Consider the following 56,625-nt stretch of genomic DNA (forward strand, 5'->3'; position numbering starts at 1 on the left):
CAGTATCCGGTTCTCAAGGTTCGCCGCCGCCCGCCGGGCCCGAGGCCCCCGTGCGGCGCGAGGAACAACTATACGCGGCGCCGCGCCCGACGGGGCCGGGCTTCCGCGCCTCCACGAGACGCACACAACTCCGCGAGGCTAACGCGGCTTGAGTTATTCCTGGATGCTTTCTACCCCGGTCATTACCTGCTAATTTCTCTATTACGAAAAAATGGCCGCCAGACGGCGGCCATCTTCCGGCAAACGGTTATCTATCGGCAAGTGCCAACGAGCACACCGCATCGAGCAACCCATCCCTTTGCTCTGGGGTTGGCGCCTCGGCATATGCCCTTACGACGGACTGCGCTCTCGATGGCCGAAGCATGACCCACGAATCGTCTTCAAATCCAAGTTTCAAGCCATCTGCGTGACTAATCGTCTTCGGCTCTCTGCCGGCAACTTCCCTAGGGTTAAGCCCGGGCAGGACGTTCCGAAAGCTCTGGACCAGCGCGGGTTCCAGACGGAGGTCTTTTCTCGCATAGTCCATGTGGCCATTCTCGCCTGCTATTTGGTCGACGAGGTCGCGTATCCCCTTGCCGCTCGCGCAGAACGCCTCGATTGCAAGTAGGGCAACGAACAAGCCGTCCCGTTCCATGAGGTGAGCGGGAAAGCAGATTCCCCCGTACTCGTCGCTTGCCATGAGGACGTCTCCGACCTTCGCCTCCGCGTAGAGGCGCTGGAAGCCAACAGGAACGGACGTGCACTCCAGGCCAAGTCTCTCCGCCTCTCGGCTCACTCTCGATGAGCTGGCCATGGTCATGACCACGCGCCCCGACATTCCCCTCTCGAGCACCCAGTGGCGCATGATGAGGGGAATCGTGTCGTGGGGGGAGACAAGCCTTCCTCCCGCATCGACGATCGCCGAGCGGGCACAGTCCCCATCGATGGCGACTCCTAGATCCGCGCCGCTCTGCAGCACCGTTCGCTCGCAGTCATCGACCCACGGCTCGGTCACGCGGGGGTGAATCCCATCGAAGTCCGGCCTGTCCGACGAGTGAACCTCCACCACCTTGCACCCCAGTTTACGCAGGGTGCTGGCAAAACCGCCCCTTGCCGGACCAAACATGGAGTCGACCACGACGCTCGGGCCGACACTGGAGATTAGCTCAGCGTCAACTTCCCCGGAGAGGGTCTGGTAGTACGGGGAGACAAAGTCGGACTCGGTAAACGCCGCCCTATCGGCTGGCGCCTCCGCCGAAATCCCTCGGTCAATCTCACTGGCAAATGCCTCGGAGATGGCGCCGCCATCCTCCCCCCGGGCAAGAATTCCGTTGTAGTCACAGGGGGCGTCAGACGCCGTAACCATGATCGCCCCACAGCATGACTCATCCCTAGCGACCGCCCACTCAAGCGCCGGCAGCGGGCACGGAACATTGCTCAGGCGAACATCCAGGCCAAAGCTCGCAACGACACCCGCTACGACGCAGGCAAAAGAGCGTCCGCCCTCGCGCGTGTCGTACCCCACAAACACTCTGGCACCTTCGTGGCGAGAGCCCCAAACGAGTCCGAATGACGAGGCGAGGCGCGCGACCGACTCTTCGTCGAAACCGTCGTCTACGCGCTCCCGCCATCCGTTTGTGCCGAAGTGGATGATGCGCATCTGCCCTCCGAGGGTTTAGCGAAGTTGCTCTATCGCCTTGTTGCCCAGCGCCTCGAGGAAGAGATCCCTCGAATCGGGGTCGGCAAGTGCCATCCTCGCGTTGGTTGCGGCCCATGCCGCAGGTGTACCCGTATCGCAGCCCTCTGCCGGATCAACGACCAGGGCGTACATCTCCTCCTCAGCGAGAAGGCGCTGCATCGCGTCGGTCAGCTGGATCTCTCCGCCAGCTCCGGGACCCTGGGTGGCGAGGAGCTCCATCACCCTCGGCGAGAGTAGATAGCGCCCGACAATGAACAAATGGGATGGCGCGTCCTCCGGTGCCGGCTTCTCCACAAGGCCAGTCACCTTCCAGACTGCCCCCTCCTTCTCCCCGGTTGCGTTCTTGTCGCCCAGCGAACCCACGCACTCACCAGCAATGATGCCGTAACGGCTGACTTGGTCCTCCGGAACGGGGGCGACGGCAATGACCGATGCCCCGCCGTGCATCTTCGACACCTCTGCCATCCTCACGCACATCTGGCGATCGGGCACGAAATAGTCGCCGAGAAGCACGAAGAACGGCTCGTCTCCCCTGAGCATCCTGCTGGCACAGAGGACCGCGTGTCCCAGGCCCTTCGCCTCGCGCTGGTAGCAGAAGCTGACGGGAAGGGAGCCTGCGGCGTGGATCTCGTCGGCCTCCTTCTCCTTGCCCCTGGCACGCAGGGTCTCCTCAAAGCCGCCGTCCACGTGGAAGTAGGACTCAATCTGCGGCTTCTCGGGGGAGTTGACGACGATGACGCCATCGACCTCCTCGGGCTCGAGCGCCTCCTCCACGACATACTGGATCACCGGCTTGGACAGCACGGGGAGAAGCTCCTTGGGAGTGCCCTTTGTCGCAGGGAGAAACCTTGTTCCAAGTCCTGCGGCGGGGATGATTGCTTTCATAGCGATCCTTTCTGTCTCTCTGGTGTGTTGAAGCTCGAAGAGCCTTACTCCTCGACGTTGATTCCCTGTGCCTCGAGGTATTCGAGCCAACGGTTCTGCGTGTCGAGCGAAAGGGCATGCTCCATCTGACACGCCTCTGCATCCGCCACGTCGTGCTCGACCCCAAGGTCTCGCTCGAGGAAGGACCTGAGCATGCGGTGACACCGCCACACATGGCGTGCGTAAGAACGCCCCGATGGGGTCAGCTGAACGCGCCCGTAGCGGTTCTGCTCGACGTATCCCGCCTCCTTTAGGTTGGCGATTGCCTTGTTTACGCTCGCCTTTGACACGTTGAGCTGCTCCGCGACTGTCACAGACTTGATTCCGTCGCTCTCGCCGGTCTCTTCCATGATTCGATAGATGGATTCGAGATAGTCCTCGTTCGCCATCGAAAGGTTGTGCTCGGGCGTCTCGCCCTGAGTTCTGGGCATGCGTTCCCTCCTCCGGTCCTCGGGGACTCGTTCGCGAGGGGTTATACCCAAGCCCCCACGCGATCCGCACGCCCCATTCTATAGACGGATGGCTACGTTCGATTATTTTTCACTCGCCCAGACGGCAAACGGCCCCCTGGCCCGTTAGTCGGGCGAAGGGGACCGCTCGCTTCACATGAGCTTCATTGGGCGAGAAACGCTAGGACTCCTCCGGATCGGGAACTTCGAGCCTCTCCACGTGAGCCCCTAGCGACCGGAGCTTGGGGACGAACCTCTCGTACCCACGGTCGATGTGGTGAATCTGGGAAACCGTGGTGTAGCCGTCGGCGACGAGACCCGCCATAACCAATGCCGCTCCACCACGGAGGTCTGGCGCCTTGACCTCGGCACCCGAGAACCCGGGAACGCCGTGAACGATGGCATGGTGCCCCTCTATTCGAATGTCGGCTCCCATCCTCTGGAGCTCGCTGGCAAACATGAAGCGATTCTCGAAGACGTTCTCGGTAATGACGCAGCTACCATCGCCAAGCGCCAAGAGACACATCGTCTGCGCCTGCATGTCGGTTGGGAAACCGGGAAACGGAAGGGTCTGGATGTCGATGGACCTGATGGGCCCCTCACGCCACGCCGTGCACTGATGGGCTCCGCGATCCACGGACAGCCCCATGGTCTCGAACTTCTTGAGCACGAGGCCCAGGTGCACCGGCTCAAAGCCCTTTACGGTGACGGGCCGACCGCATATGCCCGCCATCGCGAGGAATGTCCCCGCCTCGATGCGGTCCCCCACGACGCGGTGCATCACGGGATGGAGCTCCTCCTTAACGCCCTCGACCTCGATGACGGGCGAACCGGCACCGCGGATCTTTGCGCCCATCTCGTTGAGCATGTTGGCAAGATCAACGATCTCGGGCTCCCTCGCCGCGTTATCGATGGTCGTGATGCCATCTGCATGAACGGAGGCCATCATGAGGTTCTCGGTTGCTCCGACGCTCGCAAACTCGAGCGTAACGGTGTTCCCTTTGAGCCCGTTGGGACTGGTGGCATGGATGTTGCCATGGTCTATCTGAAAATTGACGCCCAAGGCCTCGAGCCCGAGGATATGCATGTCAATCTTGCGGGCACCGATGTTGCAGCCACCGGGCATGGCGACTACCGCCTTGCCAAAGCGGGAAAGCAGCGGGCCGAGGACGGCCGTCGAGGCGCGCATCTGGGCGACGAGGTGATAGGGCGTCTCCCACTTGGTGACCTGAGACGTGTCGATAACAAGCTCATGCTCGTTGGTCACGTCAATCTTTGCGCCAAGGTACTTGAGTACCTTTCCCATGACATGAACGTCAGAGATGTTTGGCACGTTGGTGAGCGTCGTGACGCCCGGCGCCATGATCGTTGCGGCCATGAGCTTCAGGGCAGAGTTCTTCGCGCCCTCTACCGTGACCTCACCCTCGACGGGATACCCGCCCTCAACCCGAATTACTTCCACTCAATCCTCCCGAGAACTACGCCTGCCCATTCTCGGCAGCCGTCTTGAGCAGGAGATTACACCAGTTGATCTTGTTGTCGTAGTACGTGCGCCTATGATCGCCCTCGGGGATCTTGTCCCTGGCATCAAAGGCGGCCTCGCGCGTCTGACGAACCACATCAGGCTCGATGTCGTTGGTCTCGCGGGCGTGATCGGCAAGGATGATGACGCCACGTTCGTTAATCTCGGCATACCCTCCCGAAATCACGACCTTGCGGGTGCCGCCACCATCCTTGTCGAGAAGATGGAGCCGAACGACTCCATCGCCCAGGGAGCAGATCTCTGGAGCATGGCCGGGCCACACGCCAAGCTCGCCGCTGTGCGTGACCAAGACGAGGCTCTTGACAGGCCCCTCATAGAGGAGCCTGTCCGGACGCACGAACTGACAGTTGAGCTCTGCCATCTGACCTTCCCTACTCGCTGTCCTTCGCTTCGTCCTTCATCTTACGGGCGCGGGCGATGACATCGTCGATGGTACCCGCGTAGCGGAACGCCTGCTCGGGAATGTCATCGCACTTGCCGTCCACGATCGCCGCGAAGGAGCGGACGGTATCCTCGACGGTGACGTACACGCCCGGAACGCCCGTAAACTTCTGCGCGACGTGGAAGTTCTGCGAGAGGAACTGCTGGATCTTGCGGGCGCGGGCAACGGTGAGCTGCTGCTCCTCCGATAGCTCGTCCATGCCCAGGATCGCGATGATGTCCTGAAGGTCGGAGTACTCCTGCAGAATCTCCTGAACCGCCATAGCGACGCGATAGTGCTCCTCGCCAACGATCGAGGGGTCAAGGGCCGAGCTCGAGCTTGCGAGCGGGTCGACGGCGGGATAGATGCCCAGCGACGAGATGGCACGCGAGAGGACCGTGGTGGCATCCAGGTGCGTGAAGGTGGTCGCCGGGGCAGGGTCGGTCAGGTCGTCCGCAGGGACGTAGACAGCCTGGACGGAGGTGATGGAGCCCTCCTTCGTCGAGGTGATGCGCTCCTGGAGGTCACCCATCTCGGTTGCAAGCGTAGGCTGGTATCCGACTGCCGAGGGCATGCGGCCCAGCAGTGCGGAGACCTCCGATCCCGCCTGCGAGAAGCGGAAGATGTTGTCGATGAAGAGAAGGACGTCCTGACCCTGGTCGCGGAAGTACTCTGCCGTGGTGAGGCCAGCGAGGCCGACGCGAAGACGAGCTCCGGGCGGCTCGTTCATCTGCCCGTAGACCAAGCAGGTCTTGTTGATGACGCCAGACTCGCTCATCTCAAGGTAGAGGTCGGTACCCTCGCGCGTACGCTCGCCGACACCCGTAAAAACGGAGGTGCCGCCGTGCTCCTGTGCAAGGTTGTTGATGAGCTCCTGAATCAGAACGGTCTTACCGACGCCAGCGCCCCCGAGGAGGCCGGTCTTGCCACCACGGACATACGGCTCCAGGAGGTCAATTGACTTGATGCCCGTCTCGAAGATCTCGGTCTGGGTCGTGAGCTCCTCGAAGGCAGGGGCGGGGTGATGGATGGGATAGTACTCGACGTCGTCGGGCACCTTTCCGCCATCGACCGGCTCACCCATGACGTTCCAGACTCGGCCAAGCGTGGACGGGCCGACGGGCATCATCATGGGGTGACCGGTATCCCTGACCTTGAGGCCACGCTGGAGGCCGTCGGTCGAGGACATAGCGACGGTACGGACAACGCCGCCGGGAAGCTGGGACTCAACCTCGAGGACGGTGCTGACCCTGCCGACGGGAGTGTCGTCGTCGACTTTGAGCGCCGTGTAAATCGCCGGCACCTTGTCGTCGAACTTGACGTCCACGACAGGACCGACAACCCGGACGATGGTGCCCTGGCCCACGCTCCTGTTCAACTGCTTGTAGGCGGCCTCCTCAAGGGGGGTACGCGCCTGCTCTTTGGTTTCTGACATTACTTGTCCTCCAATGCGGAAGCGCCGCCGATGATCTCGTTGAGCTCGGTGGTAATGGCACCCTGACGCTCGCGGTTGTACGTACGGTTGAGTGTCTCGAGGACCGACTCCGCGTTGTCCGAGGCAGACTTCATCGCACGTCGCCTCGCCCCGTGCTCCGCCGCCGCGGAGTCAAGGAGCGCGTGATAGATGACCGTTCGGAAGTACGCCGGCATCAGATAGCCCAGGACCTCGGGAGCGGAAGGCTCAAACTCGTAGTTGTGAGCATAAGTCTGACCGATCTCGGACATGGCCTCGGGATTGCGAGGCTTGTTCGGCATCATCAGGCGCTCCCGCGAGATTGGGAGCAGCTGCTCCGTCACCTGCGTCTGCTCGACGCGGTTCTTGGCGTGCCAGTAGAGAATCTCCACGCGGTCGATCTCGCCCGACTCGTACCCGGACATGGCATACGTCGCGATGCGATCCGCCTCGTCCATCGTGGGCTCAGAGGAGATGCCCACAAAGGAGAGGACAGGCTTCACCTTGCGATACGTGAAGTATTCCGTTGGCTTGCGTCCGCAGGTGATGACCTGAGACTTGATACCACGCGACGCGAGCTCGTTCATCTGGTGCTCGACGTAACGCTGCTGGAGGATGTTGAACCCCCCAGCAAGCCCACGGTCCGAGGCGACGATGATGAACAGGACGCACTTCTCCTGCTGGTGAACGGTAAGCAGGGGCTGCGAAGAGTCTGACGCAGACCCGGCCACGTTCGAGAGCATGTTGGTGATGGCGTCCTTGTATGCCGTGGCCTCCTCCGCCCGCTTCAGAGCCTTCTGAATGCGGGCGGTGGAGATCATCTCCATGGTGCGCGTAATCTGCATGGTGCTCCGGATGGAGCCCATTCGCCTCGATATTTCGCGAAGGTTCGCCATGGTGTGTTACTCCTGGGCCTTTCCGGCGTCCTCGTCCTCCGCCACGACCACGGGCTCGGCGCCCTGCTCCACGTCGTCCTGCTTTGCCTTGTTGGGGTGCTGCAGGAGGAACTGCTCCTTGAAGTGGGCGATGTGGCCCTTGAGCCTCTCGGAGAGGGCGTCGTCAATCTTGCCCTGGCGTACGAGCTCACGGCAGGAGGGGTGCTTATCCTGCATGTACTTGGCGAGCTTGTCGCGGAAGAGCGTGACGTGGTTGAGGTCGATGTCGTCGATGAAGTTCTCCTTGGCGGCAAAGATCGCGATGACCTGGTCCGCGACGTCGAGAGCCGAGTAGCGGCCCTGCTTGAGGAGCTCCATCATATGGGCGCCATGGTTGAGCTGATACTGCGTCGCAGCGTCGAGGTCGGAGCCAAACTGCGCGAAGGCCTGCTTCTCGCTATAGCTCGCGAGGTCGAGGCGGAGCGTACCAGCCACCTGCTTCATCGACTTGAGCTGTGCGTCACCGCCGACTCGGGACACCGAGATACCGACGTCGACTGCAGGGCGCTGTCCCTGGAAGAACAGGTTGGTCTGCAGATAGATCTGGCCGTCGGTGATGGAGATGACGTTGGTCGGGATGTAGGCCGAGACGTCACCCTCCTGGGTCTCGATGATTGGGAGCGCAGTAAGGGAGCCGCCGCCGTTCGCGTCGGACAGCTTGCACGCTCGCTCCAGAAGGCGCGAATGCAGGTAGAAGATGTCGCCAGGATATGCCTCGCGTCCGGGCGGACGATGAAGCGTAAGCGACATCTGACGATAGGCGACAGCCTGCTTGGAGAGGTCATCGTACACCACGAGCACGTGGCCACCGGGATGCTCTGCATCGGCGGGGTTGCCGTTCTCGTCGTTGTACATGAAGTACTCGCCGATTGCCGCGCCGGCCATGGGCGCAATGTACTGCATTGGCGCGGAGTCGGCCGCAGTGGCCGAGACGATGACCGTCTTGTCCAGGACGCCCTGCTTGGCAAGGGACTCCCTGATGCCTGCCACCGTGGATGCCTTCTGGCCGATTGCCACGTAGATGCAGATGATGTCGGTGTCGCGCTGGTTGACGATGGTGTCGATGGCGATGGCCGTCTTACCCGTCTTACGGTCGCCAATGATGAGCTCACGCTGGCCGCGACCAATGGGGACCATGGCGTCGATTGCCATGAGACCCGTCTGGACGGGCTGGCAGACCGGCTGGCGCTCCATGATGCCAGGGGCCTTGAACTCGATGGGGCGACGGTGCGTGGTGTCGATTGCGCCAAGGCCGTCGATGGGCTGACCAAGCGGGTTGACGACGCGGCCGAGCATGGCGTGCCCCACGGGGATATCCATGACGCGACCTGTCGTGCGGCACTCGTCTCCCTCCTTGATGATGTCGACATCACCAAAGAGAACCGCGCCGACCTCGTCCTCGTCCAGGTTCTGGGCAAGGCCGTATACGGTTCGGCCGCTGCTGGAGCTCGTGAACTCAAGCAGCTCGCCGGCCATTGCGGTCCTGAGGCCAGAGACGTGGGCGATTCCGTCGCCCACGGCGGTGACGACCGACGCCTCCTGGCGGTCAACCGTGGCATTGATCTTGGACAGCTGGCTGCGCAGCGAGTCCATGATCTCTGTCGAGCTGATCTTCTCTGTCATGTCACTTATCACTTCCGACGAAGGTCGAACCGAGGGTCTTGCGGATATTTGCAAGCTGCGCCTTGATGGAGGCGTCGAAGCGCTTTCCGCGTGCCTCGATGACAATGCCCCCGAGGATGCTGGGGTCGACGCGTTCGACGAGATACACGGGGGCCTTGAGTTGCTTCTCGGCCCTCTCCCTCACCTTTGCGCGCAGATGGTCATCCATGGGCACGGACGTGGTCACCGTGACGGAGACCGTCTTGTCCTCGCTGTCAAGGATTGACTTGTACTCGCTGGCAACCTTGGTAACGAGGTCGAGGTCGTCGCTCGCCTGCATTGCGCTGAGCGTCTCGAGGACCTCGGGTGAGAACTTGCGTGCATGCTCCCATTGGACAAGGTCAGCGTTGGCCCTGCCCTCGGCACGTCCAGCCTCAATGAGGGCGCGAGCGTAGGCTTCGACCTTTTCGTCTTCGCTACGCTTATTGCTCATCGGGTGCGCTCACTTCCGCGAGGTACTTCTCGGCCAGCTTGCGCTGCTCGTCCTCGCTCAGGTCGTTGCCAATGATCTTGCTTGCGATTTCGACCGAGAGGTCGACGACGGAGCTGGAGAGCTCGATCATCGCCTTCTTGCGCTCGGACTCGACCGCACCATGCGCCTTGACGACGATGGCGCTTGCCTCATGCTGGGCCTTGGCGAGAATCTGGGAGCGCTCCTCCTCGGCCTCCTTCTTGGCATTGGAGATGATCTCCTCCGCCTCGCGGTTGGCCTCGGCAATCCTCTCCTCGTAGGCACGGGCGCTCTCGGTCGCCTTGGCCTTCTCCTTCGCCGCACTGTCGAGGTCGTCCTGGATCTTCTGCTGGCGCTTCTCCATCATTCCGAGGATCGAGGGCCATGCGACCTTTGCCATGACCAGCCAGATGACGAGGAAAGCTATGAGCGCCGGGAAGAACTCCGCGGGCTTGGGCAGCAGGATGTCCGGGCCACTGATGGATGACGCCAGCGCCTGGGACGGAACTGCGAGGACCGCCCCAACGGCCGCGATTCCGGCGGCCAGCTTGTCGCCAAGCTCCTTAGTGTTCCTGTTCATATTGCCTCCAACTCGGTGTACGTCGTGAGGGAATCGCACCCATTAGGAAGCGATCAGCGTCACGACGAAGCCGATGAGGGCGAGTGCCTCGACAAATGCGGAGCCCAGGATGAAGACCGTGAACAGACGACCCTGGACCTCAGGCTGACGGGCCATGGACGTGGTCGCGCCGTAAGCCGCCAGACCGATGCCGATACCCGCGCCGATAACGCCGAGACCATAACCGATGACTCCCACGATTCCTCCTTTGTTGTTCGTCACAAGGACGATTTCCAAGCTTTCAAACTATGCCCAAGCGAGCGTGGGGCTCGCATGAAGCCGAAGGTGAAACCCCGTGCCTACTCCTCCTGCTCGACAAGCTGGATGTAGACGGCCGAGAGAAGCGTGAAGACGTATGCCTGAATCACGGCAACCAGGATCTCGACCAGATAGATGATGATCAGGATGAGTACCCAGAACACGGAGCCCGCCGCGCTGCCAAGGGCGGCAGCAGAGAATCCCTGAAGCAGGGGCTCGAAGAAGAGCGACGCCAGGATTGCGAAGGTCCCCATGACGACGTGGCCGGCAAACATGTTGCAGAAGAGTCGGACGGCCAGCGTGATGAGGCGCAGGAACGTGGAGAAGAGCTCGATGACCCAGACCATTGCGGCCATTGGCCCGGGAAGGCCCTTGGGCGCCAGGCTCTTGAGGTACCCGATGACCCCCATGCGCTTGCAGCCGACCACGATGAAGTAGACGAACGAGCACAGGGCGAGCGCCGCGGTCACGCCCATGGTACCGGTGCCAGGGTGGCACCCGGGGATGATGCCCACGATGTTGTTGAAGAGGATGAAGAAGAAGAGCGCAGCTATGAAGGGGAAGTGCTTCTTCCAGGTGTCGCCGAGGATGGACTTGCACATGTCGTCACGCACAAACTCGACCACGTACTCCATGCCGTTGACGAAGAAGCCATGAGGAACGAGGCTCTGAGCCTGCTTCCTCTTGAAGGCGAGGATGGCAACGACGAAGAGGGCAAGCGCCACGAACATCCAGAAGATGTACTGGGTCAGGCCAACCGTGGTGTTGCCGACCACCGCGTGCGACATGAAGCCATCGAGCAGCTCGTCCATGGCCTCGGGCAGCTTTGAAAGCGCGTTCACTGTTCGTCCTTCCCTCCGGCCTGGCTCCCGTTGTTGGCGGCTCGCCAAGCCCTTAGCGACTCCACTCCCCAAAATGCGAGGAATGTGACCACGAGGGCGCACCCAAAGCGCAGTGTCGCCCCACTTTCCCTCATGTACACGGCGAAGATCATCGCCGACAGAGCAACAAACGAGATGAGGATGGACGCCAGCCCGACGCCCACGCTCACACCGGCATTCTTACCCTTTTTGAGGGCACGCTCAAACAAGACCGCTGGCGGGATGCACCCGACGAGGCCGCATGCGACCCCGGCAAGCACCGTCATAGTCTCCCCCAAGCCTTGCCCCCTTTGAGGAGTAACTCACTGCAGGCGGAGTGAATCTTAGTCGTATTTGCGAAGAAAAGCCATAACTTGGATTGGCAGACAGCCCCGTCATCGACCGAGAAGACGATGGCGGGGCCGCAAAACAGCAGGTATTGGCACGTTTTTAGGAAGGGAACCTTTTTAAATGCGTTTTAAAAAGACGATTATCAACTAACCGTCACAATCCCTTCCGTGACGTGAGAGATGGGCTCCCTGCCTACTTTGTGCCATAGATCCTGTCGCCGGCATCGCCCAGGCCGGGGAGGATGTAGGCATCGGAGTTGAGCTCGCGATCGAGCGCACAGGTGAACAGCCTCACCTCGGGATCGAAGTCGAGGACGGTCTTGACCCCCTCGGGCGCCGAGACGATGGTGAGGGCCCGGATGTCCTTGACCCCCGCCTCGCGGAGGAACTGAATGGCCGCCGTGAGCGAGCCTCCCGTTGCGAGCATGGGGTCGACCACGAGACAGGTGCGCTTGTCGACGTCTGCGGGAAACTTGCAGTAGTACTGGTGCGGCTCGTGGGTCTCGGGGTCACGATACATCCCCACATGCCCCACGCGCGCGGAGGGCACCAAGGTGAGAATGCCGTCGACCATGCCCAGCCCTGCCCTGAGGATGGGGATGATGGCAACCTTCTTGCCCGCGATCCTCTTGCAGACCGTCTTCTCGAGGGGTGTCTCGACCTCAACGTCCTCCAGGGGGAAGTCGCGCATTGCCTCGTAGCCCTCGAAGATGGCGAGCTCGGTCACGAGCTCTCGAAACTGCTTGGTGCTTGTGTCCTTGTCCCTCAGGATGTGCAGCTTGTGCTGCACGAGCGGATGGTCGACGACGGTGAACCTGCTCTGGTCGAACTCTGCCATGAAAGCCTCTCTCTGCTCGATGCCAGTCGTAAGGGCGCCAAGCGAGACGCCCGTCCTCTGTCGCCTTGGGATGTTAGTCCAGATTGGGGTAGAGGGGGTGACTCGCGAGCATGGACGCGACCTCGGCGCGCACCCCATCGAGCCGCTCGGGCTCCTCCTCGAGGGCGAACACGGTCTCTCCTATGAGCTCGCCGACGCGCTCGCACTCCGCCTCGCAAAAACCGCGGGTGGTGATTGCGGCGGAGCCGACGCGGATGCCGCTCGTCACAAACGGGGACCTCTGCTCCCCGGGGATGGTGTTCTTGTTCACCGTGATTCCCACCGACTCGAGGGCCTGCTCGGCATCGCGCCCCGTGACGGACTTTGCGGGCGTGAGGTCGACAAGCAGGAGATGATTGTCGGTGCCGCCGGTCACGAGCCGCAGACCCTTCGCCTGCATGCCGCGGCCGAGGGCCTTGGCGTTGGCGAGCACGTTCTGGATGTAGGTCTTGAACTCCGGCTTGAGCGCCTCGCCAAATGCCACCGCCTTGCCGGCGATGACGTGCTCGAGTGGGCCACCCTGCGTCCCGGGAAACACCGAGGAGTTGATGCGCTTGGTGTAGTCGGGATCGTTCCACAGGATGATGCCGCCGCGCGTGCCGCGCAGGGTCTTATGTGTGGTGGAAGTCACCACGTCCGCGACCGGGACGGGACTGGGGTGGAGTCCGGCAGCCACGATGCCGGCGATGTGTGCCATGTCCACCATGAGAATCGCGCCGTTGTCGTGTGCGATCTGGGCAAAGCGCTCGAAGTCTATGATGCGCGGATAGGCGCTCGCGCCCGCAATGATGATCTTGGGCTTGCGCTGCTCCGCCTTTGCCGCAACGTCGTCGAAGTCGATTCTCTCGGTCGCGGGGTCGAGCCCGTAGCTCACCACGTCGAACAGCTTTCCAGAGAAGTTGGCATGGGAGCCGTGGGTGAGGTGGCCTCCGTTGCTGAGATCCATCCCCATGATCGTGTCGCCAGGCTTGGCAAACGCCGTCTCGACCGCATAGTTTGCCTGCGCTCCCGAGTGCGGCTGCACGTTGGCGAACTGTGCCCCAAAGAGCGCCTTCACGCGCTCGCGAGCAAGGTCCTCGACCTTGTCGACCGCCCAGCACCCACCGTAGTAGCGCTTTCCGGGAAGGCCCTCCGCGTACTTGTTGGTAAGCACGGTGCCCACCGCCTCCATGACCGCGGGAGACACGAAGTTCTCCGATGCGATGAGCTCGATGGAGTCGCGCTGCCTCCCCAGCTCGTCCCCGATGAGGGATGCGAGCTCGGGGTCCTGTCGCCTGAGCGTGGGAATCGTGTCGGCCATGCGGCTCCCCTACCCTTCCATCCCGAAGTCGGCGGGAACTCCCTCGAACGAGGGGTCGTCCTCTCGCATGATCTTCTCAACGCGCCCGGTGTGGCGACCCCCCGCAAACTCGGTCGTAAGGAACTCGTCTACGATCTGCTTGTTGGTCTCGAACGGGGTGAACCTGCCGCTGATGCACAGGACGTTTCCGTTGTTGTGCTCGCGGAACAGCTCGGCAAACTGGGGGGTCTGAATCACCGCGGCGCGGATTCCAGGCACCTTGTCCGCCGTGAGCGCCATTCCAATGCCGGTTCCGCAGATTAGGACGCCCCTGTCGGCATCCCCGCGAGCGACGCAGCGGGCGACCTTGTCCGCAAAGTCGGGGTAGTCGCAACGCTCGGCGCTCATAGGCCCAAGGTCGACGACCTCGTGACCGAGCGACTTCAGGTACTCGACCATCCCCGGCTTCTGGTCGTACCCGGCGTGGTCCGATGCAATGGCAATCCTCATGCGGGATCCCCCTTCTGTTCGCGTCCGTCGTGCGCCTCCGCGGGCCAAGCCCGCAGGCCTAGGATACAGCGCAGGGGGTTGCTTCCGACGGGGAGAGACCCACTGGTGCCAGGCGCTCGCAACACCTTCACGGGCGTCTCGCGACGCAGGAGCGAGATGGCCGGCATACGCATTAGCAGCCGGCAACCTCGGCAATGCGGGCGGCAGGAATAGCACCCTCACGAAGCACCTCGGGAGCATCCCCAAGGCACGAGACGATCGTGGAGGCAACCGCGATGGGGGCGGGACCGCCATCGAGGGTGAGGTCCGAGAGCTCGACGAGGCGGCTCTCGACCGTCATGCCACTCGTGGCGGACGGTGCGCCGTGCGTGTTCGCGCTCGTGGTGGCCAACGGTACGCCGACCCTCCGAGCAATCTGGCGCACGAGGTTGGAGTCCGGGAGCCTGAGCGCGATGGTCCCGTCGCCAGGTCGCAGGTACTCCCCCGGAACCTCGTCTGAAGCATGTACCACGAGGGTGAGGGCGCCCGGCCAGAGCTCGCGGGCGAGACGGGACGCCCACTTGGGAACCTCGCGACCGTATCGAGCGAGGTCGTCCTCGTCTGCGACGAGCCACGGAAGCGTCTGGGTGCGCTCGCGGCGCTTGATGTCGAAGATCCTCCCAAGTCCGGGGTTGCCGGGGAGAGCCGCGCAACCGATGCCGTACACGGAGTCAGTTGGCATGACGACGACGCCTCCGTCCGCAAGCACCTCGCTGACCTGCGCCACGCACCCGTCGACGGGATGCTGCTGGTCCACCCTCAAGACAGTACCCATGGCAACCTCCAAGCAGAGAAACCCGTTAGGACTCCCGGCGGGCGAGCCTGCAGACAAGCACGCGTGGCCTGTGGGTCAGGTCCTCGCGAACCTCCACCGACTCCCACTCGCCCGTCTCGCGCGCAAGCGCCGCCGCATCGTCGAGCGATCCCTCGTACAGCTCGACGCAGAACATGCCGCCTGGGGCGAGCGCCTTGGGAGCAAACTCGAGGAGCCTCCTGAACACATCGAGCCCATCCTCCCCTCCGTCAAGCGCGAGCGCGGGCTCGTGGTCGCGCACCTCGGAGGGCACCTCGTTGGCGAGTACCTTGGTGGGGATGTACGGGGGGTTGGAGACCAGTACAGAGAACGTCCCCATGAGCTCCCGGTCCACGCCAGAGGCGAGGTCGCACTCCACGATGGTGACTGCATCCTGGAGCGAGAGGGCATCCCGGTTGCGCGTTGCGAGCGCAATCGCCTTGGGCGAGAGGTCCGTTGCCACGACGCGGGTTCCCGGCCGCTCGCCTGCGATGGAGAGCGCGATGCACCCCGTGCCGGTGCCCACCTCGAGAACGCGGCAGCCGGCGGGAAGGATCTGGCGCGGCTCGCCGCGCACCTCTCCCCCAGCTTCGCCGCCGTCATCGACCTCGGACTCGTCCCCCGTACCTGATGCCTCCCCGGCGTCAGGCCCCTCCCCCTCGGAGGGCTCGTGGTCTGGCATCTCCCCCATGACCGGCGGAAACGTCATCGGCGCCGCATCTACGCCCTCAAGAGCGGCGTCGACCAGGATCTCGGTCTCGGGCCGGGGGATAAGGACGCCCTCCTCGCAGCGCAGGACGATGTGACGAAAGGGCATCTCGCCCGTCACGTACTGGAGGGGCTCTCCCCTGCCGCGCCTGACGACAGCCTGGTGCATGCGGTCGAGCTCGTCACGCATCAGCGGACGGTCGAAGTCCATGTAGACCTGCACCCGCGAGAGGCCCGTGACGTTACACAGCAGCCACTCGGCAGAGAGGCGCGGGCGCTCGTCGCCCTTGCGCTCCAGATAGCCCTCAGTCCACCTAAGCATCTTGCCAACGGTCCAGGTCTCCGCCACAGACACTCCCCTCCGATTCACTCGTCCCCAACCAAAAAGCGGCGCCGGCCCGGAGCCGACGCCGCAACGACATCACGGCCTTGCCTTACACGGTCTGGGCGAGCTTCTCCGCCCTGTCCGCCGCGGCGAGCGCCTCGATCACGGAGCCCAGCTGGTCTCCCAGCAGGACGCCGTTGTACGTGGAGTTGAAACCGATGCGGTGGTCGGTCACGCGGTCCTGGGGCTGGTTGTAGGTGCGAATCTTCTCGGAGCGGTTGCCATGACCAATCTGGCTCATGCGCTCGGCACCCTGCTCTGCCTGCTGCTTCTCCAGCTCCATCTGGTAGAGCCTTGCGCGCAGCATCTCCATGCAGACCGCGCGGTTCTGAATCTGGGAGCGCTGGTCCTGCGACTGGACCACCGTGTTGGTGGGCAGGTGGGTGATGCGCACCGCCGAGTAGGTGGTGTTGACGCCCTGGCCGCCGGGGCCAGAGGAGCAATAGGTATCGATCCTCAGGTCCTCGGGATTGATCTTGATGTCAATGTCCTCCGCCTCGGGAAGCACCGCCACCGTTGCCGTGGAGGTCTGAATGCGGCCCTGGCTCTCGGTCTTGGGGATGCGCTGCACGCGGTGTACGCCGCTCTCGTACTTCATGACCGAGTAGACCTTGTCGCCGGTGACCTTGAACTCAATCGTCTTGAAGCCGCCCGCTTCGCCGGGGCTGCTGGAGAGGACCTCGGTCTTCCAGCCGCGGGACTGGGCGAAGCGCTCGTACATGGCATAGAGGTCACCCGCGAAGATGGCCGCCTCGTCACCGCCGACGCCGGCGCGGATCTCGACGATGGTGTTTTTCTCGTCGTTGGGGTCACCGGGGATGAGCATGATCTTGATCTCGTCTTCGAGCGAGGGGAGCTTCCCCTCGTTGGAGGAGATGTCCTCCTGGAGCATCTCCTTCTCCTCGGGATCCGAGGTCTCGTGCATCATCTCCTTGGCGGCATCGATGTCGTCGAGCGCCTGGACGTACTCTCGCGCCTTGGCAACGAGGTCGGCTTGATTGGCGTGCTCCTTTGCGATTCTGGCGTATTCCTTGGGATCCGACACAACGGACGGGTCCAGCATCTTTTTCTCAAGCTCCTCGTACGCCGCGATGAGCTTCTCGAGCTTGTCTCGCATGTGGGTCTCCTCGATGCGGCCGCGGCGTTGTGCGGTGGCGCGGCATAGATGTTCAGCATGGGAAAGTCTACCACCAAGGGGATATTCGTAGTCAGGCGGTGGGATTGCGGGGGCGTATGGAGGCGGGCGGCACACGGAAGCAACACCGCATGCCACCCGGACGATGCCTCCCTTAGCCCAGCTAACTCGTCTCGCTCGCCTTGATAAACGCAACCTGGTAGCGCTGTTTGAGCCACTTGACGGTATTGGGCGTGCGACTCTCGCTCAGGGTGAACGTGAGGACCTGATAGTCGTACGTCCCAGGCATAGTCGCCCCCACCGAGAGGGACGCGGCGAAAGCGGCGTCGTCCGACCCCTGGAGGCCCGAGACCGCCCATGCACCATGCGCCCTGACATCCTGCTCGAGGGCGGCCTCGAGCGCCTTGTAGTCTGTGACGGGGATGGATTCGCTGTGCCAGGTGATCGCGTCTGACGACGGGCAGTAGTCAAGGCTCACGTCAGTGGCGCTCGTGTCCTCGATCAGAGAGCGCCGGAGCATGGAGCACGCCGCGTCGGACGCCGCCGCGCTCTGAAGGAACGACCGAAAGACACTCCCCATGGACTCCTTGTCCGACAGGCTCTTGGACGAGAGGTCGATTGCGTACTCTCGCCTGATGAGGGTTCCGTCCCTGAGGGTGTAGGCGATGTCCACCGTGTTGTAGTCGGACGAGCCATCCGCGAGGTTGGTGGCGCCGCTCGCAACAAGGGACTTATGAAGGCCCACCACCTGGCTGATGCCCTCGCGAGACTCGAACGTAAGACTGGGGTTGTTGACCGACACGCTCTTGACGTCATCCACGGAGGGGACGTACCTCACCACGCCCATCGCATCGGTGGCGCAGCAGACGGCGAATGCGGCACTAACCGCAACGGTGACCGCCAGGCCGGCCTTCCTGCCCCGGAGTGCCGTGATGCCGCCACCCACGCCCGCCTCGGCGACGCAGTACACCAGCGCGCAGCTCGCGACCACCACCGCCCCAACCACGAGTGGGCTGCCCGCTACGAAATCGACGAACAGGGCGAGGATGACGAGAGACACGCCCAGGCCGGCAGCGAGTGCAAACAGGACGCTCGCCACCTCGTGGACGGGCCGGAACGCAAAGGCGTCCCCCGCCCTCTCGAGGTCACGCCGTGCGGACAGCTCCGTGGCGACCACGGTGCAGACGACGCCCACGAGGGCGTATGCCAGGAGCACCCGCCATGGGACCCTGCCGCTCTGGAAGGAGCTCAGGCTGCGGACGAGGTAGACCGCAGGGGATGCCCAGGCGAGCGAGGGGAACGAACCGTCGACGACGCTCGGGGCAAGAATGGAGACAACCTGCCGAACCCCCCACTGCACCACGGCGACATATCCGTTGACCATGCAGAACAGCGTCGTCGCAACCGACGCCCGTCCAGACACCACCATGCAAAGCGACGCGATGCCACAGAACGTGACGCACATGAGCCCCTGCTCGGCAAACCACACCAGCACATCCATGGGACCGATTGCCGCCATGCCGCCAAGCACCAGAAGTAGCAGGGCAAGGACCAGGTTGGCCAGGAGGAGGGGGACAAGGGAGGCGAGGAGCAGGGAGCGGAAGAGCGGCCTTCGCCTGATGGGGAGCGAGCCGTAGAAGGGAGCGGCAACGCGGTCGAAGGCAAAGTTGAAGTTTCGCAAAACCGCCGCATAGGAGGCGACGAGGGTGAGGAACACGCCGAGGACGGATGAGAAAGCGAGAAGCTGCTGCCCTCCCGCCTCCATGCCACCGTCTGCCATCGCCCTGCCGCGATATAGCAGCGAGAGGAGCGGGACCAGCCATATGAGCAGGTATGCCGCCGCAACGTGGGCACGCCTCAGGCAGGCGTCCCCAAAGATGCCGATGCTAGAGGACGAGGTCCTTGAGCTCATCGTCCGCACCTCCCAACTCGTAGAGGAAGAGCTCCTCGAGAGACAGGGGGACGGTCTCCATGTAGACGGGATGCGCCGTCGAGAGGACCTCGCGCACATGCCCCACGTCCCCGTGAACTATCAGGGTCTGCATGCGACCGCTTGCAGCCTGGTTGGCAATCCAGAGGCCGCGCGGGAGCTCCGCGCCCTCGGGCAGCACGACCTGGACCTTCACCAGTCCGTCGCTCGCACGGGTAAGGTCGTACTCCCTGAGCATGGTCCCCTGGCGCAGAATGCCCATGTGGTCGCAGATTCCCTCGAGCTCACGCAGGTTGTGGCTGCTCACGAGCACCGTCGTGTTACGCTCCGCCACGTCATCCAGCACGAGGCGCCACATGCGCTTGCGCACCAGGGGGTCGAGTCCGTCCATGGGTTCGTCGAGGAGCAGGACATCGGGCGTGAGCGAGAGCGTGAGCCAGAACGCCGCCTGCTTCCTCATCCCCTTGCTGAACTTGCGGAGAGGACGATTGCGGTCAAGATCGAAGCTCTTGCCAACTGTCTCGAATCGCGCGAGGTCAAAATCGGCGAAGACGTCGTAGTAGAACTGCGCCATCCCGCGGATGCTCTCCGTCGAGAAGAAGAACGGGTCGCTGGGGACGCTTCCGATGCGTGCCTTGACGGCGGGGTTCTCCCACACCGGCTCGCCCAGGACGCTCACCGTCCCCCCAGTCGGGCGCAGGGCACCGGTAAGATGGCCCATGAGCGTCGACTTTCCGGCGCCGTTTGGCCCAACCAGTCCGTAGACTGCCCCTTCGGGAACCGTAAGGTTGACGCAGTCGAGCGCCGCTACGTCATCGAACTCCTTGCGGAGCTTCCGCACCTCAATCGCCGCTCGCACAGCCGGCACCTCCCCCGATCCTCTCCCGCAGCTCGTCTTCCGTGCAGCCAAGGGCTATCAGCTCGCCTGCCACCTCGTCGAACCTTTGGAGGAGCTCCCTCCGGCGCACGTCCGCCGCATGGGCGGTGTTGGCCACGAAGCTTCCCTTCCCCCGCACGGAGTAGATGTATCCGCCCTGCTCGAGCTCGTGATATGCCCGCTGGATGGTGTTTGGATTGATGGCGAGCTCGGAGGAGAGCTCCCTCACGCTGGGGAGCTTGTCTCCGGGGGAGAGGACCCCCGCCAGAATCTGCTGCTGATACGAGTCCCTGACCTGCTCGTAGATGGGACGCGCGTCTCGGTAGCTTATCTGGATCATGCACGCCTCCCCCACTTATCCGTTCTAACTGTACTAGTTAGTTTAATACAGCAGTGCACGCCTAGGGACGCGAGTTCCTGCTTTATGAGACTCGTTTGGGGGATGCCCAGCCTACCGGGACGCCAGTCCCTCCCCCATGAGGAGGCCCATGACACTTGACATCATGAGGCCGCGCGTCCAGCCGCTCGAATCGCCCAGGCAGTGGAGGCCCTCCACGTTGGTGTCGAGGTTCTCGTCCATGCTGACCTTGTTGCTGTAGAACTTGAGCTCGGGTGCGTAGAGGAGCGTCTCCTCGGCGGCAAAGCCCGGAACCACTTGGTCGACGGCCTTTATGAAGTTGACGATCTCGATCATCGCCCGATACGGGATAGCAGCGGTGATGTCGCCGGCCTCGGCGTCGGGAAGCGTGGGCACGAGGTTGGAGCGCGAGAGCTCGCGCGGCCAGGTGCGCTTGCCGTCGAGGATGTCACCGAACCGCTGGACCAGGATGTGGCCCGCACCGAGCATGTTGCACAGGCGCCCCACCATCTGTGCGTAGAGGATGGGCTGGTCAAAGGGCTCGCGAAAGTTAAACGTGCACAGGACCGCGAGGTTGGTGTTGTCGCTCTTGCGCTCCTTGTAGCTGTGGCCGTTCACGACGGCCAGGCCACCGTCGTAGTTCTCCTGACTCACGAAGCCGCCGGGGTTCTGGCAGAAGGTGCGAACCTTGTTGCGGAAGGGATTGGGGTAGCCTACGAGCTTGCTCTCGTAGAGGACGTTGTTGACGTTCTCCATGACCTCGTTGCGGACCTCGACGCGCACGCCCAGGTCGCAGGGGCCGGCAGAGTGCCTGATTCCATGGCGCTCGCACATGTCGTCAAACCAGCTCGCCCCACGGCGGCCGGTAGCGACCACGGTCTGCGCCGCGCGTATGGCAACGGCGTCACCCCCTGCCGTCGGGCGCACCATAGCGCCGCGACACACACCGTCCTCGACGAGCACCTCCACGCACTCGTGCTCGAAGAGGATCCTGACCCCCGCATCCAGGAGAGCGCGCTCGATGGTCGCATAAATCTGCTGCGCCCGCTCGGTCCCCAGGTGACGGATGGGGCAGTCCACGAGCTTGAGCCCCGCCTGGATGGCCCGGCGACGGATGTCCGCGACCTCCCTTGGGTGCCCCAGGCCCTCTACGTGCGGGTCGGCTCCAAAGTCAAGGTACATCTGGTCAACACGCTCGATGGTGGACTGCGCGAGTCTCTCCCCTATGAGCTCGGGCAGGTCTCCCCCAACATGACACGACAGCGAGAGCTTGCCGTCCGAAAACGCACCGGCACCCGAGAAGCCCGTGGTGATGCGGCACGGCTTGCAGTCCGCGCAATGGCCCAGGCGCTCCTTGGGGCAGCTCCGCCGCTCGATGGGCAGGCCCTTCTCCACCATGGTGATGGAACCGGAAAAGTGGGACCGAATGAGTCCAAGGGCGGTGAATATCCCAGCCGGTCCGGCGCCTATGACGAGGACGTCCGTCGAGGAGGGTATGCGCTGAGCGACCATTGCTGCTCCTTTCGTGCGACCACGTGATTGTATCAGTCGCACGCCGAGACACTACGGGGGTCACGGCGGGGCGGGGACGGGTTGGCGCTACCCTAGGGGAGACTGAAAATCGGGCGCACGCGCCCGAAGGAATGGAGAGGAGCGGCCATGGCCGCGGGAAAGCACTTTGCAGGCAGCAGGCCCACCCTTTCTGATGAGGAGGTCGATGCCGTCGTTCGCTCGGCAATGGAGCGGGCACGCAGGGCAGCGGAGGAACCCCTCTACACGCTCTCCAGCTACGAGCCCGTTAAGGTGAGCGTTCGCGTCCCCTGCGTCACGGACGCCCAGGTAGACCTTGCCCTCTCCTCCATGGCACAGCAGGCCGGGGCGGACGAGTCCCGGCTCTCGGATGCCGACTGGGTGCGCCAGGCCTTTGGCGCGCGCAGCCTCGACGAGCTGCGCGCGGGCGTGAGGAACGACCTCCTGGCCTCCAACATGCACGACGCCGACCGACGGAAGGGCGCGCTCTGCCTTGCAGAGCTTGCCTCCAGGCTCCAGGAGGAGGTCCCCGAGCAGGTGGTGGACGAGATGCGCCAGGGCATGCGCGCTGGACTCGAGCAGGACCTGGCGCAGAGCGGTCTCACGGTGAAGGAGTTCTGCGAGCAGACCGGAACCCCCAGGGAGGACCTGGAGCAGAGCCTTGCCAGCCAGGCGCGCGAGGCTGCGACCCAGGGGGCAGCCCTGGACGCCTACGCAAGGGAGAGGGGACTCTCCGCGAGCGAGGGGGAGTGGCCACGGCTGCTCGGAATCCCGCCGGTGCAGCTGGCGGAGGTGGCGAGGCAGGCGCGGGCCAACGGGAACTACGAGGCGCTCGCCAGGACGGCGCTCCGCAACAAGACTGCGGACATCGTAGTCACGGAATGCGACTGCACATACAGCTACGAGACGCCGCAGGAGGCGGAGGACCGGCTGCAGAAGATGCTTCGCGACGGCAATGGAACGGTCACGCCCGGTCCCATGGGGACGAGCGGGCTCGACGCCAGCCTACCCCTGGTGTAGCGCACTGCCGAGAAGCCATGCGCGTCTCCTCGGCACATGCCAGAGGACAGGACGAGGGCCGCCCGGAACGCTCCGGACGGCCCTCGTCGTTGCGCGCAATAAGATTGCCGCGAAGCTACTCCGCGGGGGTCTCCTCGGCGGGAGCGGCCTCGGCAACGGTGGCCTCGGCGGTCTCGGCCTCTGCGGCCTCCTCGGCAGCCTTCTTGGCAGCCTCTGCCTCGGCCTTCTTGGCGTACTCGGCGGCACGCTTGGCCTTGGCGGCAGCCTTTGCCTCGGCGGCAGCCTTGCGGGCGGCCTCCTCCTCGGCAGCCTTCTTGGCCTTGGCCTCCTTGGCAGCCTTTGCCTTTGCGAGCTGGGCCTGGGCGGCGCCACCAAACTTGTCGGAGAAGCGCTGGACGCGTCCGCCGGTGTCAACGAGCTTCTGCTGACCGGTGTAGAACGGGTGGCACTTGTCGCAGAGGTCGATGGTCATCTCGCTCTTGGTGGAACGGGTGACCCAGGTGTTGCCGCAGGTGCAACGGACGGTGCACATCACGTAGTCTGGATGGATGCCTTGCTTCATATGGGACTCCTTCGATCGGCCTGGTTTCCGACCAGGCGAGGGGTTGCCTCGACCCGTGCCGAGACAGTCAAGCTTTGCGAGTATAGCAAATTGACCGCTCGGCAATGTGAAGAGAACGTGCACCAAAAAGCGGCCTCTTTCGCCTTCCCCATGGTCGCGCGCGGTAGACTGTGGTGTCCTGCCTCACCCGCCCAAACGGGGCGGCCCGCACGCGGAGGTCACACGATGCTACTTGCCATTGACGTCGGTAACACCCAGACGACCCTGGGCCTGTTTGACGACGGGGGCCAGGTTGCGCGCCAGTGGCGCATGGCAACCGACAAGACAGACACCGCCGACGAGCTGCACGAGCGTCTGTTTGGCTACTTCATGATGTTTGGCCTTGAGCTCTCGGACGTCACCGACGTGGCAATCGCCAGCGTGGTTCCCATCCTGACCCAGGAGTGGCTGTACATGATGCGGCACATCCTCAACGCGGACGACGTCCTGCTAGTCGATGCCGGCAGAGACTGCGGCATCAGGGTGAACATGCCCGACCCGACCCAGGTGGGGGCGGACCGCATTGCCAACGCGGTGGCGGCGCGGGAGACGTATGGGGCGCCAGTCATCGTGGTCGACTTTGGCACGGCGACGAACATCGATGTCGTGGACGCCAATGGGTCGTTCAGGGGAGGCGCGATCATGCCCGGCCTGCTCCTCTCCGCATCGGCACTCTTCTCTCGCGCGTCTCGCCTCGCGAGCGTGCCCCTGGTCGCCCCCGCTCGTGCGCTGGGCGACACGACCGAGTCTGCCGTTCAGTCTGGAATCGTGATTGGAGCGGCGGCGCAGGCGGAGGGCCTCGTGAGGAGGATCCGAGACGAGCTGGGGGAGCCAAACTGCACCGTCGTGGGCACGGGCGGCCTCTCGCGCGAGATCGCCAAGGCGACGGACCTCTTCGACGCCCTGGACCCAGACCTCACCATCCGCGGCGTCTACCTCATCTGGAAGCATCGCGCGGAGAAGCGCGCCGCCCGCGCATAGGCGGGGCTACAGGCTGCAGACGTTGCGCGGCTCTCCTGCGAGCCAGGACGTGACGTTGTCAAACTCTATCCGCGCCCTGCGCAGCATAGCCTCTTGGGTAAGGAAGCCCACGTGAGGGGTGAGAACCGCGTTCTTTGCATGGGCGAGCGGGTAGTCTGTGGGCAGGGGCGGCTCCGTGTCGAACACGTCCACGCCGGCCCCGGCAATATGGCCCTGATCGAGCGCCCTTGCAAGGGCTTCGTTGTCCACCACCGCGCCGCGGGCGCAGTTGATGAGAATGGACCCCCGTGGCATGAGCGCAAGTCTCCTGGCATCGATCATCCCGCGCGTGCCTGCGTTGCTCGGCACGTGAAGCGTAACGATGTCGCTCTGCGCTAGGAGGTCGTCCAGATTTGGCACGAACTCGATGCCCGCCCCGGTTGCCTCGGGGTTCTCGTGTCGGGCATAGCCCAGCACACGGGCACCAAACGCGCAGAAGAGACGCCCGACCTGGGTGCCGATGTGCCCGGTTCCCACCACGCCCACGGTCTTGCCGCAAATCTCGCTTCCCATCAGCCCAGCGGACGTGCCGCCCGTGCGAGCCGCAGAATCCGCGGGGACGACCTTGCGCAGGACGTCGATGGCAAGCCCCAGCGTCAGCTCTGCAACGCTGGTATCGGAATAGCCGGCGCAGTTGCACACGGTGATGCCACGCTCCCTGCAGGCGTCAAGCGCAACGTGGTCAATGCCCGTGAAAGCGACGGCGATCATCTTGAGCGTGTTGGCCGAGCTAATCACGTCGGCGGAATACGGGGTGTTGGCAATCATCACCACGTCCGCACCAGAGCTGCGCCTGGCGAGCTCGGTGACGTCGGTCGTCCTCTGGTCATACGAGACGAACTCGTGCCCGGCCTCAACAATCGGCCTGGCAAGCTCCTCCACCATCTGGCTGGAAATCCCCAGCGGCTCGAGCAGGGCAACCCTCATCGCACGCCTCCCACCTGCAATGCCGCCCGCCCCCAACGGAGGGGGCGAGACGGACGGCTCACGCCAATCGAATCCCCGCCTGCTCGGGGGAGAACTCCAGCTGCCTGCCGGAGTCCAGGGTGACCGTCGCGCGGCCCCATACGTCCAGGCCGGCAAACGTGCCCGTTGCCGCGACGCGCCCGTTTGGGTAGATGACCTCGACCCTCTTTCCCAGGCGCGGCTCGCGGTCAAAGTAGTCCGAGAGGAACGATGCCCAGGCGCCCCCTGCCGACCGACCGTTGGAGACATCCCTCTCCCATTGGTCAAAACGGGCCCTGACGGCATCCTCGAGGTTGGCTTCCGCAGGAAGGGCCGACGCGCCATCACTAGGCGTGAGGTCAATCCGCACGAAGACTCCCTGGTCGTCGTAGCCGCCACGGGCAGACACCGCACAGACGGGCGTACCCTCCGCGGCCACCACGACGTCGTGGGGCCAGTAGATTCCCAGCTCGTCCGACCCCGAGGCCGAGGCGGCATCGACCACGCCCATCGCGGCGATGGCGGGGGCCGCCACCAAGAAGCCCATGGGCACCGCGGGCCGCACCGTCAGCTGCACGTCTCCCATCCCGACCACCTACTGCCAGTCGAGGACGCCGAGCTCGGACACCACGTGGCCAACGCGCTCCTCCGGCGCGTAGACGGGCACCCCGGCGTGCATGAGGAACCTGACCGGGTCGTGCATGAGGTCCTCCATGGGGACCAGGACGTAGTCCCTCTCGCCCAGATGCGGGTGGGGCAGCGTGAGCTTGCGGCCGGCATGCTCCTCGTCCTCGACGTAGACCAAGTCGCAGTCGATGGTCCGCGGGCCATGACCCGTCTGCTCGGGGTCGCGCTCGCGGCCAAGCTGGTGCTCCACGTTCATGAGGTCGTCCAGGAGGACCATGGGGTGAAGCTCGCTGCGGATCTCGACCACCGCGTTGGCGACCGACGTCTTGATGCCGTAGGCGGGCTCGGTCTCGTACGCATGGCTCACCTGCACCACACAGGTGAGGGGAATCTGGTTGATTAGGCGGACCGCTTGCGTGAGGTTCTCGAGCCGGTCGCCCACGTTGGAGCCGATGGAGACGAAGCCCTGGCGCGGGTCCGCCTTTGCGACCGACCAGTACGAGTCAATTGCCTGGCAGGCGGTGGCAACGTCGTGCACGCGAAGGATGCGGGCGCCAGACTCGATCGCCGACAGGCAGATTCCCATCGTCGCGGGGTCGCGGTCGGCGGCGACCGTGATACCCGAGACCGCTCCAACGAACCTCTTGCGCGACACGGCGGTGAGCACGGGGTATCCCATCGAGACGAGCTTGCGGGTGGCACGCTGGATGACCACGTCCTGGTCGGCGGTCTTGTCAAAGCCGGGACCGGGGTCGATGCAGATGCGGTCGTGGCTCACGCCGGCACGCATGAGGATGCGGGCCTGGTCGCCGAGGAAGCCCATCACGTCTCGCATGATGGGCGCCTCCTCCGGCAGCGTAAAACGACGGGTGCTGGTGGGTATGCTGCGCTGGGGCGCACGGGCGGGCCGGGCGCTGTCCAGCTGCACGAACTTCCTGGTTGCCTGTCCCTCTCCCCTGTTCCAGTGCATGACCACGCAACCGCAGTTTGACTCGGCAGCAACGCGGACCATCTCCGGATCCGTGAAGCCCGAGACGTCGTTGATGATCGAGACCCCCATGCGGGCGCACATGTGGGCAACGGCAGGGTGGCGCGTGTCTATGGAGACAATCGCGGAGGGCGCGGCCTGGAGGATCCCCCTGATGACCGGGACCACCCGCTTTGCCTCCTCCTCGGGGGAGACGGGCGTGTGGCCGGGTCGGGTCGACTCCCCACCGACGTCGATGATATCCGCGCCCTGGTCGAGCATCTGAAGGGCGTAGTCCACCGCGACCTTGGGGTCGTCGTGCTCTCCCCCATCCGAGAAGGAGTCAGGCGTCACGTTGAGGATGCCCATCACGCGCGGGCGGGCAAGAGAGATCTCGTGCCGTCCGCAGCGCCAGATGGAGTAGTCCTGTCGAAGCATGGGTCGTGCCTCCCCCAAAGTGAGCGGGGCGCTCGCGGCGCCCCGAGATAGTCTTCATAATTGTAGTCGCTTTGGGTTCGGCGCACCCACGCGACGCGCCGGGCGTGTGGCGGCCCCGGCAGCAGGAGCTCGATACGAGTGCTCACGACGGGAGTTTCCTGCCAGCTGTCCTGCCGGAGAGGGGTTCGGCTCCCTTCTCGCACCACCCCAAGACCGGAAACTGGCCAAGGGGACGAGGGCAACCGCCTGCATGGGAGGGGACCGGCCGACGGGCGGTGGTCGCCCCGCTCCATTCCTAGGCAATCGATGCCACGGTCCGGGATGCGGGACGGCAGCGATTCGCTCTGGCGCCGTTACCGCACAAGGACGCCCCGCCACAACTGGAGAGCATCCTACCCCGTGCGGGAAAGGGGCCCTCGCCAGCAAGGCCATGCCCCCTGGACGGGAGAGGAGGCAACACCTCCCCTCTTTGATCTTCGATGCGACCTCATTCGCGACCGGGCGCGGGTCTACCGTCTCCGCGACGGGATGGAACCCCGCGGGCGCCTCCCAAGCCCCGTGCAGCCCCGATCGCTGCTTCCGGAGCAATGCGAGAGGAACGCTCCTCTCCCCTACGGCAGACCGCACCCCACGACCGAAGTCCAGGGCCTCCGCCACCGGCTCGCCGGAGGGACGTCAGAACTCGAACGCCTTCGCGATATCGCACGCGCACACGAGGTCGGCCATGTCGTCCTGTGGGGTTGGCTCCAAGTTGCAGATAACGAGGTCGCTGCCGCGAAAGTACTGGACGAGGCCCGCCGCGGGGTACACCACGAGCGACGTCCCGCCGATGATGAGCATGTCGCACCGCTCGATGGCACGAACCGCCCTGCTGATGTTGCCTTGGTCCAACGCTTCCTCGTACAGAACGACGTCGGGCTTGACCACACCCCCGCACTTCTCACAGCGGGGAATCCCGCCGGTTGCCAGGATCCACTCCTGGGAGTACACCTCGCCGCAGCGGCGGCAGATGTTGCGGTGCGTGGATCCGTGCAGCTCGATGACGTTCTTGGACCCCGCTGCCTGATGCAGACCGTCGATGTTCTGCGTGATGACCGCCGCGAGCTTTCCCTCTGCCTCGAGCTCGGCGAGCTTGCGATGTGCCTGGTTGGGCTGCGCGTTTGGGGCGCACATGACATGACGATAGAAGTCGTAGAACTCCTCCATGTGCGACTCGTAGAAGCTGTGGCTCAGCATGGTCTCAGGTGGATATTTGTAGCCGCGCTGGTGATAGAGCCCGTTAGGACTCCGGAAATCGGGAATACCACTGGCAGTGGAAACGCCTGCGCCCCCAAAGAACACGACGCTCTTGGCGCGCTCGACATGATTCTTGAGCTCCTGGGCCGCCTCGCTGGGGTCTGTGATCGTCTTCGCCATGATGGCCTCCCGTTCCACTGGCTTGCCTGGACCAACTCTATCACCGGGAGGTGTGGCAAACATGACCCAGCAACCCAAGGCTCAGCCCCTTGCGAGCAACGTCACCGACTGCGCCCTTATTTTTGAGGGCGGCGGCTATCGGGCCGCCTACACGGCGGGATTTGCCCGCGTCCTCCTGGAACAGGGCATCTACTTCGACTTTGTCTGCGGCATCAGCGCCGGCGCCAGCCACACCGTGGACTACGTCTCGCGCGACCTCTGGCGCACTCGGTTCGCCTTCCTGGGAGAGAGGCCCAAGGGCATCCAGATCAACGGGCTGGGTTCGATGCTGCGGGGCGACCGCTACTTCAACGCCGACTACCTGTACGAGGGATGCGTTGAGGACGGCTTTATGCCCTTTGACTGGAAGACCTTCTGCGCCAACCCGGCGCAAGTGGCGGTCCAGTCCTTCGAGAGCGACACGGGCCGCTCCGTCACGCTCACCAAGGACGACATGCCCGACATGGAATCCATGATGCACGCGGTCCGTGCCAGCTCGACCCTCCCCGGCATGATGAAGCCCATACGGATCGACGGGCATGTGATGTACGACGGCGGCCTGGGCCAGGGTGCGGGCATCCCCCTCCACCTTGCTGAGGACGCAGGATACAAGCGGTTCTTCTTCGTGGCGACCAGGCCTCGGGGATACCGCAAGCTCCCGCCGACGGGTGCCGAGAGACGCATGCTGCTGGCCGTCTCGAAAGGCAATCCCTATGTGAGAAACGCACTTCTCACCCGCTGGGAGCGCTACAACGTGGAGCTGACCCGGCTCGAGGGGCTCGCGCGCGAGGGCAAGGCCTACATCGTCTACCCGGACGAAATGCCCCTTTCGAGTGGCACCACCGACACCCACAAGCTACACGAGGCGTACGACCAAGGCCACGCGCAGGGCATGCGGGAGCTGCCGAGGTGGAGGGAATTCCTCTTTGGTTCCCCTGACGCCGGCCCCAAGCCAGACCCCAAGGTCCTCCGCGAGGTCGAGGCCGAGGCCGAGGGCTACATCACGATCTCGAAGTGAGGACGCCGCCAGCCCCAGCCTGTGCGACAATCCCCACGGATTGTGCCGAGCGAAAGGACCAACATGGCAGATGAACGCGAGCTGCGCCTCGTCTCGTGGAACGTGAACGGCCTCAGGGCCGTGCTCAAGAAGGAGCCGAGCTTCACCGAGATCTTTGGGCAGTGCGACGCAGACGTCTTCGCGATACAGGAGACCAAGCTGCAGGAGGGCCAGGTGAGCCTGGATCTTCCCGGCTACGTGCAGACGTGGAGCTACGCAGAGCGAAAGGGCTATTCGGGAACCGCCGTCTTCAGCCGCGAGGAGCCGCTGCAGGTGATTCGCCAGATCGGCTCCCCCGTCGCGGACGACGAGGGGCGCGTGTGCGCGCTGGAGTTCCCCTCCATGTGGTTCGTGGACGTATACACCCCCAACTCCAAGCAGGGCCTGCTGCGTCTGGACGAGCGCATGGTGTGGGACGAGCACTTCCGCGACTTCCTGTCGGAGCTCTCGCAGGACAAGCCCGTGGTGACCTGCGGCGACTTCAACGTCGCCCACGAGGAGATCGACCTCAAGAATCCTGACACCAACCACGAGAACGCGGGCTTCAGCGACCAGGAGCGCGAGAGTTTTACCAAGCTGCTCGACTCCGGCCTCACGGACACCTTCCGCGCGCTGCACCCCACCCTCGAGGGCGCCTACAGCTGGTGGAGCTACCGCATGCGCTCGCGCGAGCGAAACACGGGCTGGCGCATCGACTACTTCCTGGTGAGCGACCGCATCGCGGACAGGGTCAGGGACGCCCGCATCCTAGGCGACGTCTATGGGAGCGACCACTGCCCCGTGGAGCTTACGCTCGCTATCTAGGAGAGAGGCTCGGCGCCCCGGTGTCGGGCCTCTCCCCTGGCATCTGGGGCATGCCGTGACACGAAGGGCTTACTCGATCGTGGTGCCGACACCCTCGCGCATCGCCTGCAAGAAGCTTTCGGCGTCCCGCGTGGCGATTAGCGCCTGGGGGAAGTGGATGCGCTCGAGCATCCTGAGGGCGGGCTCGAACCCGCCGATGCCGCAGCTGATGTGCGCGTCGCTGCTCACCACGATCTTGCAGCCCTCCTCGGCGCACACTTCCGCAAGCGCCTGACAGCCGTCGATGGTGTCCTTGTGCCCGATGACGGAATCGAGGCTGTGCGCGTTGATCTCGATGAGCTTGTGGAGCTCCTTGGCCGCCCTCACGACCTCCCTGTGCTCGAAGGGGACCCTGCCGCGCACCGGGTGGCCCAGCACCAGCACCTTGGGGTCCTGGAGAGCGGAGAGGTACATATTGGTGGTAACGGACAGGTTCGCCTCACGTGCGAAATCCCTGCCGTGCACGCTGGCGATGACGTAGTCGCAGCGCGAGAACACCCGTTCCTTGAGCGTCGCGGGCGACTCGACATCGCCCGTGATGCCCTCGTCAATCATGATGTCGTGCCCATAGAGGTTGCCCTTGAGGTCGACGATGTCCGCCTCGCAGCCATGGAGCAGCCTCACGCCGTGCCACACCCTCGGCCAGCAGCCAAAGTTGTAGAAGTACTGGTAGTCGCGTGTATCGCATGCAAGCCTACCGTCCCCCGCTGCAACAGCGGGATGGAGCATCGACGAGAAGTGCTCCGTGCATCCCAGCAGCTCGAGCCTCAGCTCGGCGGCGGCGCGCACGTTCTCCTCGATCGTGGAGTAGGCGTGGCGGGAGTAGATGGTGTGGGTGTGGATGTCGCAGGCGTTGCGAAGCACGTTCGCTCTCCCTCCAGGAGTCAGACGGTAGGCCAGAAGTCATTTTCGCACCTTGCCGGCGCGGCGTGCCTAGCGTGCGTACTCCCCCGCGAGGCGCTCCCATGCGGGCATGGAGCCCACGATGGTCTCGTGGCTCACGCAGTACCCCACGCGCACCCATCCCGTGCAGCCAAAGCTGTCGGAGGGCACGGGGAGAAGCTCCTGCTCGCGCGCCTTGAGGAAGAACGCTTTGGCGTCGGGCTCGAGCGCCTTGACCCACAGGTAGAAGGCACCCTGCGGCTCTATGTACTCGTAGCCCAACCTCGAGAGGCCGCTCGTGAGCGCCTCCCGGTTGCTGGCGTAGGCCTCCACGTTGCTCGGCACGTCCACGCAGTCGGCGACCACACGCTGGAACAGCGAAGGGGCGCACACAAAGCCGAGCTTGCGACCCGAGCCGGCGACGGCGGGAAGAAGCTCGTCGTGGTCCGGATTGGTGGTGGGCACCAGGACCCAGCCAATGCGCTCGCCGGGGAGGCTGAGCGACTTTGAGTAGCTGTAGCACACCAGCGTGCGGTCGTACACATCGGGGACCCAGGGCACCTCAGCACCGTAGGTGATCTCGCGGTAGGGCTCGTCCGCGATCAGGTACACGCTCGTGCCCAGGGCAGCCTCGCGGTCACGCAGGACGGCGGCAAGGTCCTCAAGGTTCTGGAGCGAGTAGACCGAGCCCACGGGGTTGTTGGGCGAGTTGACGATCAGGGCCTTTGTCCTATCGCCCACCGCCCTGCCAATGGCGTCGGGGTCAATCTGGAAGGTCGCGGGGTCGGCGGGCACCTCGACGCAGGTCGCTCCCGCGCTCTCGATCCACACCCGGTACTCGGGGAAATAGGGGGAGATCACGATGACCTCGTCACCGGGGTTGACCACCGCGTTGAGGACGATGTTGATGGACGCCGCCGCACCGCAGGTCATGTAGAGCTCGTCGGTGCCGTACGAAGTGCCAAAGCGCCGGTTGAGGGAGTCTGCGACCGCCTTGCGCGTTGCCGGGTAGCCCGCCGCGGGGGTGTACCCATGGAGCTCGGTCGGGGGGAGGGAGAGGTTCCGCTGGATGGACTCGCGGACCTCCTCCGGCGCGGGGACGGACGGGTTGCCCAGCGAGAAGTCAAACACGTTCTGGGCGCCAATCTGCGCCTTGCGCCTCGCGCCGTACGCCGCGATCTCACGGATGCTCGACTTCTGCGCTCCATAGGCGTAGCTCTGCTGGTTTATGGACATGAAGGGTCTCCCCTCTCCCCCGGTTGATCGTTGCGGTCAGACTGCCGTGGGGCAATTGTAGGTTCGCGCGCCACGTGCCGTCACGCGCGTGCGCAAAACGAAACCGGGGACGGACACAGCGGCCCATCCCCGGCAGGCGGAAGCTACCATCATCACCCAAGCTCCGGGCGAGAGGAACGCGGCTACGCTCCCTCCACCGCCGCCTCGGGGTGGCTCTGGACGTACTCGTCCCACTTGTCGTCGAGCAGGGCGTCCACGACCTCCCCCTCGACCGTCTCGCGGGCGAGAAGTACCTTCGCCATGGTCGACATCTGCCTCGCGCGGTCGCCCAGCACCTGGCGAGCACGCGCGTGCGCCTCGCGCATGATGCGCTCGACCTCGTCGTCGATCCTCTTAGCGGTCTCACCCGAGTAGTTCTGGTGCGTGGTGTAGTCGCGCCCCAGGAAGGGCTGGTGATCCTGGTCGCCAAACACCTGCGTGCCCAGTTCGTCACTCATGCCGTAGCGGGTGACCATCTCGTGCGCCATCTTGGTCGCACGCTCCAGGTCGTTGCTCGCGCCGGTGGTGATGTCCTCGCAGAACAGCTCCTCGGCGGTGCGGCCGCCCAGCAGCACGGCTATCTGGTCGAGCATGGAGTCGCGCGTCTCCAGGAAGTGGTCCTCCTCGGGGAGCTGCAGGGTGTACCCCAGCGCACGACCGCGGCTGATGATGCTGATCTTGTGCACCGGGTCACTGTTCTCCAGCACGTGACCGACAAGGGCGTGGCCGCTCTCGTGAAAGGCGATGACGCGGCGCTCCTTCTCGCTCATGACGCGGCCCTTCTTCTCGGGGCCGGCGATGACGCGCTCCATGGACTCCTCGATCTCGTCCATGCCGATGGTGTCCTTGTGCCTGCGGGCGGCGAGCAGCGCCGACTCGTTCATGAGGTTGGCCAGGTCGGCACCGGTGAAGCCGGGGGTGAGTTTGGCGAGCGAGCCAAACTCGATGTTGGGCTCCAGGGGCTTGTTGGCGGCGTGGACCTTAAGGATCTTCTCGCGGCCCTTCACGTCGGGGGCGTCGACGGTAATCTGACGGTCAAAGCGGCCGGGACGCAGGAGTGCAGGGTCCAGGATGTCGGGGCGGTTGGTCGCGGCGATGAGGATGACGGAGCTGTTGTCGTCAAACCCGTCCATCTCGACGAGCAGCTGGTTGAGCGTCTGTTCCCTCTCGTCGTGGCCGCCACCCAGGCCCGCGCCGCGCTGGCGGCCAACCGCATCGATCTCGTCGATGAAGATGATGGAAGGGGCTGCCTCCTTGGCCTGCTTGAACAGGTCACGCACGCGGCTCGCGCCAACGCCCACGAACATCTCCACGAAGTCGGATCCCGATATTGAGAAGAACGGGACGCCCGCCTCGCCGGCAACCGCCTTGGCCATGAGGGTCTTACCGGTGCCCGGAGGGCCGACTAGCAGGACGCCGCGGGGAATCTTGGCGCCCATCTTGTGGTAGCGTTCGGGCTCGCGCAGGAAGTCGCGTATCTCTTTGAGCTCCTCGACCGCCTCGTCCACGCCGGCGACGTCGTCAAACTTGACCTTGGGGCGGGTCTGCTCGGTGGTGCGCGCCTTGTTGGCCCTGCCAAAGTTCATGGCGCGGCCATTCTGGCTCTGCATCTGTCCCATAAAGTAGAGCATCGCAATGACCACGATGGCGGTGGGGACGACGGAGATGAGCACGTTCTCCCACACGTCGGGCGACGAGGTGTCCACGTTGAACTTGACCTTGGGATGGCTTGCCATGAGCTCCTGAAGGCTGTCCGACCCAACGTAGTAGCTGACGAAGCTCGTGGACGAGCCGTCGGACGACATCTTGCCGTGCAGACTGCCGTCGGAGGTCTTGTAGGTGACCTCGCTCACCTCGTCCGACTTGACCGCAGCAACAAAGTCGCTGGTGGCAAGGGTCTTGGTGCTCTCGGACCCCATGACGCCCTGTGCGGCGGAGTAGACTCCGTAGGCGATGAGGGCGACCAGGATGAGCGCGACGATGGCCGCCTGGCGTCTCCTTCCGGGATCGCCCTTGGGGCTCCCCAGAAGGTCGTTGCGATTTGGTTCATTGTTGTCTGGCACGAATAGGCTCCTTGCGTGACGGGCCCATGCGAGGTCGCTACCTCGAATAGACCTCGGGCTTGAGAATGCCCACGTAGGGCAGGTTGCGATAGTGCTCGGCGTAGTCCAGGCCGTAGCCCACGATGAACTCGTCCGGCACGTGGGTCCCCAGGTAGTCCGGCTTAATCGCCGGCGTGTGGTTGGGGATGTCCTTGAGCGAGAAGGCGCACACCTTGACGGAGCGGGGACCGCGGCCGCGCAGCATGTCGACCAGATAGCTCAGCGTGAGGCCGGAGTCCAGGATGTCCTCCGCGATGATGATGTCGCGCCCCTCGATCTTGGTGCTGAGGTCCTTGAGGATGCGCACCACGCCCGAGCTCTTGACCCCATCGCCGTAGCTCGACACGGCCATGAAGTCCACCTCGCAGGGCACCGTGATGGCGCGCAGGAGGTCCGCCGTAAAGACGAACGCGCCGCGCAGGACCGCCACGATGAGCGGGTTCTTGCCGGCGTAGTCCCTCGAGATCTCTGCGCCAAGCCGCGAGACGATCCCCTTGATGTCGTCCTCGGACAGAATGACCTCGGAAATGTCCTCGTTGATCTCCTGAGCCATGAGCCTTGCCCCTTCTCCTCTGCGTTGCCGTCGCGCGCCCCGCGGCTGCCTCTGGACGCGAGCTCGGGGCGACATGCTATGCCATGGTACTACGGCCCAAGTGCGCAAACCCCCAGGGGCAACAACCTTCACCAGCAGTGTTCACCTGCGGCTACGGGCGTGGGTCCTGCCGCTCCAGCAGCGTGAGCTCCACGACCGTGCGGGTGTCCGGGGTGCAGCGCGCCCCCTCGTCCGGGCGGACGCCCGCAACCCACACCACCCTGCCGGTGGGAGAGGTGCGGAGCACGGGGACCGCGCCCCTCTCCGCCGCGGGAATGCGTGCCTCGTTGAGGAGGTCCGAGAGCTTCTTGGACTGCCCGTGCATCCCGAGAGGGCACAGGACGTCGCCGGGGGCGGGGGCGTCGACCCACAGGCGCCCGCCGTGGACCGGGTCCACGGCGCAGGAGGCGGCATCGAGCATCACCGAGGCCTTGCCCCACTCGCGGGAGTGGGCACGGGCCACCTCCGGTGCCTTGGAGCCGGCGGGAACCTGGGCGAGACGCGCCACGACGGCACGACCGTCCCCCAGCTCCAGGCGGCCGGGGACCTCGAGCCACGCGGGGCTGACCGACCCTGCGGGGGCGGCAGTGCGGAGGAACAGGAGGCCGTACTCAACCCGGGCATCGCAGCCCATGGGTATGCTCGCCGAGCCGCTGCCCCTCGCGACGAGCGAGAGCACCTGCGCCACATGGCGGGCCTCGATGCGCGCGCCCGGGCAGATCCCCAGGATGGCCATGCGCACGACGCGACGGGCAATCGCCACGTCGCAGGCACCAAGCCGCGCCGCGTCGAGCGCAACCATGCCGTCGGAGGAACGCCGCACTAGGTCGCGAAACGTCCGCGTTGCCGCCTGGGTCATGTATGAATCCTCGTCGCCCAGGATGTCGCAGGTTGCCGTGAGACTCGACACGACGCGCGGGTTGCGTCTCTCCACCACGGGCATGACCTCATGGCGCACGTAGGAGCGCAGGTAGCGCGTGTCCCGGTTGGTGTCGTCCTCGCGCCACACGATCCCCCGCATGCGCAGGAGGTCGCATAGCTCCTCGTGCGTGCGGTCGAGGAGGGGTCTCACAATGCGGTTGCGACGACGGGGTATGGACGAGAGGCCCGATGGCCCGCTGCCCCTGATGGCGTTCATGAAGAAGGTCTCGGCGCGGTCGTTCGCCGTGTGCGCCGTGAGGATGCGTGCGGCGGAGCGGGGCGTGCCAAACTCCTCCGAGAGCTTGTTAGCCAACCGGTTGGCCGCCCTATACCGCACCTCGCGACCTGTGTTCTCGACGTTTCCATCCGCCTGGCCCGCCAGCGCACGCACGTCCACGCTCACCACGTCGCACGGGATGCCAAAGCGCTCGGAGAGCTCGCGCACGAACTCCTCGTCCTCCTGGGCGTCCAGCCCCCTCAGCTGGTGGTTCACGTGCAGCACATGGAGTCGCTCGCGGGCGATGCGGGCGACGCCGCGTCCATCGTCTATGTCAAGCTCGGACGTCGCGGCAAGCACGAGGAGCGCCGTGGAGTCAGCACCACCCGAGACCATCAGGACCACGGGGGCGCGCATGGCATCGTCGCGGCGGGAGGACGGCCGCTCAAACGGGCCGCCGGGGGTCGCATACCTGCGCATCACGCTCGTCACCTTTGCCACGCCCCCTTCGTGTACCCTACTGCGTTGCCGCCGCCCTGGCGGACGGCTGGAAAGAGTGTACGTCTATGCCGGGCCAACGCCCGAGGAGGGGACCATGACTCCACTCATGCATCTCTACGTGCTAGCAAGCGGGTCGGCAGGCAACGCCGCCGTGATCGACGGGCCGGACGGGGCGATTCTGATCGACTGCGGAATCTCGCGGAAGGAGCTCGGACGACGCGCGGCGGACGCAGGTGCCAACCTGGATCGGGTGCAGGCGGTCTTCGTGACCCACGAGCACGGCGACCACGTGCGCGGCATCCCCGTGCTCGCCTCCCACACGGAGTGCCCGTTCTACGCCACCGCGGGGACGGCGGGCGGCGGTAAGGCACTTCTCGACGTCCCCTTCACGCTCGTCTCGCACGACGACGAGGTCGATGTGGGCGGCATGCACGTGACCCTCTTCCCAACCAGCCACGACGTTGCGGACCCCTTTGGAATGAGGGTCGAGGTGCGCGACGACGGAGGCGCAACCCTCGACGCCATCGGCTGGTGCACGGATACGGGCTTCCTCACTGCGGAGGCACTCGGCGCGCTGCGCGACGTTCGCATCCTGGGGATCGAGTCCAACCACGACGTCGAGATGCTCCGCAATGGCCCGTACCCCGCCTTCCTGCGGAGGAGGGTCGGCGGCGAGGCCGGGCACCTTTCCAACGAGCAGTGCGCCGACGCGCTGTCCCTGCTGGTAGGGGACGACACCGAGACCGTCGTTGCCCTCCATCTGAGCGAGAAGAACAACCGCCCCTCCGTCTGCATGAGGACCCTGGCGGGGGCGCTGGGCGCCAGCCTGCTGGACGGCGAGGACGGTCCCGAGGCAAGGACGGAGGACGGCGCCATAAGCCTGTGCTGCGCCCACCAGGACCGCCCCGTCGTCATCTGGTAGGGCGTCTTCTCTCTCGCCCAACCCAACCCACGCAAAAAGGGGCGGGGGAGACGCTCGTCGCGCCTTCCCCGCCCCTACGTGCTTGCAGTCTGCCAGCGCTAGTCGATGGCGACCTTGGTGACGCTGTCCTTCTCCTGGATCTTGGGCACGTTGACCGTAAGCACGCCGTTCTCCAGCTTTGCGGTCAGCCCCTGCGTGGAGGCGTCCTTAAGATAAACGCCACGGGTTGCCTGCCACTCGCCGCTCTCCTTGTGCAGGTAGTTCTTGCCCTTCTCCTCGTCGGACTCCTTCTTGTCCACCGAGATCGAGAGGCGACCCTCGTTGAGTTCGACGTCAATCTGATCACGCTTGACGTTGGGGAGCTCGGCAGAGACCACGTACCTGTCACCAGCATCCTCGACATCCATCTTGAAGACGTTGCCCTCCGCAGCCGAGACGAGCGGGCCGCCAAAGAAGTCGTCGAACGCGTCCCACGGGAAGGCCCTGCGAAGTGCCCTGTCATAGCTGCTATAAGGAATCATGCTCGTCATGTTCATCACTCCCTGATGATGCCCTGTGGACGCCCCGTTACCGTGCGTCCCTGTGTTCACTCGTACTTGTTCCCATACAGTAGGACTTTATTCCTCACGACAAGATTTTCTCAGTATTTGCGACTAAGCAAATCTAAGCCATATTTGTTAGATGTTGAGAGGAACCAGGACGATTTGGGTAACTGTGAGAGACATGGCAGATGCGCGGATGTGGCGTTGGAACGGTCGCTAGCCCAGCCCCCGTGTTCTATCATGGTGCCCGTTATCTGCTTGAAAAATGCCGCTCCCGCGGAGGCACCCTCATGAACGACAACTTGAACACTGGCAGGCATGCAACGGGGTCCCGTCCCCGCAGGGAGCATCCCGTTGATGCGGCGAGGGTTCCCGACCCCCTGTCGGCGACGCCGCTCGAGGAGGACCTGGCTCCCACCCAAGGCAACCCGGCTCCCGCGGAGCCCTCGGCTGATGCCCGCACCGACGTCCCCTCCTGGCTCCAGCAAGACGAGCAGACGACGGGCGACCGTGCCCAGGCTCCCGTGGAGCCACAGGCGCCCGCCCAGGGGCAGGGCGCACCGAGGCCACAGCAGGCCCAGCCGCAGCGCACGCCGACCCCGGAGTATCGCCAGCGCTACGTTCGCCAGCGCGCCCCGCATCGCACGCAGGCCGCCATCAACGACCTGGAGCAGGACGTGAGCTACCCCGACGGGTACACCCACAACTCCAACATCACGGTTGGCGGCGGTGCCTTCTCCGGCGGTGCCAAGTACCGCCGCGGCCGCGGGAGCATGGACCGCATCCAGAGGGGGCAGTACGGACGCTACCTCGAGATCCCCAAGGGGCGCAGGTCCATCTTCGCCTCGCGCGAGCGCGCGCGACGCCGCAGGTCGATCCTCTCCCTCATCGTGGTCGTGGCCCTTCTCGTCATCGTCGCCGTCATCATCTGGCGCCTGATGGGAGCCGCAGGCTAGCGACCAGGCAAGCGCTAGTCCCAGGGATCGCGCTCGAAGAGCGGCTCGCGCCTTGCCGGGCGGTCGGAGTACGGGTCGTACCCGTCGTCGTCCTCGTTTGGCGCGCGCAGGAACTCGCTTCTCGGCCCCTTTGGGCGAGTGCCCTTGCCGGCGTTGGCACCTAGGCTCACGTCGCCTTTGCTCTCGCGATTCCCAGCGTCACCCTCCTCGTCATCGAGCAGGTCGTCGTCCTCCATAGGCTCCTCGTCAGCGTCCACTGCCCCTCCCCTTTCGCCCTGCGCGTTCCCGGCGCATCCTCACTTGTACACGTCGATGTAGGCCGCCATGTCACAGTAGCTTCCATCAAAGGGCGAGAGGTCGTAGTTTGCGTACAGCGACTTGGGAGCACAGGTCACCGAGACGCGCGTGTTGCCCCCCTCGTTCGCGATGAGTACGGTCCACACGAGGTCGTCCATCTCGCCGTACGCGCACACGAACGCAGTCGACGTGTCCTTGGTCCCAGAGGGGAGCTTGATCGTGGAGTTGTTGCAGCTCCCCCTCATGCCTGTGAGACCACAGAGCGTCATGATTCCCTGGATGGAGTCCTTTGACAGGTCACTAACCGAGCTAGGCCACTCGGAGCTTGGCACGTCAAAGCGCACGCCCTCGTAGTCGGCTCCCTTGGCCATCACGTTGTCGCTCGAGTTGTTGCTGGTCTCGAAGGAGTGCGACCAGGGGATGGAGCTGAAGGTGATGGTTCCCTTGTCGCCACCCGAGTAGAGGGCCTGGGCCATGCCGTCCGAGTTGGTGTGCGAGTACTTGAGGGCAAAGCCCTTGCCGGCGAGGTAGGCGTCGAGCGTCTTGGATGAGTACCCCAGGTAGTCGGCCAGATGATGGTAGTCGGAGGGACCCTTTCTGGACACCGAGAGCGTGACCTTGGTGCCGTCGAGCCTGGTCCCCTGGGCGGGGGTGGACGAGACTACCGCGCCGCCCTCCTCGTCGGAGTCCACATAGGTGACGCTTGCGGTGAGACCGGCGTCCTCCAGGAGCTTGGTGGCATCCTCCTCGCTCTTGCCGACCACGTAGGGAACGGTGACTGGCTGCGACACCGTGAGAGTAACCTTGTCGCGCGAGGTGAAGGTGCTCCCCTCGGCAGGCGAGACGGACAGCACGACGCCGCTGTCACCGTCAGAAGACTGGTACTGGAGCGCGACCTCGCCCGCCCCCTCGTCCTCGAGGGCGCTGCGGGCCTCGTCGAGGGTCTTGCCCACCACCTTGGGGATGGTCCGCGCCTTCCCCATGCTCAACGTGACCGTGCTGCCGGCGTCGACCCTGCTGCCTGCGGCGGGATTGGTGGAGACGGCCTTTCCCACGCCGTCGTCCACGGCGACCTCCTTGACCTTGACCGAGAAGCCCTTCTCCTGGAGCACCTCGGTTGCGACCGCCTGCGACTTGCCGGCGACCTTGGGGACCGTGCGGCCGCCCCAGAGCTCAAGCCCATACGAGACGAACGCGCCGCCGCCAACGAGAAGCGCAATCACCAAGGTGACCGCCAAGACGGTGCGGCCGCGGCCGTGCCTCTCGTCGTCGTCCGTGTCGACGGGCATCGGGACGTCCTCCATGGGATCGCTCATCTCGCATGCCTCCCGTCTTGGCAGGTGGGTTTCTGTTAACGGGATTTTCCCACTTCGCGGTGGCGCGACAAGGCACGCTGACACGAGAGCGGCGGCCGCGGGCACTTGATCTGCCCACGGCCGCCGCCGTAATCCTCTTCGCTCGGAAGGCCTCGTCATCTACTCGATGGTGTCGGGCTCCACGGGACCCTCGTCCGTGCCGGACGCCTCGCGCTCGACCGCGGCGCGAGCCTCCTCCTGGCTCCTCCGGCTGGCCTCCTCGTCGCGCGTGGCGACCAGGTTGTCGTCCGGGCCCACATCAATGCGAACGGTGTCACCCTCGTGGAGCTTGCCGTCGATGATGAGCGTGGCCACGTTGTCCACCACCTGGCGCTGGATGAGACGCTTGAGGGGACGCGCGCCGTAGACCGGGTCGAGCCCGTCGAGCGCGAGCGACTGGATGGCGCCGCCGCTCAGCTCGAGCTTGATCCTCTCGCGGTCGAGGCGCTCGCGGACGTCGCGCAGCTGGATGTCGACGATCTTCTCGATGTCATCGAGACCAAGCGCGTGGAAGACCACGACATCGTCGATGCGGTTAAGGAACTCGGGCTTGAAGGTCTGCCTCAGGGCATCGTTGACCTGCTTCTGGACCACGTCGGGATCGGTTGAGGCGTTGGCACCCGCAATGAACTGGCTGCCCACGTTGCTCGTCATGATGATGATCGTGTTCTTGAAGCTGACCACGCGACCCTGGCCGTCGGTGAGCCTGCCGTCGTCCAGCACCTGGAGCAGGACGTTGAAGACGTCGGGGTGCGCCTTCTCCATCTCGTCTAGCAGGATGACGCTGTACGGACGCCTGCGGACCGCCTCGGTGAGCTGACCGCCCTCGTCGTAGCCCACGTATCCCGGGGGCGCGCCGATGAGGCGCTGGACGCTGAACTTCTCCATGTACTCGGACATGTCGATGCGCACGAGCGCGCGCTCGTCATCGAACAGGCACTCGGCAAGCGCCTTGGCAAGCTCCGTCTTGCCTACGCCGGTGGGGCCGAGGAAGAAGAAGCTACCGATGGGACGGTTGGGGTCGGACAGCCCGGCGCGGCTGCGGCGAACCGCGGCGGCGACGGCCTTCACGGCCTCGTCCTGCCCCACGACGCGCTTGTGGAGCTCCGACTCCAGGTTCTTGAGCTTGTCCATCTCGCCCTGCATCATCTTGGACACGGGCACGCCGGTCCAGGCGCTCACGACCTCGGCGATCTCCTCGCTGGTGACCTCCTCCTTCAGGATGCCGCCCGCCTCCTGCTTCTGACTCAGGGCCTTCTCGGCCTCGTCGTACTCCTTCTGCAGGCTGGGGATGGTCGAGTAGCGGAGCTCGGAGGCACGTGCGAGGTCGCCGGCGCGCGTGACGCGCTCCATCTCGGTCTTGGCCTCCTCGATCTTCGCCTTGAGGTCCTGGACGTGGTCGATGGCGCCCTTCTCGTTCTGCCAGTTGGCCTTCATGCCGTCGAGCTTCTCGCGCGTGGTGGCTATCTCCTTGCGAAGGGCCTCAAGACGCTCGCGGCTCGCGGCGTCCTCCTCCTTCATGAGGGCTTGCTCCTCGATCTGCATCTGGGTGAGCTGGCGGTCAACCGCATCGATGTCGGCGGGCATAGAGTCGAGCTCCATGCGCAGGCGAGACGCGGCCTCGTCCACCAGGTCGATGGCCTTGTCCGGCAGGAAGCGGTCGCTGATGTAACGGTTGCTGAGGTCGGCGGCGGAGACGAGCGCGGCATCCGTGATGCGCACACGGTGGTGCTGCTCGTACTTCTCCTTCAGGCCGCGGAGGATGCTGATGGTCTCCTCCACGGAGGGCTCGCTCACCATGACCGTCTGGAACCTGCGGGCGAGTGCCTGGTCCTTCTCGATGTACTTGCGGTACTCATCCAGCGTGGTGGCGCCGATGGCATGGAGCTCGCCACGTGCGAGGGCGGGCTTGAGGATGTTGCCGGCGTCCATGGAACCCTCGGTCGCACCGGCGCCCACGATGGTGTGGAGCTCGTCTATGAACAGGATGATCCTGCCGTTGGACTTCTCCACCTCCTTGAGGACGCTCTTGAGGCGATCCTCAAACTCGCCACGGTACTTTGCGCCGGCGACCAGCGCGCTCATGTCGAGCTCGATGATCTCCTTATCGCGAATGGTCGAGGGCACGTCGCCGGCGACGATGCGCTCCGCAAGGCCCTCGACGATTGCCGTCTTGCCAACGCCGGGCTCGCCGATGAGAACGGGGTTGTTCTTGGTACGGCGCGAGAGCACCTGGATGGTGCGGCGAATCTCCTCCACACGGCCGATGACGGGATCGAGCTTGCCCTGGCGCGCCATGTTGGTCACGTTGCGCCCATAGTGCTCCAGCGCCTCGAATTCGGTCTTGGCGTCCTGCGAGGTCACCCTGTCGTCACCGCGAAGATCGTTGAACGCCTCCTGCACGCGATTGGACGTGACGCCCATGCTCTTGAGCGCGCTGCCAGCGGACGTCTTGTCGTCGGCGAGGGCGCACAGCAGGTGCTCGCTCGTCACGTACGAGTCGCCCATCTTGCCGGCAAGCTTCTCGGCGGCGTCGCCCACCTTCACGAGCTCGTTGGAGAGCCCCATCTGCGAGGCGTCGCCCGACACCTGTGGCTCGCGCGCCATGGCATCGTCCACCTGCGCCTCGAGCTGCGCCGGATCCGCGCCCACGCGCTCGATGATCGCGCTGATGTTCCTCTCGCCCGAGGAGAGGAGGGCCTTGAGGAGGTGTATCGGCTGGACCTGCCCAGCCGAGTGGTCCGCCGCTATGGAGAGCGCGGACTGCAGGGCCTCCTGGGCCGTCACTGCCCACTTGTCAAATCTCATACACACATCACCTCTCCGTCCCTGCAAGGCAGAGCCTGCGGGATCGCTGCTTATCGCAGGTTATTGTTCCCGCATCAACTGGTTCGTATACATTATCTAAGTCTATGTATGTTAGATTTTCTGACTCTGTAAGCAAAAGGCGACCGGAGGCATCTCTCCCCCGGTCGCCTTTGCACACCCGTCGTGTCGTCCGGCCCTACTCGTCGTTTCGTACGCGCTTGCGGTCCTCGTCGGCCCCGCCCCTCCCCGGAAGGCGACCCGCGCGCCTCAGAGCGTCCCGCAAGATCCACTCGACCTGCGCGTTGGCACTCCTCATATCGTCCGCCGCCCAGCGTTCGACAGCGGCCCAGACCTCTGGGTCAATGCGAAGCGGATACTGCTTTCGTGCCGACATGAGCGACTCCCCCGACGGACTCGACGTGCCTTCCTGCAGCCTACTGATAGAGCGAGCCGGCGTTGAGGACGGGCTGGGCGTCGGACTCGCCACACAGCACGACCATCAGGTTTGACGCCATGACTGCCTTTCGGTCCTCGTCAAACTCCACCACGCCATCGTCGGACAGCTGGGTCAGCGCCATGTCCACCATCGAGACAGCGCCCTCCACGATCTTCTTGCGTGCGGCGATCACCGCCTCCGCCTGCTGGCGGCGCAGCATGGCCTGCGCAATCTCCGGTGCATAGGCAAGGTGGGTGAGACGGGCGTCATCCACCGTCACGCCCGCCGGAGCGAGCCTGCGGTCAAGCTCCGCCTTGAGAGTCTCGCCCACCTCCTCGATGTTGGAGCGCAGGGTGATGGAGGAGGAGTCCGCCTCGTCATCCTCCATGTGGTCATAGGCGTAGACGCTCGCGACATGCCTGAGCGCGGTCTCGGTCTGCATCGAGACGAAGCTCTCGTAGTCGTCCACGTCGAAGACCGCCTTGGCCGTGTCTTCGACGTGCCACACAACCACGGTCGCGATCTCGATGGGGTTACCCATCTTGTCGTTCACCTTCAGGCGGTCACCGTTGAGCGTGCGCGCACGCGTCGAGATGATCGAGCCGTGCTTGCGCCCGCCCAGGGAACGCGCGCCGACGCTCGAGCCGTCGTCCAGGGCATCCGAGCTCCTGCCAAGGCTCCGCGCATAGAGCGGGTTCGCCCAGCGGAGTCCATCGTCACGGACGGTTCCCACGTACTTGCCAAAGAGTACGCAGATTCGCGCCTGACCGGGCTGAAGGCTAAAGAAGCCCTTGCTCAGGAAGGTTGCCGCGATGAAGATGACGATGCTCGTCACCATCATCGCAACGAGGGACCCGGGGGCATCCAGGCCCATCTCGTCGTATGAGTCAACCCCCATGGCTGCGGTCACAAACACGTAGACGGACCAGATGTACGCCAGCACCGTCACGCACAGCATGAGCCAGCCACTTGCGGCGTGTGCCTTCTTCTCGGTGGTCATCAGGGTTCCTTTCGCTCGCAGGGAACGCGTCCCCCGGTTGGGGATGCCATTCTCGTTGAGGGAATTCTGATATCACTTCGATTTCTCTTCAATACCATTCGCCGACAGGTTTTGGCAATGTGTCCAACAAAAAGCGGCAGCTGAGAGGTCCTCCCCCCTCGGCCACCGCAGCACGCCCGGCTACCCACATACATCAAGTCGTGGCGTTCTCCTACGCACCCCTATTCCAGCGTGCGCATGAACGCGGAGATTGCCGCAAGGCCCTTGCGCAAGTTGTCAGGGTTGTCCGAGTACGCGTAGCCAATGCGCATGCTGTGAGGCTCCTCGAAGGCGTCGCCCGGAGTGACCAGCGCCCCGGTGGTCTGGACCATGTCCACGCAGAAGTCGTAGGAGTCGATGTCGTAGTCGTAATACACGAGGGCGGTCGTTCCTGCCTCCGGCCTCACGAACGAGAGGTGCGGCTCGGAGTCGACCCACTCCTGCAGAACGTTCAGGTTCTGGCGGACGATGCGGTGGCTGCGCTCTAGGACGGCATCGCGATGGGCAAGTGCGTACGCAGCGACCTCCTCGTCAAAGAGCCCGCAGCTGATGAGGCTGTAGTCGCGGTGGCTCAGCAGGTCGTGGCGCAGCTTCTCGTCCTTCGTGATGCACCATCCCAGGCGGATTCCCGCCATGGACCATACCTTGGACATGGAGCTCACGACCACGGCCTTTTCGTACAGGTCGATCGGCGACGTGGTGAAGGCGTCGCTGTCCTGGACCAGCAGACGGTAGACCTCGTCGAACACGAGCCACGCGTCATGCTTGCTGGCCACCTCCACGATGCTGCGAATCTCCTCCTCCGAGAGGAGCGCACCAGTGGGGTTATCGGGGTTGTTGATGCAGATGACCTTGACGTCACTCCCGCAGAGCTCGTCGAGACGCTTCGCGTCAACGTGGTAGTGCCGCTCCTTCTCGAGGTGCAGTATGTCGACCTTGGCGCCGCACATCTCTGGAATCGAATAGAGCTGCTGGTAGGTGGGCATAACCGAGACCACATGGTCACCCGGCTCGCAAAGGGTCGTGAGCACCAGGTGGTTTGCTCCGGCGGCGCCGTGCGTAGGGATCACATGACACGGCTGGACCGTCTGATACAGGCCGCAGATGCCCTCGAGGAACTTGGGGTTGCCCTCGATGTCGCCATAGGTCAGTCGGCGAGCGCAGAATTCGTTCAGGAAGGCGTCGCGCGCGGCGCGTCCCGCGTCGGCCGAGCCCTCGCACAGCTCAAACAACTCATCGAGCGAAATCGAGTAGGTACAGGTCTCCGCAACGTTGTACTTGCACTTGGTCTCCCAGGAGTTCATCCACTGCTCGACCTTGAAGTCCTTGATCTTCATGCTGTCCTCCGTCCCGGGCGCGGGCGCCCGTCATTCATGCGTCAGATTCCCTCGAGTGCAGCCGGAACCTAGAACTCCACCGTGGTCCCCAGGCCGCGCTCGACCGCACGGTCATACGCCATGCGGGAGGCAGCCAGGTCCTGCACCGCGATGCCGGAGGTGTCAAACACCGTAACCTGCTCGTCGGACGTACGTCCAACAGCCTTGCCCGCAATGACCTCGCCCAGCTCGGCGACGATGTCATCCGCCGTGATGGCCCCCTGGCTCACGGGAACCTCGAGCTCGCCGGACGCGATCGACTGTGCCCGGTCATCCACGTAGAGGCGGGCGCTGCTGACCAGCTTGGAGGAGAGCTCTTGCTTGCCCTCCATGTCGGCACCAACGGCGGAGATGTGCGTGCCCGGCTTCACCCACTCCGCCTGGATGATTGGCTCGGTCGCCGGGGTGACCGTGATGATCGCATCCGCCTTGCGAGCGGCCTCCTCCCCACTCGCAACCGCGACGATCTGGTAGGAGCGCTCGACGCCCGCCTGGGAGAGAATCTGTGCCACCTGTTCGCGCATCAGCTCCACGCGGGACTCCGGCGCCTCCTCCTTGCGGGGGTCCCAGACCTCGACGCGTTCAATCGACTCGCAGGCGGCAAGGGTCGCCGCCACCACGAAGGTGCTCATGTGGCCCGCGCCGGCAACCATCAGGTTGCGGGCATCCTTCCGAGCCAGCCACTTGACGCCCAGTGCGGCAGCCGCGCCGGTGCGCAGCCCCGTGATGGCGGAGGCGTTGAGCAGACCGAGGGGTGCGCCCGTGGTGTCATCGCACAGCAGCGTGGTGCCATAGATTTCCGGGAGGCCACGACTCGGGTTGCGGGAGAACCATGCCGTTAGCTTGAGACCAAAGAGCCCGCTCGCGGAAAGCTCGCCCGAGCGGATATCCATGTCGGAAACGCCCGGCTCAAACTGCTCGTACACCATCGGCCATGCGGTACCCTCGCCCCCTGCCTTCTGGCGGTATGCGTCCTCGACCGCCGCAACCGCATCGGTCACGGAAAGGACCTTCGAGATGTCATCCGCCGAGAGAACCCTGATCTGCGCCATGTGCTCATCCGTTCTGTCACGGGCTCCTGTTTCCGGCCTGCCCGTCGCGCGGGCCCCATTGCCCGCACCTCGTATGCCGATGACTCTACGCGTGCGTAAGTGTACTTTCGAGGGTTCTGTTTTGTGGTGATTTACAATCTGTTTGAACTGTTCTATCTCATATTCATCGGTTCGTTACCATTTATCCCATGCTTATTGTGTTCTTGTACAATTGTCTTATCTGATTTTGTTAGGTTTTGGGCACTCATGATATACACCGTGTCTGACTTCTTGAACTCGTACGCAGAAAGCGTCCGCCTCATCGCTGGCAAGGGCGGACTCTCTCGCGCGATTGGCCAGGTCGGCATCCTTGACTACGAGCTCATGCCCGGCCTCAAGACGCGCTATCAGCGCGTGAACTTCGAGCCCGACCAGCTGGTGCTGAGCACTTTCCTCTATGCGAGGGACGACCCATGGCTCATCGGCGAGGCAATAAAGTACCTGGTTGGCAGGGGCGTCAGCGGGCTGGTTATCAAGAACGTCCTCCATCTCGAGATTCCGGATTCCGCCGTGCGCTACGCAAATGCGCGCGACTTCCCCCTATTTGTGACGAGCGGAGATGGCTTCTTCTTCGACACGGTGATCGCCCAGGTCGACCGACGCGTGACCGAGCTTGCGGACGCCTCGTTCGCGCAGAACGAGCTAGACATCATGACGCAAGACGACACTCCGCCCCAACGGGTCCGCGAGCACGCGCTGCGACTGAACCCCAGCTTTGGCGAGGAGCACGTGGTCATCTACATCGCGGAGCCCCTGTCGCAGGCGGGTTTTGCCCAGGCGCTCTCCCGCTATTACGAGAGCAAGCTCTCAGGCCTCCGCAACCTGTTCGCGCCATATGGGGAGGGTCTGCTCTACGTGACGAGCGGCGACTCAGATGCGATCAGTAACCGGGGGCAGGTGGACGACATGGTCAGCGTGCTCAGGGCAGGGGTGCTCGACCATGAGGTCTCGGCCTCGGTGGGCATCAGCGAGACGCACTTCGACCTGGGCGAGATGGATCATGCCGTGCTGGAGGCGCGGCGGTCGGCGCTGGTGGCGCGAAGGCGCGGCGGGGGCACCGTGCGGTATGCAGACCTCGGAGTCCTGCGTGTCCTCCTGCCATGTGCGGACCGCCCCGAGATGCGCGACTTCGCAAGCGACGTGCTCGAGCCGCTGCGCAGCCACGACGCAGAGACCGGCTCGGACCTCATGGGGACACTCGCCGCCTACTGCGATGCCGGTTGCTCCATCGAGGGGGCCGCACGCGCCCTGGACCAGCACCCAAACACCGTGCGTTACCGCCTGGACAAGGTCGCCAAGGTGACCGGCCTCAGCTACAAGGTACGGGAGCAGATGGAGCAGCTCTCGGTTGCGCACAAGATCGAGCTTGCCCGCAAGCTGCTTCGCGAGTAGCCAATTGCCGTCTGGGGGCACCCCAGCCGACAATGTGTTTTCGCCTCTCGCTCGGCAGACACAAAAGCCCCTCTCCCACACCATTGGGGAGAGGGGCTCGCCTATGCGACAACCACCATGGGGAGACGCCAGCGGCTTCAGGCGTCGTGGTCCTTTCCACTGGAGAGGAGGCCGCGCATGACCTGCTCGGGACTCGACCCGTCGTAGCGCGCGAGGGCCGTGATCTTTTCCCTCATCCTGAACTCGTGAACCTCGTCCTCGAGCTCGCGTACCCTTGCCCTGAGCTCGTCGATCTCGCGGTCGCGCTCCTCCGCCCGCTCCCTCATGTCAAGGATGCGGACGACGCCAGCAAGGTTGATGCCCTCATCAGTGAGTTTGCTGATGAGGTTGAGCCGCTCTATGTCGTGCTGCGAGTACAGTCTGGTGTTGCCTCGCGATCTGCCAGGGTTCACCAGCCCCTTCTGCTCGTAGACGCGCAGCGTCTGGGGGTGCATCCCCGTGAGCTCCGCGGCTACGCTGATCATGTAGAGGGGCTTGTCCTTGCCCTCGCCCTCCTTATGCGCCATAGCGGTCGACGTCCTTCCTGTATGCGCGCTTGTCTGCATCGCGCAACGCGGTGAGCGCCTCGCGCTCCTTTGCCGAGAGCCTCGTGGGGACCTTCACCCTCACCTTCACGTACAGCGCGCCACGGGTGCCCTTGTGCTTGACGTCGGGGGCACCGAGGTCACGGAACCGGAAGGTCTTGCCATCCTGCGTCCCAGCGGGGACCTTCAGACGGACCTCCGTGCCGTCGGGCGTGGGAACGTTCACGCTGGTACCCAACGCCGCCTCGTAGGCGCTCACGGGAAGCTCCATGCGAACATCCGCCCCATCACGCTTGAACAGCGGGTGTTCCTGGACCTTGGTGGTGATGACTAGGTCACCGCGCGCTCCGCCGTTCACGCCGTACTCGCCACGGTTGCGGTAGCGGAGCTTGCCGCCGTCGACCGCGCCGGCAGGCACCTTCACCGTGATGGACTGGCGCTCGCCCGTGGACGGGATGGTATAGCTGACCTTGCGCTGCGCGCCCTTGAATGCCTCGTCGGCACCGATCTCGATGCTCATCGTGAGGTCGCCACCCTTGACGGGACGGTTGGTCGCGCGCGCCCCTCCGGGCTGCCCTCCAAATATGGACGAGAAGTCAAAGCCGCCAAAGGCGCCGTCGCCGCCACGGATGTTGTCGAAGATGTCCGCCCAGTCGGCACCACCCATGTTGGTGGTGTAGGTGTAGCCCGTGCGGTTGCGCCCGCCGGAGCCACCGAAGTCGGAACCGGGGATGCCGCCAAACATCAGCAGCTGGTCGTACTCCTTGCGCTTCTGGGGATCGGAGAGGGTCGTGTACGCCTCGCTGACCTCCTTGAACTTCTGTTCGTCCCCTCCTGCATCGGGGTGGTACTTTGCGGCGAGCTTTCGGAACGCCTTCCTTATCTCGTCGGGGGTGGCGTCACGCTTCACACCAAGCACGTCGTAGTAGTTTCGCTTTCCAGCCATGAGAAGCTAACGCCTCCTTTCACATGCGCGCGCCCGAACCGTTTGGCCCGGGCGCGCTGACTGACCGTTACTTCGCGTCTCCGTCGCCGCTAGGGGCCTTCTCCGAGTCCCCGCCGTCAGAGGCGTCCTTGCCCTCCTCGGGCTGGGGCCTTTTCGGGCCTCCGTAAGTCACCGTGACCATGGCGTTGCGGATGACCTTGCCACCCATCCGGTAGCCCCGCTGGTACACCTGGGCAACCGTCTCGTCGTAGGCATCCTTGTTCTCCTCGCGACCCACCGCCTGGTGGACCAGGGGGTCAAAGGGCTCACCCTTGGGGTCTATGACCTCGACGCCCTCCTTGCCCAGAATCGAGAGCATCTTGTCATGCACGGCATCGATGCCCTTCACAAACTGCTCGAGGTTCTCATCGCCCTCGGCGCCCTTCGCCGCGTGCTCGGTCGCACGCTCCATGTCGTCGAGCACCGGAAGCAGGTTGGTGACGAGCTTCTCCGCAGCACGCTCGCGCTCGTCCAGGCGTTCCTGGGCGGTGCGGCGACGGTAGTTGTCCCAGTCCGCCTGGAGACGAACGAGCCTGTCGGCAGACTCGGAAGCCTCCTTCTTGGCGTCGGCTATCTCCCTTTCGACGCCATCAAGCTTCCTCTGCAGGTCGTCCCTCTCGGCACGTACCTTCTCCACGTCGACCTTGAGCTCGTCGGCCGCCGCCTTCTCGCCCGCGCGCTTGGCGGCCTCGACCATAGCGGCCTCGTCTTCTTCAGGGGTGGTCGCAGGAGAGACCCCCTCGCCCTCCTTGTCGTCGGGCCTCTTGTCATCGTTGACCTCGATCGGCACTTTCACGTCACCCTCCTCGGGATAGTCCTGGGGGGACGGCCCTGCGGCCGCCCCCTCTCGCGTTCATTCAACGGCCCGTGACGGTCGCACGACCGCTACTTGTTGTCCTTGTCGTCATCAACGACCTCGTAGTCGGCATCCACGACGTCGTCGCCGTTGCTGGCGCTGCCGCTGGGCTGCTGGCCGCCCGCCTGCGCGGTCTGGGCCTGGGCGTCGGAGTACACGACCTCGGCAAGCTTGTGGCTGGCCTCCTGCAGCTTCTCGCCAGCTGCCTTAATGGCATCGATGTCGGTGCCGTCGAGCGCCTTCTTGGTCTCGTCGATGGCCGCCTGGACCTCCTTCTTCTGGTCCTCGGAGACCTTGTCGCCAAGGTCCTTCAGCGTCTGCTCGGTGCTGTAGCACAGAGAGTCGGTCTGGTTGCGGACCTCGATGTCCTCCTTGCGCTTCTTGTCCTCCTCGGCGTGGGACTCGGCGTCCTTGACCATGCGGTCGACCTCGTCGTCAGACAGCGCGGTGGAGCCGGAGATGGTGATCTGCTGCTGCTTGCCCGTGCCCTTGTCCTTTGCGGTGACCTTGACGATGCCGTTGGCGTCGATGTCAAACGTGACCTCGATCTGGGGCACGCCACGAGGCGCCGCGGGGATGCCGGTGAGGTTGAACTTGCCGAGCGACTTGTTGTCCCTCGCCATCTCGCGCTCGCCCTGCAGAACGTTGATCTCGACGGAGGTCTGGTTGTCGGCCGCCGTGGAGTAGACCTCGGTCTTGGAGGTCGGGATCGTGGTGTTGCGGTCGATCATCTTGGTCATGACGCCGCCCATGGTCTCGACGCCCAGCGACAGCGGGGTGACGTCGAGCAGCAGGATGCCGGACACGTCGCCCGTGAGGACGCCGCCCTGCACGGCTGCGCCGTCAGCAACGACCTCGTCGGGGTTGACGGACATGTTGGGCTGCTTGCCGGTCATCTGCTTGACAAGCTCCTGCACGGCGGGCATACGGCTGGATCCGCCGACCAGGATGACCTCGTTGACGTCAGAAATCTGCAGGTTGGCGTCGCGCAGGGCCTTGGTCACAGGCTCCTTGCAGCGGTCGAGAAGGTCGCGCGTGATGCGCTCGAACTCGGCGCGGGTGAGCGTGTAGTTGAGGTGCTTGGGGCCGCTGGCGTCAGCGGTGATGAACGGCAGGTTGATGTCTGCCTGCTGGGCGCTGGAGAGCTCCTTCTTGGCGTTCTCCGCCGCCTCCTTCAGACGCTGGAGCGCCATGGGGTCCTTGCGCAGGTCGATGCCGTTCTCCTGCTGGAACTTGTCGGCCATCCAGTCGATGACGCGCTGGTCCCAGTCGTCGCCGCCCAGGTGGTTGTCGCCGTTGGTGGCAAGGACCTCAACGACGCCGTCAGCGAGGTCGAGCAGCGAGACGTCGAAGGTGCCGCCGCCCAGGTCGAACACCAGAACCTTCTGGTCGATGCCCTTCTTGTCGAGGCCGTAGGCAAGCGCCGCGGCGGTGGGCTCGTTGACGATACGCTTGACGTTGAGACCCGCGATCTTGCCGGCGTCCTTGGTTGCCTGGCGCTGGGCATCGTTGAAGTATGCGGGGACGGTGATGACGGCGTCGGTGACCTTCTCGCCCAGATACTTCTCGGCGTCCTCCTTCATCTTGGAGAGGATCATTGCGCTGATCTGCTCGGGCGTGAAGTCCTCGCCATCGATCTCGACGACCGCGCGGTTACCGGTGCCCGCCTTGACCTTGTAGGGGACGGTCTTGAGCTCACTCGTGACCTCGTCGTAACGACGGCCCATGAAACGCTTGATGGAGAAGACGGTGTTCTTGGGGTTGGTGACTGCCTGGTTCTTGGCCGCCTTGCCCACGATGCGGTCGCCGTCGGGACGGAAGCCGACCACGGACGGGGTCGTGCGGTCGCCCTCGGCGTTGACGATGATGGTGGGCGAGCCACCCTCCAGAACCGCCATCGCGGAGTTAGTAGTACCAAGGTCGATTCCCAGAATCTTTGCCATGGTGTGAGTCCTTTCTGCCTGCGCGCGATTCCGGCGGCTGCCGGCTGCCAACGGCCCCTTGCCGCCTCGCGCCTTTCTTTACGTCTGCTATTTTTCCCATGCGCTCCGATTCTATACATTATCTAAGTCTGACACTAATAGATTTTTTGAGGCTGAGATTATAGGTTCCCTAAGTGCCCGCAATTGGCCCTCCCACCGAGGTTAGAGGTGCCATGGAGTCGGCGCCTGCTCCACAACGATCGCACCACCGCGAGCCTTGGTTGTGGCACCATCGTGTGGCGCGGGCGAGACAGCCTCGCCCCACACACGCATCCACGAAAGGGGAGAGACACATGCGCCTTCTCATCGCATCCGACATCCACGGAGCGGCGGACTGGTGCGAGCGCCTCTTGCGGGCGATCGACGAGCAGCAACCCGACAGGGTCGTGCTGCTGGGCGACCTTCTGTACCACGGCCCACGAAACGACCTTCCTGGAGACTACGCCCCCAAGCGCGTGATCTCGATGCTCAACTCGCTGGCAGACGACGTCATCGCCGTACGCGGCAACTGCGAGGCCGAGGTGGACCAGATGGTCCTCTCGTTCCCCTGCATGGCCACGTACAACGTGCTTTACGACCCCGACAGGGACCGTGAGCTGTTCCTCACCCACGGCCACGTGTACGGGCCCGGGGTCCACAACAGCGTTGACAACTGGCCCCAGATCCCCGAGGGGTCTGCACTGGTCTATGGCCACACCCACAAGCGGGTGAACATGGCGAGCTCCACGCATCCCGGGTGCTGGGTCTTCAACCCGGGCAGCGTGGGAATCCCCAAGGATGGCGAGCACAGCTACGGCGTGTACGACTCGTCCCTAGACCTGCCGTTCTCCCACCACACGCTCCTTTAGGGGCATCTTCCGCGAGGACCACGCAGATGCGTTCGTGGCCCCCGGTCGACCTCGCGGACATCCATCGTTCAAATACAAAATAGGCGGCTTTCCCTCTCACCTGTTTGAACTGTGGGTGTTGGGGGTGCTTCCATGCGCCGGGATGCCATGCGACCCGGTGCCGACGGATTGGCGGTGACACTATGAACAGAAGGCTCGAGGCCGAGGCGCTTCGCCTCACGCACGAGACGATCGCCCGCTTTTGGCAGCTGGACATCAAGCCGATTCTCTCGCTCGCGGCAGATGACATCATGTGGGTCATGCCCGAACAGGAGCGCTACATGCGCGGCATCGACGCGATGCGAGCCGACCTCAAGGCGAACCTGCGGGAGTTGGTTCCCTGCCACATGTCCCACGTGGAATTCACGGTGGTGCAGAACTGCGGCCGTGCCCTCTCGGTCGTCGGCCGCTACCTGGTCACGACCGACGCAGGTGCGCCCATCTTCCTGCAGGTGCAGCAGAGGACCCAAGTCAACTGGGAGCTCGTCGACGACCGGTTGGTGGTCAAGTCCCTTTACATCTCGCACCCGCGCGGAGAGCTTGCCGTTGCCCGGGGCGAGACGTTCGCGAACGCCATCGGGCGAATGGCCAAGCACTACCTGGACGAGCGCGTGGCGGCAGAGACGAACCTGCACCGGGTGCCCCTGCGCGATGCCAACGGAACCATGCACCTGGTATCCTCCTCCGACGTCGTGTTCGTGGAGGCGAGAAGAAAGCGATGCCTCGTCCGCACCACCTACGAGGACATTGACGCTCGAATGGGGATCACAGATGCACTGGGACAGTTTCCCGAGCTGCTGGCGGCACACCGAAGCTACCTCGTGAACCCGCGCTACATACGCTCGTTCAACGAGGACTCGCTCTCGATGTCCGACGGAACCCAGATCCCGCTGCCTCGCCCCAGGCGTACCGAGGTCCTCGCGCGCATCAGGGAGATCACCGGTCCCAGGTAGTCCGGTCGACGACTGCCCGGCGGTCGGCATCTCGATGCTTAGTCTCACCGGTGCTCGCACAAGTGTCGCGACGGCGACGCTTAACTTCACCGGTGCCTGCACCGATTTTGGGACGAAATGCTTAGCCTCGCCGGTGCCCGCACGGATGTGATCCCCCAGATTCCGGACGGGCACCGGGTTTTCTAAGCAACCTCCGTTCGCGACTCGCACTGGCACCGGGTCTTCTAAGCACCACACGCTGGAAACCATATTGGCGGCAGCCGCAGCCTTACCAGAGGCACTCGCACCAGCCTTGCGCACAGGGTGTGCTCCCCTGCCCACAACACAGTCCCCTGAGTCGACTCCTCCTGGGAGTCCTGGCTCGAAGGAAGTCCGCCGTCAAGCGAGAGGCACTGGCGGCCGTCGGGACGAGTCTCCTAGCTGGCACTGGGGTTTCTCTCCCCCTTCATCTTTGCGAACGCCACGAAGCACAGGATCATCTGCACCAGCACGAAGAAGAAGTAGATGGGGAAGAGCGCCATCGCCACGGCATACATGATGCCGGCGACGAGCGCGAACGGTCGCTTGGACATCGCGAATGCGAGGGCATTGAACACCACTGCCACCACGACCGCCACCAGGTGGGGCATCACGAGGGCGGTCGCCATGAGCGCGCCGGCAGCCTCCGCCCCCGAGCC

55 protein-coding genes (1 of these 55 only partly in view) are annotated in these 56,625 nt (G+C 64.4%); 9 read left to right on the forward strand and 46 right to left on the reverse strand.

Translation table 11 applies throughout. From position 1 onward, the window contains the following. Window positions 1-247: 247 nt before the first annotated feature. From FYJ68_RS00005 to FYJ68_RS00115, 23 genes are all read right to left on the reverse strand, one after another. Window positions 248-1,639: a phosphohexomutase domain-containing protein gene (locus tag FYJ68_RS00005; RefSeq protein WP_154433288.1), complete on the reverse strand. Its 1,392-nt coding sequence runs from the start codon at window positions 1,637-1,639 to the stop codon at window positions 248-250. Window positions 1,640-1,654: 15 nt separating this feature from the next. Further along, window positions 1,655-2,563 (reverse strand): UTP--glucose-1-phosphate uridylyltransferase, encoded by a 909-nt coding sequence (locus FYJ68_RS00010; RefSeq protein WP_154433289.1) that lies wholly within the window; start codon window positions 2,561-2,563, stop codon window positions 1,655-1,657. 44 nt (window positions 2,564-2,607) lie between these two features. Next, window positions 2,608-3,033 carry a metal-dependent transcriptional regulator gene (locus FYJ68_RS00015; protein ID WP_154433290.1) on the reverse strand — a complete coding sequence of 142 codons (426 nt, stop codon included), beginning with the start codon at window positions 3,031-3,033 and terminating at the stop codon, window positions 2,608-2,610. Between the two features lie 199 nt (window positions 3,034-3,232). Then, the gene (gene murA, locus FYJ68_RS00020) at window positions 3,233-4,513 is read right to left on the reverse strand and encodes a UDP-N-acetylglucosamine 1-carboxyvinyltransferase (RefSeq protein ID WP_326832127.1); all 1,281 of its coding nucleotides are present in this window, start codon (window positions 4,511-4,513) and stop codon (window positions 3,233-3,235) included. Between the two features lie 16 nt (window positions 4,514-4,529). Next, complete coding sequence (atpC, locus tag FYJ68_RS00025) at window positions 4,530-4,955, reverse strand: ATP synthase F1 subunit epsilon (protein ID WP_154433291.1); 426 nt, start codon at window positions 4,953-4,955, stop codon at window positions 4,530-4,532. Window positions 4,956-4,965: 10 nt separating this feature from the next. Then, on the reverse strand, window positions 4,966-6,450 hold the full coding sequence (gene atpD, locus FYJ68_RS00030) for a F0F1 ATP synthase subunit beta (RefSeq protein WP_154433292.1): 1,485 nt from the start codon (window positions 6,448-6,450) through the stop codon (window positions 4,966-4,968). Continuing rightward, complete coding sequence (gene atpG / locus FYJ68_RS00035; RefSeq protein ID WP_154433293.1) at window positions 6,450-7,364, reverse strand: ATP synthase F1 subunit gamma; 915 nt, start codon at window positions 7,362-7,364, stop codon at window positions 6,450-6,452. Before atpG ends, atpD begins: the two co-directional genes overlap by 1 nt. A 6-nt stretch (window positions 7,365-7,370) precedes the next feature. Further along, entirely contained in the window at window positions 7,371-9,026 is a 1,656-nt protein-coding gene (gene atpA / locus FYJ68_RS00040; protein WP_154433294.1) for a F0F1 ATP synthase subunit alpha, read from the reverse strand. 1 nt (window position 9,027) lies between these two features. After that, window positions 9,028-9,498 (reverse strand): F0F1 ATP synthase subunit delta, encoded by a 471-nt coding sequence (locus FYJ68_RS00045; protein WP_154433295.1) that lies wholly within the window; start codon window positions 9,496-9,498, stop codon window positions 9,028-9,030. Next, on the reverse strand, window positions 9,488-10,096 hold the full coding sequence (atpF, locus tag FYJ68_RS00050; protein WP_154433296.1) for a F0F1 ATP synthase subunit B: 609 nt from the start codon (window positions 10,094-10,096) through the stop codon (window positions 9,488-9,490). The genes FYJ68_RS00045 and atpF overlap by 11 nt, the downstream gene beginning before the upstream one ends. Before the next feature lie 42 nt (window positions 10,097-10,138). Next, a complete protein-coding gene (gene atpE, locus FYJ68_RS00055; protein ID WP_091005940.1) occupies window positions 10,139-10,333 on the reverse strand; it encodes an ATP synthase F0 subunit C in 195 nt (64 codons plus the stop codon). Window positions 10,334-10,434: 101 nt separating this feature from the next. Beyond that, window positions 10,435-11,235 carry a F0F1 ATP synthase subunit A gene (gene atpB, locus FYJ68_RS00060; RefSeq protein ID WP_326832128.1) on the reverse strand — a complete coding sequence of 267 codons (801 nt, stop codon included), beginning with the start codon at window positions 11,233-11,235 and terminating at the stop codon, window positions 10,435-10,437. After that, window positions 11,232-11,540 (reverse strand): hypothetical protein, encoded by a 309-nt coding sequence (locus tag FYJ68_RS00065; RefSeq protein WP_154433298.1) that lies wholly within the window; start codon window positions 11,538-11,540, stop codon window positions 11,232-11,234. Before FYJ68_RS00065 ends, atpB begins: the two co-directional genes overlap by 4 nt. 256 nt (window positions 11,541-11,796) lie before the next feature. After that, window positions 11,797-12,441 (reverse strand): uracil phosphoribosyltransferase, encoded by a 645-nt coding sequence (gene upp, locus FYJ68_RS00070; RefSeq protein WP_154433299.1) that lies wholly within the window; start codon window positions 12,439-12,441, stop codon window positions 11,797-11,799. A gap of 73 nt (window positions 12,442-12,514) precedes the next feature. Further along, window positions 12,515-13,780 carry a serine hydroxymethyltransferase gene (gene glyA, locus FYJ68_RS00075; protein WP_154433300.1) on the reverse strand — a complete coding sequence of 422 codons (1,266 nt, stop codon included), beginning with the start codon at window positions 13,778-13,780 and terminating at the stop codon, window positions 12,515-12,517. Between the two features lie 9 nt (window positions 13,781-13,789). Next, a complete protein-coding gene (rpiB, locus tag FYJ68_RS00080) occupies window positions 13,790-14,269 on the reverse strand; it encodes a ribose 5-phosphate isomerase B (RefSeq protein ID WP_154433301.1) in 480 nt (159 codons plus the stop codon). A 172-nt stretch (window positions 14,270-14,441) separates the two neighbouring features. Continuing rightward, a complete protein-coding gene (locus FYJ68_RS00085; protein WP_154433302.1) occupies window positions 14,442-15,083 on the reverse strand; it encodes an L-threonylcarbamoyladenylate synthase in 642 nt (213 codons plus the stop codon). Between the two features lie 25 nt (window positions 15,084-15,108). After that, a complete protein-coding gene (locus FYJ68_RS00090; RefSeq protein WP_326832129.1) occupies window positions 15,109-16,158 on the reverse strand; it encodes a N5-glutamine methyltransferase family protein in 1,050 nt (349 codons plus the stop codon). A gap of 85 nt (window positions 16,159-16,243) precedes the next feature. After that, window positions 16,244-17,311 carry a peptide chain release factor 1 gene (gene prfA / locus FYJ68_RS00095; protein ID WP_154433303.1) on the reverse strand — a complete coding sequence of 356 codons (1,068 nt, stop codon included), beginning with the start codon at window positions 17,309-17,311 and terminating at the stop codon, window positions 16,244-16,246. Between the two features lie 181 nt (window positions 17,312-17,492). Then, window positions 17,493-19,241, reverse strand: coding sequence for a hypothetical protein (locus FYJ68_RS00100; RefSeq protein WP_154433304.1), 1,749 nt, complete (start codon window positions 19,239-19,241; stop codon window positions 17,493-17,495). Further along, window positions 19,216-20,118: an ABC transporter ATP-binding protein gene (locus FYJ68_RS00105; RefSeq protein ID WP_326832130.1), complete on the reverse strand. Its 903-nt coding sequence runs from the start codon at window positions 20,116-20,118 to the stop codon at window positions 19,216-19,218. The genes FYJ68_RS00100 and FYJ68_RS00105 overlap by 26 nt, the downstream gene beginning before the upstream one ends. Next, on the reverse strand, window positions 20,102-20,476 hold the full coding sequence (locus FYJ68_RS00110; RefSeq protein WP_154433306.1) for a GntR family transcriptional regulator: 375 nt from the start codon (window positions 20,474-20,476) through the stop codon (window positions 20,102-20,104). The genes FYJ68_RS00105 and FYJ68_RS00110 overlap by 17 nt, the downstream gene beginning before the upstream one ends. A gap of 111 nt (window positions 20,477-20,587) precedes the next feature. Continuing rightward, window positions 20,588-22,006: an NAD(P)/FAD-dependent oxidoreductase gene (locus FYJ68_RS00115; protein ID WP_154433307.1), complete on the reverse strand. Its 1,419-nt coding sequence runs from the start codon at window positions 22,004-22,006 to the stop codon at window positions 20,588-20,590. Between the two features lie 147 nt (window positions 22,007-22,153). Here FYJ68_RS00115 and FYJ68_RS00120 point away from each other — a divergent pair, with 147 nt between their 5' ends. Next, window positions 22,154-23,044, forward strand: a complete 891-nt coding sequence (locus FYJ68_RS00120; RefSeq protein WP_154433308.1) for a trigger factor — start codon at window positions 22,154-22,156, stop codon at window positions 23,042-23,044. Between the two features lie 115 nt (window positions 23,045-23,159). On the opposite strand, the gene rpmE is transcribed toward FYJ68_RS00120, so the two are convergent. Continuing rightward, a complete protein-coding gene (rpmE, locus tag FYJ68_RS00125) occupies window positions 23,160-23,606 on the reverse strand; it encodes a 50S ribosomal protein L31 (protein WP_154433309.1) in 447 nt (148 codons plus the stop codon). Between the two features lie 225 nt (window positions 23,607-23,831). On the opposite strand from rpmE, the gene FYJ68_RS00130 reads away from it, so the two are divergent. Then, entirely contained in the window at window positions 23,832-24,626 is a 795-nt protein-coding gene (locus tag FYJ68_RS00130; RefSeq protein WP_154433310.1) for a type III pantothenate kinase, read from the forward strand. A gap of 6 nt (window positions 24,627-24,632) precedes the next feature. Here FYJ68_RS00130 and FYJ68_RS00135 read toward each other — a convergent pair whose 3' ends face one another. The 4 genes from FYJ68_RS00135 to FYJ68_RS00150 form a co-directional block, all read right to left on the reverse strand. Further along, window positions 24,633-25,592, reverse strand: coding sequence for a 2-hydroxyacid dehydrogenase (locus tag FYJ68_RS00135; protein ID WP_154433311.1), 960 nt, complete (start codon window positions 25,590-25,592; stop codon window positions 24,633-24,635). 58 nt (window positions 25,593-25,650) lie between these two features. After that, window positions 25,651-26,196 carry a hypothetical protein gene (locus tag FYJ68_RS00140; RefSeq protein WP_154433312.1) on the reverse strand — a complete coding sequence of 182 codons (546 nt, stop codon included), beginning with the start codon at window positions 26,194-26,196 and terminating at the stop codon, window positions 25,651-25,653. 9 nt (window positions 26,197-26,205) lie between these two features. Beyond that, window positions 26,206-27,642: a dihydropteroate synthase gene (gene folP, locus FYJ68_RS00145; RefSeq protein WP_154433313.1), complete on the reverse strand. Its 1,437-nt coding sequence runs from the start codon at window positions 27,640-27,642 to the stop codon at window positions 26,206-26,208. Window positions 27,643-28,317: 675 nt separating this feature from the next. Next, window positions 28,318-29,058, reverse strand: coding sequence for an NAD-dependent protein deacylase (locus tag FYJ68_RS00150; RefSeq protein WP_154433314.1), 741 nt, complete (start codon window positions 29,056-29,058; stop codon window positions 28,318-28,320). A gap of 61 nt (window positions 29,059-29,119) precedes the next feature. Between FYJ68_RS00150 and FYJ68_RS00155 the strand changes: the two genes are divergently transcribed. Further along, window positions 29,120-30,115: a patatin-like phospholipase family protein gene (locus FYJ68_RS00155; RefSeq protein ID WP_154433315.1), complete on the forward strand. Its 996-nt coding sequence runs from the start codon at window positions 29,120-29,122 to the stop codon at window positions 30,113-30,115. Window positions 30,116-30,178: 63 nt separating this feature from the next. Then, entirely contained in the window at window positions 30,179-30,958 is a 780-nt protein-coding gene (locus FYJ68_RS00160; protein ID WP_154433316.1) for an exodeoxyribonuclease III, read from the forward strand. Between the two features lie 69 nt (window positions 30,959-31,027). Here FYJ68_RS00160 and FYJ68_RS00165 read toward each other — a convergent pair whose 3' ends face one another. From FYJ68_RS00165 to tilS, 5 genes are all read right to left on the reverse strand, one after another. Beyond that, window positions 31,028-31,861, reverse strand: coding sequence for a phosphatase (locus FYJ68_RS00165; protein WP_326832131.1), 834 nt, complete (start codon window positions 31,859-31,861; stop codon window positions 31,028-31,030). 69 nt (window positions 31,862-31,930) lie between these two features. Continuing rightward, entirely contained in the window at window positions 31,931-33,115 is a 1,185-nt protein-coding gene (locus tag FYJ68_RS00170) for a pyridoxal phosphate-dependent aminotransferase (protein WP_154433318.1), read from the reverse strand. A gap of 182 nt (window positions 33,116-33,297) precedes the next feature. Continuing rightward, on the reverse strand, window positions 33,298-35,217 hold the full coding sequence (gene ftsH, locus FYJ68_RS00175) for an ATP-dependent zinc metalloprotease FtsH (RefSeq protein WP_326832132.1): 1,920 nt from the start codon (window positions 35,215-35,217) through the stop codon (window positions 33,298-33,300). Between the two features lie 37 nt (window positions 35,218-35,254). Continuing rightward, a complete protein-coding gene (hpt, locus tag FYJ68_RS00180; RefSeq protein WP_154433319.1) occupies window positions 35,255-35,809 on the reverse strand; it encodes a hypoxanthine phosphoribosyltransferase in 555 nt (184 codons plus the stop codon). Window positions 35,810-35,960: 151 nt separating this feature from the next. Next, window positions 35,961-37,487 (reverse strand): tRNA lysidine(34) synthetase TilS, encoded by a 1,527-nt coding sequence (gene tilS / locus FYJ68_RS00185; RefSeq protein ID WP_326832133.1) that lies wholly within the window; start codon window positions 37,485-37,487, stop codon window positions 35,961-35,963. A 94-nt stretch (window positions 37,488-37,581) separates the two neighbouring features. Here tilS and FYJ68_RS00190 point away from each other — a divergent pair, with 94 nt between their 5' ends. Beyond that, window positions 37,582-38,409, forward strand: coding sequence for an MBL fold metallo-hydrolase (locus FYJ68_RS00190; protein ID WP_154433320.1), 828 nt, complete (start codon window positions 37,582-37,584; stop codon window positions 38,407-38,409). 98 nt (window positions 38,410-38,507) lie between these two features. On the opposite strand, the gene FYJ68_RS00195 is transcribed toward FYJ68_RS00190, so the two are convergent. After that, complete coding sequence (locus FYJ68_RS00195; RefSeq protein ID WP_154433321.1) at window positions 38,508-38,939, reverse strand: Hsp20/alpha crystallin family protein; 432 nt, start codon at window positions 38,937-38,939, stop codon at window positions 38,508-38,510. A gap of 302 nt (window positions 38,940-39,241) precedes the next feature. Between FYJ68_RS00195 and FYJ68_RS00200 the strand changes: the two genes are divergently transcribed. Further along, window positions 39,242-39,907, forward strand: a complete 666-nt coding sequence (locus FYJ68_RS00200; RefSeq protein WP_154433322.1) for a hypothetical protein — start codon at window positions 39,242-39,244, stop codon at window positions 39,905-39,907. 14 nt (window positions 39,908-39,921) lie between these two features. Here FYJ68_RS00200 and FYJ68_RS00205 read toward each other — a convergent pair whose 3' ends face one another. From FYJ68_RS00205 to FYJ68_RS00235, 7 genes are all read right to left on the reverse strand, one after another. Continuing rightward, the gene (locus FYJ68_RS00205) at window positions 39,922-40,164 is read right to left on the reverse strand and encodes a hypothetical protein (RefSeq protein WP_154433323.1); all 243 of its coding nucleotides are present in this window, start codon (window positions 40,162-40,164) and stop codon (window positions 39,922-39,924) included. Window positions 40,165-40,203: 39 nt separating this feature from the next. Beyond that, window positions 40,204-41,520: a PASTA domain-containing protein gene (locus FYJ68_RS00210; RefSeq protein ID WP_195837659.1), complete on the reverse strand. Its 1,317-nt coding sequence runs from the start codon at window positions 41,518-41,520 to the stop codon at window positions 40,204-40,206. Window positions 41,521-41,679: 159 nt separating this feature from the next. Beyond that, the gene (clpB, locus tag FYJ68_RS00215) at window positions 41,680-44,367 is read right to left on the reverse strand and encodes an ATP-dependent chaperone ClpB (RefSeq protein ID WP_154433325.1); all 2,688 of its coding nucleotides are present in this window, start codon (window positions 44,365-44,367) and stop codon (window positions 41,680-41,682) included. Window positions 44,368-44,563: 196 nt separating this feature from the next. Then, the gene (locus FYJ68_RS00220) at window positions 44,564-44,761 is read right to left on the reverse strand and encodes a hypothetical protein (RefSeq protein WP_154433326.1); all 198 of its coding nucleotides are present in this window, start codon (window positions 44,759-44,761) and stop codon (window positions 44,564-44,566) included. Between the two features lie 40 nt (window positions 44,762-44,801). Then, window positions 44,802-45,803 carry an SPFH domain-containing protein gene (locus tag FYJ68_RS00225; RefSeq protein ID WP_154433327.1) on the reverse strand — a complete coding sequence of 334 codons (1,002 nt, stop codon included), beginning with the start codon at window positions 45,801-45,803 and terminating at the stop codon, window positions 44,802-44,804. Window positions 45,804-46,024: 221 nt separating this feature from the next. Further along, window positions 46,025-47,179 carry an aminotransferase class I/II-fold pyridoxal phosphate-dependent enzyme gene (locus FYJ68_RS00230; protein ID WP_154433328.1) on the reverse strand — a complete coding sequence of 385 codons (1,155 nt, stop codon included), beginning with the start codon at window positions 47,177-47,179 and terminating at the stop codon, window positions 46,025-46,027. 68 nt (window positions 47,180-47,247) lie between these two features. Continuing rightward, window positions 47,248-48,270, reverse strand: coding sequence for an ornithine cyclodeaminase family protein (locus FYJ68_RS00235; RefSeq protein ID WP_154433329.1), 1,023 nt, complete (start codon window positions 48,268-48,270; stop codon window positions 47,248-47,250). A gap of 246 nt (window positions 48,271-48,516) precedes the next feature. Here FYJ68_RS00235 and FYJ68_RS00240 point away from each other — a divergent pair, with 246 nt between their 5' ends. Beyond that, the gene (locus FYJ68_RS00240) at window positions 48,517-49,701 is read left to right on the forward strand and encodes a PucR family transcriptional regulator (protein WP_154433330.1); all 1,185 of its coding nucleotides are present in this window, start codon (window positions 48,517-48,519) and stop codon (window positions 49,699-49,701) included. 137 nt (window positions 49,702-49,838) lie between these two features. On the opposite strand, the gene FYJ68_RS00245 is transcribed toward FYJ68_RS00240, so the two are convergent. The 4 genes from FYJ68_RS00245 to dnaK form a co-directional block, all read right to left on the reverse strand. Then, a complete protein-coding gene (locus FYJ68_RS00245) occupies window positions 49,839-50,267 on the reverse strand; it encodes a heat shock protein transcriptional repressor HspR (RefSeq protein ID WP_154433331.1) in 429 nt (142 codons plus the stop codon). Beyond that, window positions 50,257-51,231 carry a DnaJ C-terminal domain-containing protein gene (locus FYJ68_RS00250; RefSeq protein ID WP_154433332.1) on the reverse strand — a complete coding sequence of 325 codons (975 nt, stop codon included), beginning with the start codon at window positions 51,229-51,231 and terminating at the stop codon, window positions 50,257-50,259. Before FYJ68_RS00250 ends, FYJ68_RS00245 begins: the two co-directional genes overlap by 11 nt. Window positions 51,232-51,298: 67 nt before the next feature. After that, a complete protein-coding gene (gene grpE, locus FYJ68_RS00255; protein ID WP_326832134.1) occupies window positions 51,299-52,066 on the reverse strand; it encodes a nucleotide exchange factor GrpE in 768 nt (255 codons plus the stop codon). A gap of 89 nt (window positions 52,067-52,155) precedes the next feature. Next, entirely contained in the window at window positions 52,156-54,120 is a 1,965-nt protein-coding gene (gene dnaK / locus FYJ68_RS00260) for a molecular chaperone DnaK (protein WP_268233747.1), read from the reverse strand. A 281-nt stretch (window positions 54,121-54,401) separates the two neighbouring features. On the opposite strand from dnaK, the gene yfcE reads away from it, so the two are divergent. Next, a complete protein-coding gene (gene yfcE, locus FYJ68_RS00265) occupies window positions 54,402-54,956 on the forward strand; it encodes a phosphodiesterase (RefSeq protein WP_154433334.1) in 555 nt (184 codons plus the stop codon). A gap of 182 nt (window positions 54,957-55,138) precedes the next feature. After that, window positions 55,139-55,948 (forward strand): LytR/AlgR family response regulator transcription factor, encoded by an 810-nt coding sequence (locus FYJ68_RS00270; protein WP_154433335.1) that lies wholly within the window; start codon window positions 55,139-55,141, stop codon window positions 55,946-55,948. A gap of 416 nt (window positions 55,949-56,364) precedes the next feature. On the opposite strand, the gene FYJ68_RS00275 is transcribed toward FYJ68_RS00270, so the two are convergent. Next, on the reverse strand, window positions 56,365-56,625 hold the 3' portion of the coding sequence (locus tag FYJ68_RS00275) for a hypothetical protein (RefSeq protein WP_229771924.1). 93 nt of this gene lie beyond the right edge of the window; the window shows 261 of its 354 coding nt (coding positions 94-354); the start codon falls outside the window, past its right edge; the stop codon is at window positions 56,365-56,367.

Source organism: Olsenella porci (assembly GCF_009695875.1).
Lineage (GTDB): Bacteria > Actinomycetota > Coriobacteriia > Coriobacteriales > Atopobiaceae > Olsenella_H > Olsenella_H porci.

Coding starts and splice junctions, on each gene's coding strand:
- yfcE (WP_154433334.1), top strand. CDS start 54,402: ATGCGCCTTCTCATCGCATCCGACATCCACGGAGCGGCGGACTGGTGC.
- FYJ68_RS00065 (WP_154433298.1), bottom strand. CDS start 11,540: ATGACGGTGCTTGCCGGGGTCGCATGCGGCCTCGTCGGGTGCATCCCG.
- folP (WP_154433313.1), bottom strand. CDS start 27,642: ATGCTTCGACAGGACTACTCCATCTGGCGCTGCGGACGGCACGAGATC.
- glyA (WP_154433300.1), bottom strand. CDS start 13,780: ATGGCCGACACGATTCCCACGCTCAGGCGACAGGACCCCGAGCTCGCA.
- atpA (WP_154433294.1), bottom strand. CDS start 9,026: ATGACAGAGAAGATCAGCTCGACAGAGATCATGGACTCGCTGCGCAGC.
- FYJ68_RS00170 (WP_154433318.1), bottom strand. CDS start 33,115: ATGTCCATAAACCAGCAGAGCTACGCCTATGGAGCGCAGAAGTCGAGC.
- FYJ68_RS00010 (WP_154433289.1), bottom strand. CDS start 2,563: ATGAAAGCAATCATCCCCGCCGCAGGACTTGGAACAAGGTTTCTCCCT.
- FYJ68_RS00135 (WP_154433311.1), bottom strand. CDS start 25,592: ATGAGGGTTGCCCTGCTCGAGCCGCTGGGGATTTCCAGCCAGATGGTG.
- FYJ68_RS00005 (WP_154433288.1), bottom strand. CDS start 1,639: ATGCGCATCATCCACTTCGGCACAAACGGATGGCGGGAGCGCGTAGAC.
- FYJ68_RS00220 (WP_154433326.1), bottom strand. CDS start 44,761: ATGTCGGCACGAAAGCAGTATCCGCTTCGCATTGACCCAGAGGTCTGG.
- FYJ68_RS00250 (WP_154433332.1), bottom strand. CDS start 51,231: ATGGCTGGAAAGCGAAACTACTACGACGTGCTTGGTGTGAAGCGTGAC.
- FYJ68_RS00085 (WP_154433302.1), bottom strand. CDS start 15,083: ATGGGTACTGTCTTGAGGGTGGACCAGCAGCATCCCGTCGACGGGTGC.
- FYJ68_RS00045 (WP_154433295.1), bottom strand. CDS start 9,498: ATGAGCAATAAGCGTAGCGAAGACGAAAAGGTCGAAGCCTACGCTCGC.
- FYJ68_RS00190 (WP_154433320.1), top strand. CDS start 37,582: ATGACTCCACTCATGCATCTCTACGTGCTAGCAAGCGGGTCGGCAGGC.
- rpiB (WP_154433301.1), bottom strand. CDS start 14,269: ATGAGGATTGCCATTGCATCGGACCACGCCGGGTACGACCAGAAGCCG.
- FYJ68_RS00100 (WP_154433304.1), bottom strand. CDS start 19,241: ATGAGCTCAAGGACCTCGTCCTCTAGCATCGGCATCTTTGGGGACGCC.
- atpC (WP_154433291.1), bottom strand. CDS start 4,955: ATGGCAGAGCTCAACTGTCAGTTCGTGCGTCCGGACAGGCTCCTCTAT.
- FYJ68_RS00230 (WP_154433328.1), bottom strand. CDS start 47,179: ATGAAGATCAAGGACTTCAAGGTCGAGCAGTGGATGAACTCCTGGGAG.
- prfA (WP_154433303.1), bottom strand. CDS start 17,311: ATGCGAGACAAGCTCGAGAAGCTCATCGCGGCGTACGAGGAGCTTGAG.
- atpF (WP_154433296.1), bottom strand. CDS start 10,096: ATGAACAGGAACACTAAGGAGCTTGGCGACAAGCTGGCCGCCGGAATC.
- atpD (WP_154433292.1), bottom strand. CDS start 6,450: ATGTCAGAAACCAAAGAGCAGGCGCGTACCCCCCTTGAGGAGGCCGCC.
- FYJ68_RS00120 (WP_154433308.1), top strand. CDS start 22,154: ATGGCCGCGGGAAAGCACTTTGCAGGCAGCAGGCCCACCCTTTCTGAT.
- FYJ68_RS00270 (WP_154433335.1), top strand. CDS start 55,139: ATGAACAGAAGGCTCGAGGCCGAGGCGCTTCGCCTCACGCACGAGACG.
- FYJ68_RS00235 (WP_154433329.1), bottom strand. CDS start 48,270: ATGGCGCAGATCAGGGTTCTCTCGGCGGATGACATCTCGAAGGTCCTT.
- FYJ68_RS00110 (WP_154433306.1), bottom strand. CDS start 20,476: ATGATCCAGATAAGCTACCGAGACGCGCGTCCCATCTACGAGCAGGTC.
- FYJ68_RS00240 (WP_154433330.1), top strand. CDS start 48,517: ATGATATACACCGTGTCTGACTTCTTGAACTCGTACGCAGAAAGCGTC.
- FYJ68_RS00015 (WP_154433290.1), bottom strand. CDS start 3,033: ATGCCCAGAACTCAGGGCGAGACGCCCGAGCACAACCTTTCGATGGCG.
- FYJ68_RS00245 (WP_154433331.1), bottom strand. CDS start 50,267: ATGGCGCATAAGGAGGGCGAGGGCAAGGACAAGCCCCTCTACATGATC.
- upp (WP_154433299.1), bottom strand. CDS start 12,441: ATGGCAGAGTTCGACCAGAGCAGGTTCACCGTCGTCGACCATCCGCTC.
- FYJ68_RS00150 (WP_154433314.1), bottom strand. CDS start 29,058: ATGGCGAAGACGATCACAGACCCCAGCGAGGCGGCCCAGGAGCTCAAG.
- FYJ68_RS00210 (WP_195837659.1), bottom strand. CDS start 41,520: ATGAGCGATCCCATGGAGGACGTCCCGATGCCCGTCGACACGGACGAC.
- FYJ68_RS00225 (WP_154433327.1), bottom strand. CDS start 45,803: ATGACCACCGAGAAGAAGGCACACGCCGCAAGTGGCTGGCTCATGCTG.
- FYJ68_RS00140 (WP_154433312.1), bottom strand. CDS start 26,196: ATGGGAGACGTGCAGCTGACGGTGCGGCCCGCGGTGCCCATGGGCTTC.
- hpt (WP_154433319.1), bottom strand. CDS start 35,809: ATGGCTCAGGAGATCAACGAGGACATTTCCGAGGTCATTCTGTCCGAG.
- FYJ68_RS00155 (WP_154433315.1), top strand. CDS start 29,120: ATGACCCAGCAACCCAAGGCTCAGCCCCTTGCGAGCAACGTCACCGAC.
- rpmE (WP_154433309.1), bottom strand. CDS start 23,606: ATGAAGCAAGGCATCCATCCAGACTACGTGATGTGCACCGTCCGTTGC.
- FYJ68_RS00115 (WP_154433307.1), bottom strand. CDS start 22,006: ATGGTCGCTCAGCGCATACCCTCCTCGACGGACGTCCTCGTCATAGGC.
- clpB (WP_154433325.1), bottom strand. CDS start 44,367: ATGAGATTTGACAAGTGGGCAGTGACGGCCCAGGAGGCCCTGCAGTCC.
- FYJ68_RS00195 (WP_154433321.1), bottom strand. CDS start 38,939: ATGACGAGCATGATTCCTTATAGCAGCTATGACAGGGCACTTCGCAGG.
- FYJ68_RS00160 (WP_154433316.1), top strand. CDS start 30,179: ATGGCAGATGAACGCGAGCTGCGCCTCGTCTCGTGGAACGTGAACGGC.
- FYJ68_RS00200 (WP_154433322.1), top strand. CDS start 39,242: ATGAACGACAACTTGAACACTGGCAGGCATGCAACGGGGTCCCGTCCC.
- atpG (WP_154433293.1), bottom strand. CDS start 7,364: ATGGCGAACCTTCGCGAAATATCGAGGCGAATGGGCTCCATCCGGAGC.
- FYJ68_RS00130 (WP_154433310.1), top strand. CDS start 23,832: ATGCTACTTGCCATTGACGTCGGTAACACCCAGACGACCCTGGGCCTG.